Source organism: Prodigiosinella confusarubida (genome assembly GCF_002847015.1).
GTDB classification, from domain to species: Bacteria; Pseudomonadota; Gammaproteobacteria; order Enterobacterales; family Enterobacteriaceae; genus Prodigiosinella; species Prodigiosinella aquatilis.
Genome location: NZ_CP025085.1, coordinates 519,043 through 576,713 on the forward strand (window position 1 = coordinate 519,043; position 57,671 = coordinate 576,713).

Sequence of the window (57,671 nt, forward strand, 5' to 3'; positions counted from 1 at the left end):
AGAAAAACAAAAGCTATCAGCCTGCAACAGCGTTCAGGCCACTCTGATCGATGGCAACACCAGCACCCATCGTGGTCGACAGACTGACTTTCTTGATGTACACGCCTTTCGCCTGAGCTGGCTTCGCTTTTTTCAGCGCAATCAACAGAGACTCCAGGTTTTCTTTCAGTTTGTCAGAATCGAAATCAACCTTACCTATCGTGGTATGGATGATACCGTTCTTGTCGTTACGGTAACGAACCTGACCGGCTTTAGCATTTTTAACTGCTTCAGCAACGTTAGGCGTCACAGTACCCACTTTCGGGTTTGGCATCAGACCACGTGGTCCCAGAATCTGGCCTAATTGGCCGACAACGCGCATTGCATCCGGAGAAGCGATAACTACGTCGAAATTCATTTCGCCTTTTTTGATCTGATCAGCCAGATCGTCCATACCTATCAGGTCAGCACCAGCAGCTTTAGCCGCTTCAGCGTTTGCACCTTGAGCAAACACAGCGACACGTACAGTACGTCCAGTGCCATGCGGCAGAACAGTTGCACCACGTACGTTCTGATCAGATTTACGTGCATCGATGCCGAGGTTAACAGCAACATCCACACTTTCGACAAATTTAGCGGTGGCCAGCTCTTTGAGCAGAGCAACAGCTTCGTTGATGTCATATTGTTTGGTCACATCAACTTTTTCACGGATCACGCGCATGCGCTTGGTCAGCTTAGCCATTTATTAATCCTCCACTACCAGGCCCATGGAACGAGCAGTACCTTCAATGGAGCGCGACATGGCCTCCACGTCAGCACCAGTCATGTCCGCAGCTTTGGTTTCTGCGATTTCACGTACCTGAGCACGGGTTACTTTACCGACTTTGTCTTTGTTCGGTTTACCGGAACCAGACTTGATACCAGCCGCTTTTTTCAACAGCACTGCGGCTGGCGGCGTTTTGGTAACGAAGGTGAAGGAACGGTCAGAATAAACAGTGATAACAACCGGAATCGGCAGGCCTTTTTCAACGCTGTCAGTCTTAGCGTTGAATGCCTTACAGAATTCCATGATATTAACACCCTGCTGACCCAAAGCCGGACCGACTGGCGGGCTCGGGTTAGCCATACCAGCTGCAACCTGCAGCTTAACGTAGGCTTGAACTTTCTTGGCCATTTAACTTTCCTCGAATGGGTAATAGCGCTTTAAAAATAAAGCTCCCCGCAGTTATAAACAGTTTATATTATGTGCCTGCTGGCACATAAAACAAAGGCGCGAAATTGTAGGTCAATTTCGCGCCAGATACAAGCAGCAATTTTTATTCGACGAAGGCGCTACTAGCCTTTCTCAACCTGACCAAAGTCCAATTCTACCGGCGTTGCACGACCAAAGATAGAAACAGATACTTTCAGGCGACTTTTCTCGTAATCAACTTCTTCGACCACACCGTTAAAATCGGCAAATGGACCATCATTAACACGAACCATTTCACCCGGCTCAAATAGCGTTTTCGGACGCGGTTTATCACCAACCTGTTGCAGGCGATTCATAATGGCATCGACTTCTTTGTCGCTAATAGGTGCCGGGCGATCAGACGTTCCGCCAATGAATCCCATGACACGCGGCACGCTACGTACCAAATGCCAGCTAGCGTCATCCATTGTCATCTGCACCAGCACATAACCGGGGAAAAATTTACGCTCACTTTTACGGCGCTGTCCACCACGGATTTCCACCACTTCTTCTGTTGGGACCATCACTTCACCAAAGTGATCTTCCATGTTCTGAAGTTTAATGTGTTCACGCAATGATTGGGCAACACGACTTTCAAAACCAGAAAACGCCTGAACGACGTACCAACGTTTCTTTGGAGCTTCAGACATTTTAGAACCTCAGGCCAGTAATCAACGACACCAGACGGACTAAGATACCGTCCAATCCCCACAGAATCAGTGACATAACGGCAGTAACTGCAGCAACAATCAGCGTAGTGTGTAGCGTTTCCTGGCGTGTTGGCCATATGACCTTACGTACTTCGGTACGAGCTTCACGAGCAAACAGGACTGTTGCCTTGCCTTTGGTAGTAAGCAACGCTATACCACCAGCAATAGCAATTAGGATGACAACAACCAATGCACGTAGCGGTAAACTGAACTCGCGGTAGTAATAGTTACCTACAATAGCAGCGACCAGCAAAACAGCTACTACCAGCCATTTAAACATCTCCAGGCCACGCCCGCTGCCCTGAGCTTCGGTATTCGCACTCATAAACCAACCTGTCACAATAATTCAGACAAATAATCTTTGCCCTGCAATCTAGGGCAAACCAGACCGAAAACTGTTCTTGAATAAAACAATTCGGGATTTACGCCGTTTCTACAGAGCCTATCTCACCAATGATTATACTTCACAATCGCTGATGAGATAGGTTCTACCATGACAGCGTAGAAAAAGGGCATCAAATGATGCCCTTTTACCGCATGTCGCGTCAAATTTTATCAGCAATTAAGCGATAACTTTAGCAACAACGCCAGCACCTACTGTACGGCCGCCTTCACGGATAGCAAAACGCAAACCGTCGTCCATTGCGATTGGCGCAATCAGGTTTACTACCATCTTGATGTTGTCGCCCGGCATTACCATCTCTACGCCTTCCGGCAGTTCGATCGTCCCCGTGACATCAGTCGTACGGAAATAGAACTGTGGACGATAGCCTTTGAAGAACGGCGTATGACGGCCTCCTTCATCCTTGCTCAGAATATAAACTTCTGATTCAAACTGCGTATGCGGCTTGATTGAACCCGGTTTAGCCAGTACCTGACCACGTTCCACTTCATCACGCTTGGTACCACGCAGCAGAACACCAACGTTCTCACCCGCACGGCCTTCGTCCAGCAATTTACGGAACATTTCAACACCGGTACACGTGGTTTTCGTGGTGTCTTTGATACCCACGATTTCAACTTCTTCACCCACTTTGATGACGCCGCGTTCTACACGACCCGTCACTACCGTACCGCGACCAGAGATGGAGAATACATCTTCAATCGGCAGCAGGAACGGTCTGTCAATCGCACGTTCAGGTTCTGGAATATAGGTATCCAGGGCTTCCGCCAGCTCAATGATTTTGGCTTCCCACTCAGCGTCGCCTTCCAACGCTTTCAGCGCAGAACCGCGAATTACCGGAGTGTCATCACCCGGGAAATCGTACTGAGACAGCAGCTCACGCACTTCCATCTCTACCAGTTCCAGCAGTTCTTCGTCATCAACCATGTCACATTTGTTCAGGAACACGATGATGTACGGAACACCAACCTGACGAGCCAGCAGGATGTGCTCACGGGTCTGAGGCATCGGGCCGTCAGTCGCGGCAACCACCAGGATCGCGCCATCCATCTGGGCAGCACCGGTGATCATGTTTTTCACATAGTCAGCATGCCCTGGGCAGTCAACGTGTGCGTAGTGACGAGTCGGGGTATCATATTCAACATGAGAAGTGTTGATGGTGATACCACGTGCTTTTTCTTCCGGCGCGTTATCGATTTGGTCGAATGCACGAGCCTGGCCACCGTAGGTTTTAGCCAGAACACTTGTGATAGCAGCAGTCAGCGTTGTTTTACCATGGTCAACGTGGCCGATAGTACCGACGTTAAGGTGCGGTTTTGTACGTTCAAATTTTTCTTTAGACATCGATTGTCCCTCTAAGACACGGATAAATCGGTGGTATCACCACATTAACCAAGTAATCACTTGTTAAGTTTTTAACAGAAAAAATCAGGAGGAAAATAAAGGAGTGGTGCTGATAGGCAGATTCGAACTGCCGACCTCACCCTTACCAAGGGTGCGCTCTACCAACTGAGCTATATCAGCACATTATGGAGCGGGCAGTGGGAATCGAACCCACATCATCAGCTTGGAAGGCTGAGGTAATAGCCATTATACGATGCCCGCATCCTAGAACTCGGCTACCTGACTTCTCCGTAAACTCTACAAAAGCAAAGTACGACTTATACTCTACTTTTTCGATTCGGCTTTTGAATATATACCGTATCGATTTTATCCTATTACCGGATTGGATTTGGTGGTGGGGGAAGGATTCGAACCTTCGAAGTCTGTGACGGCAGATTTACAGTCTGCTCCCTTTGGCCGCTCGGGAACCCCACCTGATTACTATACTTGATGGTGCCGGCTGCCGGAATCGAACTGGCGACCTACTGATTACAAGTCAGTTGCTCTACCTACTGAGCTAAGCCGGCATCAAGTGCTGCGCATTCTAGGTAGACAGAACCGCCTATGCAACAAAAAAATTGCGGAAAATGCACTATCGCTTAGATTTTGCACAAAAATGAACGTTGTTTCACATTGCCGTCAATGATTTGTGCAAATAAGCGGCAAGAGAGAATTCGATACAGAAAAATACCGTATTCATGCCAAAACCGAAAGCCGGTCATGCCCCCATTGCATATATCTTCCCCGCACCAAAAGAGGGCAACTGCACACCCAGATACAATGCTCTCTGGCATAGTGTAGGGAATTTCCCTGTCATTTACCTAACTACATACTGGAACGATTATTGCTTATTATTAGAAGTAACTCAGTAACTCAGTAACTCATTAACCCTTAATCCAGGAGAGACTCCATGAAGATAGTATTACTTAATGTCGCGACTCTCCCGGTTTATCGTTATGAGTTAGCCAACTTATTGGTGGATGCTGTCACAGAAGGAGCTTCGGTAGGATACGAAACCCCATTTTCTCATGAAGAGGCGGAAAGATATGTACATGGTTTAAGGCCTTCAGTTGCAGAGGGAGAACGCCTTCTATGGATAGCGCGTAACGCTGATGGTGTAGTGGGTAGTATACAGCTTGAACTGTGTCAGAAATCAAATGGGCAAAACCGCGCTGAAATTCAAAAGTTACTTGTGCATAGCCATGCTCGCAGGCAAGGAATAGGTAAGCAATTACTCTCCACTCTTGAAAAGGCCGCACTACAATACCGGCGTGGATTACTTTATCTGGACACTCAGGCAGGCTCCCCAGCCGAGTCTTTTTACCGTTCACAAAGGTATCGCTATCTAGGAGAACTTCCTGACTATGCCAGCTCGCCAAATGGCTATTACCATCCGACAGCCATTTATTATAAGCGTCTGTTTGCCGTTAATCGTATGGAACGATCGCTAGCGAGCTAGCATTAACCGGTACCTTAAGGAAATAAGGTGCCGATCTTCCCACTGATTTCTGCTTCTTTTTTTTACCCTCCTGATGGTAACCTGCCTGTCATGCACTTAATTACTTAAAGAAAGGTTACAATGGTATCCATTTAGCCAGCGAAACAGAGAGTCTTATCTCAACGTACTGGCTGATAGATCCCCTTTCTTAATCTGTACTGGTAGGCAGAAGCACATTTATGAGAAATAGAAAGCAATCTTTGGCAACGCCTTATCTGCAATTTGATCGTCAGCAATGGGCTACCTTACGTGATTCCGTGCCATTGACACTGACGGAAGAGGATATAGTTAAACTTAAAGGTATTAATGAAGATCTATCCTTGGATGAAGTTGCTGAGATTTACCTGCCATTATCTCGTTTACTGAATTTCTATATCAGTTCTAACCTGCGCCGTCAGGCGGTTCTGGAACAATTTCTGGGTACTGATGGACAGAAAATCCCCTATATCATTGGTATTGCCGGGAGTGTGGCGGTTGGTAAAAGTACGACTGCCCGTGTATTACAAGCATTATTGAGCCGTTGGCCAGAACATCGCAGTGTCGAATTAATTACTACTGATGGTTTTCTACATCCTAACAAAGTGCTCAAAGAAAGAGATCTAATGAAAAAGAAAGGATTTCCCCAATCCTATGATATACATAGTTTGGTGAGATTCGTTTCAGATATTAAATCCGGGTATTCCCGTGTCACCGCACCTGCTTATTCCCATCTGACTTATGATATTGTACCTGGATGTTATAAAATCATAGAACAACCTGACATTCTCATTCTTGAAGGGCTGAATGTTCTACAAAGTGGGATGAACTATCCTCATGATCCACATCGCGTTTTTGTATCTGATTTTGTTGATTTTTCTATTTACGTCGATGCACCAGAAATATTGTTAAAAAGTTGGTATATCAATCGCTTTCTGAAATTCAGACAAGGCGCTTTTACTAACCCTGATTCCTATTTCCATAATTATGCAAAATTAACAGAAAAAGAAGCGGTAGAAATTGCTTCACAACTTTGGCAAGAGATTAATGGCCTTAATCTTAAACAGAATATTCTTCCCACACGAGAAAGAGCCAGTTTAATAATGACGAAAAGCGAAAATCATGCCGTCAAATATGTTAGTCTGCGTAAATAATATAAGAGGGGCTATCAATCCCCTTTATATAATTACATTCCTCTCAGAGAAATCTCACCGCCTATATAAGGCGTTATTACTCCATCCTGCTCCAGGAGTAAGGCTCCCTGACTATTAATCCCTCTATCAATGCCCTTTATTTCACGATTACCGACAATCAACTTAACGGGACGATTATAGAAATTATCTAGAAATTTCCAACGATGAATAAAAGGGTCAAGCCCTTTTTGTTCAAATAATATTAATGCCGCACGTAATTCCGTTATAAGCCTAGCGGAAAGAATGTTCCTGTCGATATTAACGCCAACCTCCTGCAAATTAATCCATCCTTGATTGATCACATCTAAATCTGGCTCACGCATGCATAGATTAATCCCTGCGCCAATGACCAAATGGGCCACATCACCCGTACGACCATTGAGTTCGACTAAAATGCCGGCTAATTTGCGATCCTTTAAATAAAGATCATTAGGCCATTTTACACGAACACCGTCAGCTCCCAAACTGTGTAACACTTCCGCCATAATAATGCCGATAACCAAACTCACTCCTATTGCCGCAGCGGGTCCTTGCTCCAGACGCCAATACATAGACAAATAAAGATTGGCACCAAACGGTGAAAACCATCTTCTGCCACGACGCCCACGCCCCGCCTGTTGATATTCGGCAACACACGCATCACCTGATGAGAGTGAGTCAAAGCGATCCAGCAGATACTGATTCGTAGAGTCGATCACAGGCAAGACGGTTACCCGGCCTTCATTTAGTGAATTCAGGATTTTCTCTTCACTAAGTAGTTGCATCTTCGTAGGGAAACAATAACCTTTACCTGTAACAGTAAATACGTCGATACCCCATTCACGGATAGTTTGAATATGTTTGTTAATTGCAGCTCGACTCATCCCCAGCAATTCACCCAAATATTCTCCTGAGTAAAACTCTCCATCAGATAAAATGGAAATAATCTTAAGCGGAACAGTATTATCTTTCATGATAGAACCTCCATGGCATTAACTTCACCATCATGGGCAATAAACCTCACCTCTGGTTCCAACCATATATCAAATTTCTCAGCGACCTGAAGTAAAACATAATGCGCCAGGTTGACAATATCCTGGCTTGTTGCTTCATTTCGATTAATCAATACCAGAGCCTGCTGATTATGTACAGCAGCGCCACCAATCTGAAATCCTTTCAGATTACATTGATCTATAAGCCATCCGGCTGCAATTTTAACATCACCACCAGGTTGAGGATAATGGGGAGCCCGAGGATATCTCTTTAATAACTCGACTGCTTGCTGCTCACTAATTACTGGATTTTTAAAAAAACTTCCCGCATTTCCAATAATATCAGGATCAGGTAATTTACTACGCCGCATGTCGCACACAGCGTCAAAAATTTGCTTTGGTGTTATAGTTTGAGTATCAAGGCAGGTCAAAGTGCCATATTCCAATACAGGTTCCCATGCTTTTTTCAAACTTAATCCTACAGCAGTAATTGCAAACCCATTACGATACTGATGCTTAAAAATACTTTCACGGTAACCAAACTGACACTCGTTTGCAGTCAGCCGATTTGTTATACCAGAATTAAGATCTAACAGATCCACATATGAACAAAATTTTTTTAATTCAACGCCATAGGCCCCAATATTCTGAATAGGTGCTGAACCTACACAACCAGGAATTAATGCAAGATTCTCTAGACCGGCGATATTGCAGTTCAGAGTATATTCAACCAAATGATGCCAGTTTTCCCCAGCCCCTACATGTAGATCCCAGGCTATATCCTTTTCTTCTATTTCAATATGTTTAATTCTATTCAGGATCACGCTACCTGAAAAATCTTCCAGAAAAAGGACATTACTTCCCTCCCCTAAGATTAGGGCTGGTTGTTGAAGTGTCTTTGCTCGATTCCAGGCAAAAATCAACTGTTCCCGAGTTTTAGCAACGACTACATCTGCAGCACAGACAGGTAGAGAGAAAGAATTGAGTTGTTTTAAAGATGTGGCAGAGTTCATGATAATATTCAACACTCAGCAATTCAGATATCCATAGTCTACCTGATTCAGATAAATTATTTTGAGGAAGAATAATAACTCTACGAAAAAGCCAAAACCCACAATATCCACTGAAGGTTTGCCGTTATTTGATACTGACCCGGCGACAGCATGCTGGGCAGATATCCCATCGCGCATGCCGGCTGCATCAACATTACCGACGTGAAAAAGCCCTCTGCTTTCACAGAGGGCTTCGTCTTGTTGAATGCCTGGCAGTTCCCTACTCTCACATGGGGAGACCCCACACTACCATCGGCGCTACGGCGTTTCACTGCTGAGTTCGGCATGGGGTCAGGTGGGACCACCGCGCTATCGCCGCCAGGCAAATTCTGTTTCATTCCAACCGTCACACTCCCGCGCAACCATCAGAACCAATCTCGGAACATCGCTGAAAATATCTTTGCGTCTCTCTTCCAAAACACCTTCGGTGTTGTAAGGTTAAGCCTCTCGGGTCATTAGTACTGGTCAGCTCAACGCATCGCTGCGCTTACACACCCAGCCTATCAACGTCTTCGTCTTAAACGTCCCTTCAGGGGCCTTTAAGGCCCAGGGAAGACTCATCTCGGGGCAAGTTTCCCGCTTAGATGCTTTCAGCGGTTATCTCTTCCGCACGTAGCTACCGGGCAATGCAATTGGCATCACAACCCGTACACCAGTGGTGCGTTCACTCCGGTCCTCTCGTACTAGGAGCAACCCCCCTCAATCTTCCAACGCCCACGGCAGATAGGGACCGAACTGTCTCACGACGTTCTAAACCCAGCTCGCGTACCACTTTAAATGGCGAACAGCCATACCCTTGGGACCTACTTCAGCCCCAGGATGTGATGAGCCGACATCGAGGTGCCAAACACCGCCGTCGATATGAACTCTTGGGCGGTATCAGCCTGTTATCCCCGGAGTACCTTTTATCCGTTGAGCGATGGCCCTTCCATTCAGAACCACCGGATCACTAAGACCTGCTTTCGCACCTGCTCGAGCCGTCACTCTCGCAGTCAAGCTAGCTTATGCCTTTGCACTAACCTCCTGATGTCCGACCAGGATTAGCTAACCTTCGTACTCCTCCGTTACTCTTTGGGAGGAGACCGCCCCAGTCAAACTACCCACCAGACACTGTCCGCAACCCGGTTTACGGGCCCACGTTAGAACATCAAACATCAAAGGGTGGTATTTCAAGGTTGGCTCCACGCAGACTGGCGTCCACGCTTCAAAGCCTCCCACCTATCCTACACATCAAGGCTCAAGGTTCAGTGTCAAGCTATAGTAAAGGTTCACGGGGTCTTTCCGTCTTGCCGCGGGTACACTGCATCTTCACAGCGAGTTCAATTTCACTGAGTCTCGGGTGGAGACAGCCTGGCCATCATTACGCCATTCGTGCAGGTCGGAACTTACCCGACAAGGAATTTCGCTACCTTAGGACCGTTATAGTTACGGCCGCCGTTTACCGGGGCTTCGATCAAGAGCTTCGCCTTGCGGCTTACCCCATCAATTAACCTTCCGGCACCGGGCAGGCGTCACACCGTATACGTCCACTTTCGTGTTTGCACAGTGCTGTGTTTTTAGTAAACAGTTGCAGCCAGCTGGTATCTGCGACTGCGCAACGCTCCATCCGCCAGGGACTTCACCTCGCACAGCGTGCCTTCTCCCGAAGTTACGGCACCATTTTGCCTAGTTCCTTCACCCGAGTTCTCTCAAGCGCCTGAGTATTCTCTACCTGACCACCTGTGTCGGTTTGGGGTACGATTCGATGTTACCTGATGCTTAGGGGCTTTTCCTGGAAGCGTGGCATTTGTCACTTCGACACCGTAGTGCCTCGTCATCACGCCTCGGCGTTAATAGCGCTCCGGATTTGCCTGGAGCACCCACCTACACGCTTAAACCGGGACAACCGTCGCCCGGCCAACATAGCCTTCTCCGTCCCCCCTTCGCAGTAACACCCAGTACAGGAATATTAACCTGTTTCCCATCGACTACGCCTTTCGGCCTCGCCTTAGGGGTCGACTCACCCTGCCCCGATTAACGTTGGACAGGAACCCTTGGTCTTCCGGCGTGCGGGTTTTTCACCCGCATTATCGTTACTTATGTCAGCATTCGCACTTCTGATACCTCCAGCAATCCTCACAGACCACCTTCAACGGCTTACAGAACGCTCCCCTACCCAACGGACATATCCTTAAGTCAACTCGACGTAATCAACACATTGACGTCGCGGCGCTCCGTCAATCGGTTTTCGCATAATTGTCTTAAGTGATATGTCCGCTGCCGCAGCTTCGGTGCATGGTTTAGCCCCGTTACATCTTCCGCGCAGGCCGACTCGACCAGTGAGCTATTACGCTTTCTTTAAATGATGGCTGCTTCTAAGCCAACATCCTGGCTGTCTGGGCCTTCCCACATCGTTTCCCACTTAACCATGACTTTGGGACCTTAGCTGGCGGTCTGGGTTGTTTCCCTCTTCACGACGGACGTTAGCACCCGCCGTGTGTCTCCCGTGATAACATTCTTCGGTATTCGCAGTTTGCATCGAGTTGGTAAGCCGGGATGGCCCCCTAGTCGAAACAGTGCTCTACCCCCGAAGATGACTTCACGAGGCGCTACCTAAATAGCTTTCGGGGAGAACCAGCTATCTCCCGGTTTGATTGGCCTTTCACCCCCAGCCACAAGTCATCCGCTAATTTTTCAACATTAGTCGGTTCGGTCCTCCAGTTAGTGTTACCCAACCTTCAACCTGCCCATGGCTAGATCACCGGGTTTCGGGTCTATACCTTGCAACTTGACGCCCAGTTAAGACTCGGTTTCCCTGCGGCTCCCCTATTCGGTTAACCTTGCTACAAAATATAAGTCGCTGACCCATTATACAAAAGGTACGCAGTCACCCCACCCCAAAGCACTCACCGCTTGTCTTGTGTGTTGGGCGTCGCAAAAGACGCGCCGCCACCGCGATGCTGCTGTTGCACTGCCTTCATCACCAGAGAATGCTTTGGTGGTGGGGCTCCCACTGCTTGTACGTACACGGTTTCAGGTTCTGTTTCACTCCCCTCGCCGGGGTTCTTTTCGCCTTTCCCTCACGGTACTGGTTCACTATCGGTCAGTCAGGAGTATTTAGCCTTGGAGGATGGTCCCCCCATCTTCAGACAGGATATCTCGTGTCCCGCCCTACTCGTCGAACTCACAGCAAGTGCATCTTTGTGTACGGGACTATCACCCTGTACCGTGCGACTTTCCAGACGCTTCCACTGATGCACAAACTGATTCTGGTTCTGGGCTCTTCCCCGTTCGCTCGCCGCTACTGGGGGAATCTCGGTTGATTTCTTTTCCTCGGGGTACTGAGATGTTTCAGTTCCCCCGGTTCGCCTCATGTCACTATGGATTCATGACATGATAGTGTGTCGAAACACACTGGGTTTCCCCATTCGGGTATCGTCGGGTATAACGGTTCATATCACCTTGCCGACGCTTTTCGCAGATTAGCACGCCCTTCATCGCCTCTGACTGCCTAGGCATCCACCGTGTACGCTTAGTCGCTTAACCTCACAACCCGAAGGTGTTTCTTCTTTTCTGAATGGCTGCGCCTCATGAATACTGCGTTGTGCCGTACTCGGTATGCTCATGGACATCACGTCCACTGCGCTTCCTCCGTGCGGTACGCCTTGTCTTCATCGGGCTCGCTCATTCATCGATTCGGAATATCCGGGATGCGATTATTTGAGAGACTCTGATACAGCCAACTCCCGCCATCAAGGCAGGTTTCGCTGTATCGTTTCAATTTTCAGCTTGTTCCAGATTGTTAAAGAGCAAATAACATAAACCTGACTATCGCTAATCAGCTTTAGGTTATCGTCGACCGTGCCTTTCACCCACTGTCATTTTTGGCGTCCCCTAGGGGATTCGAACCCCTGTTACCGCCGTGAAAGGGCGGTGTCCTAGGCCTCTAGACGAAGGGGACACATCATGTCGGCTTCGCTGACGCGCGCTCTGTTTTCATCAGACAATCTGTGTGAGCACTTCACACAACGGCTATCTTTGGTAAGGAGGTGATCCAACCGCAGGTTCCCCTACGGTTACCTTGTTACGACTTCACCCCAGTCATGAATCACAAAGTGGTAAGCGCCCTCCCGAAGGTTAAGCTACCTACTTCTTTTGCAACCCACTCCCATGGTGTGACGGGCGGTGTGTACAAGGCCCGGGAACGTATTCACCGTAGCATTCTGATCTACGATTACTAGCGATTCCGACTTCATGGAGTCGAGTTGCAGACTCCAATCCGGACTACGACGCACTTTATGAGGTCCGCTTGCCCTCGCGAGTTCGCTTCTCTTTGTATGCGCCATTGTAGCACGTGTGTAGCCCTACTCGTAAGGGCCATGATGACTTGACGTCATCCCCACCTTCCTCCGGTTTATCACCGGCAGTCTCCCTTGAGTTCCCGCCATTACGCGCTGGCAACAAAGGATAAGGGTTGCGCTCGTTGCGGGACTTAACCCAACATTTCACAACACGAGCTGACGACAGCCATGCAGCACCTGTCTCTCAGTTCCCGAAGGCACGAGTCTGTCTCCAGTCTCTTCTGAGGATGTCAAGAGTAGGTAAGGTTCTTCGCGTTGCATCGAATTAAACCACATGCTCCACCGCTTGTGCGGGCCCCCGTCAATTCATTTGAGTTTTAACCTTGCGGCCGTACTCCCCAGGCGGTCGACTTAACGCGTTAGCTCCGAAAGCCACGGCTCAAGGCCACAACCTTCAAGTCGACATCGTTTACAGCGTGGACTACCAGGGTATCTAATCCTGTTTGCTCCCCACGCTTTCGCACCTGAGCGTCAGTCTTCGTCCAGGGGGCCGCCTTCGCCACCGGTATTCCTCCAGATCTCTACGCATTTCACCGCTACACCTGGAATTCTACCCCCCTCTACGAGACTCTAGTCTGTCAGTTTTGAATGCAGTTCCCAGGTTAAGCCCGGGGATTTCACATCCAACTTAACAGACCGCCTGCGTGCGCTTTACGCCCAGTCATTCCGATTAACGCTTGCACCCTCCGTATTACCGCGGCTGCTGGCACGGAGTTAGCCGGTGCTTCTTCTGCGGGTAACGTCAATGAAACACTCTATTAAAGTGCTCCCCTTCCTCCCCGCTGAAAGTACTTTACAACCCGAAGGCCTTCTTCATACACGCGGCATGGCTGCATCAGGGTTTCCCCCATTGTGCAATATTCCCCACTGCTGCCTCCCGTAGGAGTCTGGACCGTGTCTCAGTTCCAGTGTGGCTGGTCATCCTCTCAGACCAGCTAGAGATCGTCGCCTAGGTGAGCCATTACCTCACCTACCAGCTAATCCCATCTGGGTTCATCCAATGGCGTGAGGCCCTAAGGTCCCCCACTTTGGTCTTGCGACGTCATGCGGTATTAGCTACCGTTTCCAGTAGTTATCCCCCTCCATCAGGCAGATCCCCAGACATTACTCACCCGTCCGCCGCTCGCCGGCGGGGAAGCAAGCTTCCCCCCGCTGCCGCTCGACTTGCATGTGTTAGGCCTGCCGCCAGCGTTCAATCTGAGCCATGATCAAACTCTTCAATTTAAGATTTGTTTGATGTGCTTCCGAAGAAGCGATGCTCAAAGAATTTATAACTGTCTATTCGTAATGAATTTACTGTCAGTCACTCTTCAAGTCTTTTCGTATTGATTACGATAGGGTCCTGTGAGTGCCCACACAGATTGTCTGATTATATTGTTAAAGAGCGTTCGTCGCGGCGCTGCCGCCGACGTGAGGTCGCGTATACTACGCCATCCTCTTGCAGAGTCAACGAATAATTCGTTTTTCCCGGCCTGACTCTGTGTTGTGTTGTTCACCAGCACCGGGTCAGTGGAGGCGCATTATAGGCACTTCTCCTGGCCTGACAAGGGGTAATTGCAAAAAAAATCACAAGTGCGTTTTTTTTCACCGATACGCGGGAATAAACCACGTTATGCTGATCTTTTCAGTGCTTATAGCGGAGTATATGAGGAGAATGACTTACCGTTTACCAACGGATTCTCGAACTATCAATTCTGGTGTAAGAACCAGGACATTCGGCTCAGTATCAGGATGTTCCAACCGATGTAGTAGCGTATCTATCGCCAGTTCACCCAGCTCATCCTTTGGCTGATGAATCGTCGTCAAAGGCGGTGACATATAACGGGCCAGTTCAATATCATCATATCCTACGACAGACATATCATCAGGAACAGAGAGCCCCGCCTGATACAAAGCATGGTAAACACCAACAGCCATTGCATCATTACTGGTAAATACGGCATCAGGTCGATCTTTTAACAACAGCAGTTGCTGCATAGCGCGAAAACCAGTTTCGAACTCAAAATCACCAACCACCACATAATCATCAAAAACGGATAATCCTGCCTGATTCATCGCATTGCGATACCCCACAAGTCGGTTATAGGCGGTTGTCTTATCTTGCGGCCCGGCAATGCAGGCTATTTTCTGGTAGCCTTGCGAAATAAGATAGTTTGTTGCCATCTCTCCACCCTGTAGAGAGTTGTCCTTAATGACGTCACTGCTCCCTTCAAAAGGTGCCCAGTCCATCATCACTGTAGGTATTGACGGGTAGCGGCGAAGAATATCCGGTGACGGCATATGACTTTCAGTGCACATAAGCAGTAATCCATCGACCCGCTTTTGTAGCAATGTTTCCAAACTGCGGCTCATGCGGTCATGATCACCTTCGGTATTACATAGAATCAGACTATATCCGCGTTCATAACAACAACGCTCTACGCCACGCACTACTTCAGCATAAAACGGGTTGCTACTGGCGGTGAGTAACATTCCGATAGTTCTGGTCTGATTGATCTTAAGGCTGCGAGCCACCGCCGACGGCGCATAATTCAACTGATCGACCACATTCATCACTTTGTTACGAATTGCATCGCTGACAAAGCGATTGTTATTGATAACGTGGGAAACTGTTGAAGTCGAGACCCCGGCAAGACGGGCAACATCTTTCATTGTGGTCAAAGATCACCCCTGTGCTTGCAAGAAAGCATCGATCTCTTCACGCCATGGTACTGAAGGTTGTGCGCCATAACGCGTCACGGCAATAGCGGCGGCAGCATGAGCAAACCTCACCGCAGTCACCATCGGCTGTTTTTCCAGTAACGCAGTCACCAACGCACCGTTGAACGTATCACCAGCGGCGATAGTATCAACCGCTTTCACGCGAAAACCAGGAATACGTTGTCCCAGCCCCTGTTCGCTCAACCAGACGCCACGACTTCCTAATGTGATTAGTACCGTTTTAATACCTTTATCGTGCAATACCCGGGCAGCTCGCTGAGCGTCTTCTTCCGTTTCAACAGCAACACCAGTCAGGATCTGCGCTTCAGTTTCATTAGGCGTAATAATATCCACCAGCGATAACAACTCGTCTGGAAGATGACAGGCAGGCGCGGGGTTAAGAATAACCTGCGTTCCCTGTTCATGTGCCAGCCTGGCAGCGGCAGTAACGGTTTCCAACGGAGATTCCAACTGCATTAACAACGCCGATGCATCAATGATTTTTTGCTGATACAACTTGAGGTACGCTGGTGTGACGGCAGCGTTGGCTCCGGCATGAATACCGATCATATTCTCAGCTTCGCCATTAACGAAAATCAGCGCGACACCTGTCGTCTCTCCAGATATCTTTTCTACGGCAGAAACATCAATATTGTCGCTGGCAAGCTGCTGACGAATGCGAGTACCCATATCATCATCACCCACGCAGGCGATAAAAGAGATAACTGCTCCACTGCGTCCGGCAGCTACAGCCTGATTGGCGCCTTTACCACCAAATGCCACACCATATTGCTTACCGATCACCGTTTCACCCGGCCGGGGAAACTGCTCGAGATTCAGAATATGGTCCGCATTGATACTGCCCAATACTACCAGCTTGCCTGATTTCATTACGTAAAACCCCAAAGTTAATCGTGTGCCACTCAATCAGAGTGGCACACAGCACCGCTTTTTATTATTTGGTAACCAGTTTCAGATCAACAGGAATGATGGCCTGTACTTTTTCGCCTTTCAGCACTCTATCCGCAGTTTCAACACCGATCACGCCGATCTGATCCGGACGTTGAGCTACAGTCGCTGCCATTTTGCCACTTTCAACCGCTTTAATGCCGTCTGCCGTACCGTCAAAGCCAACAACCATGACGCCATTTTTACCCGCAATCTGCAACGCACGAATTGCACCCAATGCCATTTCGTCATTCTGAGCGAATACAGCTTGTACATCAGGATGCGCCGTCAGCAAGTTCTGCATTACATTCAGACCTTTGGTACGATCGAAGTCAGCTGGCTGGCTGGCCAGAATGACAAACTTGTTCTTCTCGGCTGATTTCATAAAGCCAGCACCACGTTCACGTGCGGCAGAAGTCCCGGCAAGACCTTCCAATTGAATAACTTTGGCACCTTTGCCCAGTTTTCTAGCGATAAAATCGCCAGCAATTTTACCGCCGAATGTGTTATCAGAAGCAACATGACTTACGACTTCACCACTGGCAGCAACACGGTCTAGTGTTATCACTGGAATCTTGGCCTTATTAGCCATTTTAACGGCGTTACCCACGGCGTCAGAATCAGTCGGGTTGATCAGTAACACTTTGGTACCACGCACGGTTAAATCCTGCACGTTGGCCAGTTCTTTAGCTGGATTGTTTTGAGAGTCCAGTACAACCAGGTTATAACCCAGTTTATCCGCTTCTTTTTGCGCTCCGTCTTTCAATGAAACAAAGAAAGGGTTATTTAACGTAGAAATCACCAGGGCAATAGTATCCTTTGCCATAGCGTTGGTACTGACCGTAGCACTCAGAGCAATAGCGGAAACTAGAGTAGCAAGCTTCTTTAAATTCATATCTCAATTCCTGTGTGAATGAAGGTTATTTACTGCTTTTGTTATCTACCAAAACCGCCAGCAAAATAACGACTGCCTTGACGATCATCTGATAGTAAGAAGAAACACCTAATAGATTTAGTCCGTTATTCAAAAACCCTAAAATCAGGGCACCAATTAAGGTTCCAAATACACGCCCTTTACCACCAGACAAACTGGTACCACCCAGCACAACCGCCGCAATGGCGTCCAGCTCATAACCCGTCCCTGCCGTTGGCTGAGCCGAAGACAAACGGGCAACTTCGATAATACCCGCCAGCGCCGATAACAGACCGCACAATGAATAGACGACAATTTTAACCTTGTCGACACTAATCCCTGAAAGACGGGTCGCCGCTTCATTACCACCCAACGCATAGATATAACGCCCAATGCGGGTATGGTGCAGCATGTACCAGGCAGCAAGGAATACCACCGCCATAATCCAGATTGGCGTAGGTACACCTAAAGGACGCCCGATGCCAAACCAGCCTAACGCATCTGCTTGTGCAGAAAAACCGGTATTAATAGGACTTCCGCTGGTATACACCATGGTGACACCACGCAGCAGCATCATCATCACCAGCGTAGCGATAAACGCCTGAACCCGACCTTTGGCGACAATAACTCCGGTACCGGCGCCAATCACTGCCCCGAGTGCCAGCGCACTGAATATAGCAACCAGCGCATTGATTTCCATCCCGACAATTGAAGCGGCAACAGCGCCAGTCAGCGCCAATAGCGAACCGACTGAAAGATCAATACCCGATGTCAGGATAACCAGCGTCATTCCCACAGCCATGATGGCGTTAACAGAAGTTTGCTGCAGAATATTGAACAGATTATTCAGCGTAAAAAAATTGGGACTCATCGAGGAAACCACAGCGATAAGAATCAACAGGGCAATCAACGATTTTTGTTCCAGCAGCCACTCTTTGCTGAACCAGCTTTTTGCTGTAACAGATTGGGAATTCATATGTGATTTACTCCTGCTTTGCGCCGTATTGCTTACCAACGGCCGCAGCCATCAGCGTTTCCTGGGTAGCTTGCTCAATCGGGAATTCACCGCTCAGGCAGCCTTCATGCATAACAATAATGCGATCGCTAATACCTAAAATTTCAGGCATTTCCGATGACACCAGAATGATACTCAGCCCTTCTTGTTTGAATTGATTGATTAGCTGATAGATTTCCTTCTTTGCCCCAACATCCACACCGCGGGTAGGTTCATCAAGGATCAATACTTTCGGTCGCGTCATCAAACCACGGGCAATGGCGACCTTCTGCTGGTTACCACCGGACAACAGACCGATAGTCTGCTCCATTGTCGGCGTACGAATATTGAACATCCGGATAAAATCACTGACTGCCTGTTGTTCCTTGGCATGCTTGAGTGAACCACCTTTTCGGCTGAAGTAACGTAATGCCGTCAACGACATATTCTCTTTCACCGACATGCCTAACACCAAACCATCACGTTTGCGGTCTTCAGAAATGTAGACGATCCCATTTACCAACCCATCTTGTGGCGAATGGGTAATAATTTCACGCCCATCAAGGAACACAGAACCGTGGGTACGGGGTAATGCGCCATAAAGAATTTTCATCAACTCGGTACGGCCGGCACCCATCAATCCCGCTACACCAAGAATTTCACCTTTACGCAGCGAAAAGCTTACATTTTTTGCGCCGGGACCAGAAAGCTCAGTCACCTGCAAGCGCACGTCACCGGGTGCCTGATCAAGCCGCGGATATTGATCTTCCAACTTGCGGCCCACCATCATTTCGATAAGAGCGTCTTCCTGTAAATCATTGACCGGGCTCTCACCGATAAACTGACCGTCACGGAATACCGTGACGTCGTCGCAGATTTCAAAGATTTCTTTCAGGCGATGAGAGATGTAAACAATGCCGCAACCATGGGACTGAAGCTCTTTAATCACTTTGAACAAGGAGGCCGTTTCAGTATCCGTCAACGCATCGGTCGGTTCATCCATAATGATGACTTTGGATTCGAAGCTTAATACCTTGGCAATCTCCACCATTTGTTGCTCACCAATGGAGAGATCTCCCACCAGACGACGGCTGTCATAACGCAGATTAAGACGCTGAAGCAGTTTATTTGCCTCAGCATACATCTGCGGCCAGTCGATACGACCAAAACGATTAGTAAATTCACGACCCAAAAAAATATTTTCTGCAATCGTCAGTTGGGGAATCAGGTTTAACTCCTGATGGATAATCCCTATACCCGCTTCCTGAGATGCTTTAGGGCCGCTGAAATCCACTTCCTTGCCCAAGAAATGAATACTACCCGCATCTTTACGATAGATACCGGTTAGTACTTTCATCATGGTGGACTTACCGGCGCCATTTTCTCCCACCAACGCCATTACTTTACCGGGATAGACATTCAGGGCTGCGCCTGAAAGTGCCTTCACACCGGGGAAGGTTTTGGTGATGCCTTGCAATTGCAGTAAAGGTTGCATCTATGCCTCAGAACGTTACGCCAGCACAAAGGATCACATTCGCATAGGGAGAGCACTCTCCGCTGCGAATAATAGCCCGGCTTTTCCCACTTTGTTTTTTAAAATCTTCATGACTTATGTAATGCAATGAAATTAAGTTTCCCTGGTGTAGCTCAAGTTGTTTCAAATGATTAAGCAGTGCGTCATGGAGTTGTGGATTTTTCTCGATAATTTCTTCGGCCAGAATGGCCGCCTCAACCTGCATCTCTGTTGTTACCACTTCAAGTATCTGCAAAAAAGTAGGTACATTGTGGGTTAATGCCAGATCGATACGGGTCGTCATTTCCGGAATGGGTAACCCCGCATCCCCAATCACAATTTGATCGGTATGCCCAAGCCGGGAAATAACAGAAGAAACTTCGGAATTTAGCAACGCACCTTTTTTCATATTCTATATCCTAACAGCGAAACGTTTCGCTTCCAGGATAGTGTAAAAAAACATCGCCAGAAGGCAACGATAATATTATCAAAATGTGATCATCATCGAAACGTTTCGCTTGTTCAACAAAAGTAAGAACCGGAGTGTCTGAATATGAAAAGTAATGCGTTAATCGTCTGGTAAGCAGTAAGACTGGTAATTATGGATTAATAAAATAACCGTGCCGGGGGATGGCACGGTTCACGCAAATAGGGGGCATTCACATCATTTTTACGTTCGACTCACTTGTCATATTTCCACCTGAATACCCAATTCAATCAATCGGTTAGGTGGTATTTCAAACTGATCAGCAGCGCGTAGCGCATTACGGCTCAGCATCATGAACAATTTACCACGCAAGCGCAGATACCATGGACGTTTCCCCATACTCAACGATTCATTAGACAGGAAAAAAGTGGTTTCCATCATTTGACAGGTTAAGCCATCTTGCCAGCAACGGTGGAAGACCTCTTCCACATTAGGTGTTTCACGCCAACCGTAACTGGCAATCACACGCCAGAATGAGGCGGATAGCTGTTCCACTGATACCCGTTTGGCATTATGTACATAAGGTGCATCTTCCGTCCTGATGGTCATCAATACTACGCGTTCATGTAATATCTTGTTATGTTTCAGGTTATGCAACAGTGCAAAAGGAATCACATGAGTAGCGCGGGAAAGATAGACAGCGGTTCCTGGCACGCGCACTGGCGGATTCTTCTCCAGTGAAACAATCATCGCATCCAGTGAGTTTCCATGCTCATGAATACGACGCAACAAGCCAAAGCGTTCGCTTTTCCAGGTCGTCATGATGATAAACATCACCAATCCCAACGTCAGAGGTAGCCAGCCACCGGAAACAATCTTGCTCATATTAGCCAGGAACATGGGCAAATCGATCATCAATAATACGACTAGCAACAACCACACAAGATAGCGATACCAGTGCCAGTTTTTGATTGCCACGGTACAGGAAAGAATACTGGTCAACACCATCGTACCCGTCACCGCGATACCATATGCGGCCGCCAGATTACTGGAGTGTTCAAAGCTGACAATCACAATGACCACAGCGATATATAACAACCAGTTAACTGCCGGAATATAAATCTGCCCGGATTCCATGTCAGAGGTATGAACAATACGCATTGGCGGTAAATAGCCAAGTCGAACCGCCTGACGAGTTAAGGAAAACACGCCGGAAATCACTGCCTGAGATGCAATGATGGTTGCCAAGGTTGCCAGAATCAATAACGGTATCAATGCCCAGTCAGGTGCCAGAAGGAAAAATGGGTTTTTGATGGCATCAGGGTCTTTCAGCAGTAACGCTCCTTGCCCGAAATAATTCAACACTAGTGAAGGCAGTACTGCCGAAAACCAGGCAATACGAATGGGTAATTTACCAAAGTGTCCCATATCGGCATAAAGGGCTTCCACCCCGGTAATAGCAAGTACCACGGCACCAAGCGCGAAAAAAGCCACCAACTTATATTCAATAAAAAAGTTAATCGCCCATTTAGGATTCAGCGCCCGTAACACTTCTGGATTGGCGATAACACCGCGGGCACCAAGAATTCCCAGAGACAAAAACCACAGTAGCATCACCGGGGCAAACAATTTTCCCACGCTTCCAGTCCCATGTTTCTGAATCATAAACAACAATGTCAGTACAACAACGGAAATGGGGATAATGTAAGAATCCAGAGAAGGGGCAGCAATATCCAGACCTTCAATCGCTGACAGCACTGAAATAGCCGGTGTAATAACAACCTCTCCATAAAAAAAACTGCCACCGATCAAGCCCATGATCACTAGCACAGAGGTCATTCGATCTGATGTGTTTCGCCCGGCGAGAGACATTAACGTCAGTATGCCACCTTCACCCGCATTATCCGCACGCATCACATAGGTGAGATATTTCAGGGACACGACCAGAATCAAAAGCCAAAAAATCAGAGAGAGAAAACCGAATACGGAATCAGGTTCAACCCCAAAACCAAACTGTCCGGACAGACACTCTCGAAGCGTATACAGAGGGCTGGTACCAATATCACCATAGACCACCCCAATCGCAGCCAGCGTTATTGCCGGAAGTGAACGTTTATGTTCAGAACTCATAAACCTTGTCTTCTGTTATTAATTTATTAACGAATCGGACCATTCCTGGTTGCACTAGCCCGAAAACGCACAGTATGCACAAATCGCCGCAAAAACCTATTTTTTAAATTACCGTTTGCCTATTTGGTAAGGAACCTTTATTGATTAACGTCACTAACAGTGCCAATAATCAACAAACAGAGTATGAGTAAAAAGTAGTCTTTTGACGTTTATTTTTGCACTTCCTGGCTGCAACACACGGGAACGATGGATTAATTATGATACAGCCCACAGCACTGGCTGACAGAATTGCTCGACTCAGCCACGCCCTTGAACACGGTCTTTATGAACGGCAGCACGCCATTCGTCTATGCCTTCTGGCTGCGCTAAGCGGCGAGAGCGTCTTTTTATTAGGCCCTCCCGGGATAGCAAAGAGTCTGATAGCCAGGCGTCTTAAATATGCCTTTAAACACGCTATTGCCTTTGAATATCTGATGACTCGCTTCTCTACACCAGAAGAAGTATTCGGTCCGCTATCTATTCAGGCATTGAAAGATGAAGGACGCTATCAGCGTTTGACGACCGGTTATCTGCCGGAAGCTGAAATCGTCTTTCTGGATGAAATATGGAAAGCGGGCCCCGCCATTCTGAACACCTTGCTAACAGCAATAAATGAACGCCGTTTTCGCAATGGTAATAGTGAAGATCCCATTCCTATGCGCTTATTGGTTACCGCATCCAATGAATTACCTGAAGCCGACAACAGCCTGGAAGCATTGTATGACCGCATGCTTATCCGCCTGTGGCTTGATCGGGTGCAGGACAAACATAATTTCCTCGCATTACTCACCAGCAACAGTAATGACAACGAAAATCCGGTCAGCGCTGGGCTTAGCGTCAGCGATGAAGAATACCACCAATGGCAGTCCGATATCGATAACATCCCTTTACCGGGGATTTGTTTTGAGCTGATTTACCAGTTGCGCCAACAACTGGAAACGCAGGAAAACGCCCCTTATATCTCTGATCGGCGATGGAAAAAAGCAATTCGCCTGTTGAAGGCCTGTGCCTTTTTCAGTGGTCGTGAATCAATTACATCTGTGGATATCATCCTGCTGAAAGACTGTTTATGGCACGATCTTGACTCACTCCATCTGGTGGAGCAACAGTTAGAGTTGTTGATGACTGAACAATCCTATCAACAACGGACATTGCTGTTCCGGTTGCAGCAATTAAATGCAAAGCGTCAGCAATATCAACAACAACAGAGTGAGTTGCAGGCATTCAGAGTTGAAAAACAAGGTTCTTTCTTTGGCAGAACACCACATTACACGCTACCGGATACCATAACAACGCCGACACTCACGTTGGTACTGCAAAAACCGTTGATTATCAAGGATCACACTGTAACCCATGTGATTATAGACAGAGAAAAACTAACCAGTTGGTTGCAAAAAGGTGGTGAAATCCGCGGTAAACTGAATAACGTAGGGTTTAGTCAGCAGTTGGATATGCTGGTGGACGAACATCAGTATCTGATCATCAGGGATATCAGCTTGCAAAGTTCAATTTTATCGCTACCAGATAAAATAAATTGTACTCTGCCGGAAGATATCGCTCAGGAATACGAAACGCTGAAAATTCAATTACAGGAACAACGGCGACTATTTGAACGACATCAACCTTGTTTGTTTGTCCCTCAAGAGTGGTTGGCAAAGATTGAAGAAAGTCTGCAACAGGTCAATGAACAGATAGAACAGTCACAACGGGAGTAAAAACAATGCTGACGCTGGAATCTTTAGAGATGCTATTGTCCATTGATGAAAACGATCTGTTGGATGATCTCATTGCCACACTGCTGGCTACGCCTCAGTTTGTGATGTATTTCGAAAAGTATCCTCGTCTGAAAAAAGCACTATTGAACGATCTTCCAATGTGGAAGGATAACCTCAAACAGCGGTTGCGCAGCACTCAGACGCCTCCAGATCTGGAAAAAGAGTTCAATTGTTATCAAAACACCCGGTTAGCCAGCAGCCAGACATTTCAAGCCAGTCTACCGAAAATAATGTCCATGCTGAACACGGTAGATTCACCGTTTTTCTCTCCGGCAGATAAACTGATTAACACACCCGAACGCCAGATTGAACAAAAAATAACCAGCGGTTTGCACTCTTTATTTATGCAGCGATGGCATGTCAGCCTGACATTGCAAACACTGACTCTGCACCAGCAGATAATGGAACAGGAACGGGATAATCTGCTGGATGAACTACAGCGGCGTTTAACTCTGAGCGGAGCGCTAGAACCCATTCTGGCTGAAAATGAAACCGCCGCGGGTCGATTGTGGGATCTCAGTGCCAGTAAGCTGATAAAAACCGATCTCAAAGCGCTGCTGGATATTGGCAACTTCCTGAAACAACAGCCAGAACTACAACGTTTGGCGGAAAGACTGGGTCGCAGCCAGGAAACAAAATCCATCCTGAGTCACGATGCGCAAAAAGAGGAATTCCGAGTGATGGTTCGGGAACTCGCCACCCTACCCGAACAGGTGAACGGCATTCATCAGAGCGACGATATTCTGCGGCTATTACCCACCGAACTCTCCACCGTGGGTATCGACGAACTGGAATACGAATTTTACCGGCGACTTCTGGAACACCAACTGTTGACCTATCGCCTGCAGGGTGAAAACTGGCGTGAAAAAATAGTAGAACGACCCGTAATCCATCAACAGAATGAACAACAACCTCGAGGGCCATTTATCGTCTGTGTCGATACCTCTGGTTCTATGGGGGGATTTAACGAACGCTGCGCAAAAGCATTTTGTCTGGCTTTGATGAGAGTGGCTCTGGCGGATAATCGCCGTTGTTATATTATGTTGTTCTCTAACGAGATAATAAGTTACGAATTGACTTCAGCAGACGGAATTGAACAGGTAATTCGTTTTCTTAATCAAACATTTCGCGGCGGTACCGATCTGACGAACTGTATAACAACACTAATGGATAAAATGAACGATTCATCATGGCGGGATGCCGATGCCGTCATTATTTCTGATTTTATTGCTCAGAGATTGCCTGACGATGTCATCAATAAAGTCAGACGCCGCCAGCAACAACTTCATCACCGTTTCCACGCTGTCGCTATGTCCGATCACGGTAAGCCTGGAATATTACGGATATTCGATCATATCTGGCGCTTCGATACCGGCTTGAAAAGCCGTCTTTTGCGTCGTTTCCATCATGAAAAAAAATAATTCGTTGCTTATTACTTATAAACAAGTTTCAGCATTTATTGTGCTTATTGTTTAATGGACTCACTCTTTCTTTAACGAAAAAAAAATTATTCGCTATAAACATTGATCAATCATACTGTAAGCAGTAAATGCACCCAAACAGTAAGCAAAGAGTCTATTTCATGGCCGACACTTATTCCCTTGATGACCTTGATCGCGGCATTCTTAGTGTATTAATGGATAATGCCCGAACACCTTATGCCGAACTGGCAAAGCAGTTTGCCGTCAGCCCGGGAACCATTCACGTACGAGTAGAAAAGATGAAACAGGCCGGTATCATTATAGGTACCCGACTTGATGTGAACCCTAAACAGCTGGGGTACGACGTGTGCTGTTTCATCGGCATTATCCTGAAAAGTGCCAAGGACTATCCTTCAGCGCTGGAAAAACTGAACAATCTGGAAGAAGTGGTAGAGGCTTATTACACCACGGGTCATTACAGCATCTTTATTAAGGTCATGTGCCGTTCCATCGACGCCTTACAACATGTACTTATCAACAAGATCCAAACAATTGATGAAATTCAGTCCACGGAAACACTGATCTCACTACAGAACCCGATCATGCGCACCATTGCTCCTTGATACTTTATTCTTATCCCCCGATTGTCCACAGGTAGATCCCACAAAAATCACAGCGTACAATGTCCCGTCTTTAATCAGGTGAGATCATGTATGACTGACATAACCCTTATCAGCGGCAGTACACTCGGTAGTGCGGAGTATGTAGCCGAACATTTGGAAGAGTTATTGAAAAAAAAGGGGTTTTCCACCGTTATGCTACATGGGCCTGATCTGAATGAAATTCCGGACAACGGTTTGTGGTTGGTTGTCACATCGACTCATGGTGCAGGTGATATCCCTGATAACTTACAGCCGCTGTTTGAAGCACTGGAAGAACAAAAACCCGATCTGTCCCAAGTTCGTTTTGGTGCCATTGGTATAGGCAGTAAAGAATATGACACATTCTGCGGTGCGATAATCACCGTTGATCATCTATTACAGGATCGAGGCGCAAAAAGGATCGGTGATCTCCTGATGATCGACATAACCCAACATGAAATTCCGGAAGATCCCGCAGAAGAATGGTTGGGATCATGGGTTAATTTACTCAGATAGCTTATTTATACAGCAGTTAACTGTGGATAAAACACTTAAGAAGCGGGGTAAAACCCGTAGTTATCCCAATAACAACGTTAGATTGTTTTTTAATCTGTGTATAACTATAGGTTTAGATCCCAGCTTATACTGTCTGGGATCACCGATCATTCACAACTAGTGATCAACAGTAATCGATTGATCTCATTAAAGGATCATGCCTTATCCACAGAACATGTCGATCCTAATAAGAGATCTAATAAGAAGATCTTTAAATAAAAAGATCTTTCTTTAATTACACGACGATCCAACACATTTGGTCATTGGCATAAACTTGAGTAGAATCCTTCACCCAAGGTTAGTAACGATCATTCGCAACCACTCGAGGTGTAGTACCATGTTTTATCCAGATCCTTTTGACGTCATCGTGATCGGTGGTGGTCATGCAGGCACTGAAGCCGCCATGGCCTCGGCCCGTATGGGACGTCAAACCCTCTTACTGACACACAATATTGATACGCTGGGACAGATGTCCTGTAACCCGGCTATCGGCGGTATAGGGAAAGGTCATCTGGTAAAAGAACTTGATGCCATGGGTGGACTGATGGCTAAGGCCATCGATCAAGCGGGTATTCAGTTTAGGATACTAAACATCAGTAAAGGTCCTGCAGTACGAGCGACTCGTGCACAAGCCGATCGGGTTCTTTATCGCCAAGCAGTACGTGCTGCACTGGAAAACCAGCCAAATCTGATGATCTTCCAGCAGGCAGTTGACGATCTGATTGTGGAAAATGATCAGGTTGTAGGAGCCATTACCCAGATGGGATTGAAGTTCCGTGCCAAAGCCGTAGTGCTGACGGTAGGAACATTTCTGGACGGTAAAATACATATTGGTCTGGATAACTACAGCGGTGGTAGAGCTGGCGATCCACCATCCATTCCATTAGCCCACCGTTTACGTGAATTACCGTTGCGAGTCGGACGTTTAAAAACCGGTACTCCACCACGCATAGATGCCCGGACTATTGATTTCAGTGTATTGACGCAACAGCACGGTGATAACCCGATGCCTGTTTTTTCCTTTCTGGGAGATCCTGGCCAGCATCCGGCACAGATGCCTTGTTATATCACCCACACCAATGAGCGCACTCATGAGGTGATCCGCAATAATTTGGATCGTAGTCCAATGTACACTGGCGTCATCGCGGGGATCGGGCCACGCTATTGCCCATCCATTGAAGACAAGGTGATGCGTTTTGCCGATCGTAATACCCACCAGATATTTCTTGAACCAGAAGGGTTGAGCAGCAATGAAATCTACCCTAACGGCATTTCTACCAGCCTACCATTTGACATACAGTGGCAGATTGTCCGTTCCATGCAAGGGATGGAGAATGCCCGTATTGTTCGTCCTGGTTATGCTATTGAGTATGATTTTTTTGATCCTCGAGATTTAAAACCGACACTGGAAAATAAATTTATTCACGGTCTTTTCTTTGCCGGTCAGATCAACGGGACAACCGGTTACGAAGAAGCTGCTGCGCAGGGAATGCTGGCTGGATTGAATGCTGCTCGTCTGGCATTTGATCAGGAAGGGTGGACACCTCGACGCGATCAAGCTTACATCGGTGTTTTAGTTGATGATCTCTGCACATTGGGAACCAAAGAACCTTACCGCATGTTTACTTCGCGGGCTGAATATCGTTTGATGCTGCGCGAAGACAATGCTGACCTACGGTTGACGGAAATTGGTCGTCAATTGGGTATGGTGGATAATGTTCGTTGGGCCGCATTCAACGAGAAGTTGGAAAATATTGAGAAGGAACGGCAGCGCCTGCGTGATATTCATGTTCATCCGTTGTCAGAGAATCGTGATCAGATTAATTCCTTACTGAAAACACCACTTTCTCGAGAAGCCAGCGGTGAAGAGCTACTGCGCCGTCCGGAAATTAACTATGTTATGTTGACCGGGTTACCGATGTTCGCCCCTGCACTAACCGATGATAAAGCGGCAGAGCAGGTAGAAATTCAGGTGAAATATGAAGGGTATATTGCCCGTCAACAGGATGAAGTTGAAAAACAACTCCGCAATGAAAATGCGCTATTGCCCGCAGGACTGGATTATCAGCAGGTAACCGGATTATCAAATGAGGTTATTATAAAGTTGAATGATCATAAACCGGGTTCCATTGGCCAGGCATCGCGTATTTCTGGTATTACACCAGCTGCAATCTCAATTTTACTGGTTTGGCTGAAAAAACAGGGGATGCTGCGCCGCAGTGCCTGATAGTCGTTTTTAGCAAAATAGCCCGTAAATCTAGCTGTGGAGATACAGCTAGATTGTATTAATAACGTGATATTCAGGATTATCTTGTGCTTAACAAACTCAATAGCCTGTTAGATACCGCTGGTATTTCCCTGACCGATCAACAAAAAAATCAGCTTATTCAGTATGTTGAGCTCCTACATAAATGGAATAAGGCTTATAATCTGACTTCAGTCCGTGATCCTGAGCAAATGTTGATTCGTCATATCATGGATAGTCTGGTGATAGAAAAACATCTCCAGGGACAGAATTTTATTGATGTGGGAACAGGACCGGGTTTACCGGGCATACCGTTAGCCATTATTCGTCCATATTCACATTTCACCTTACTTGATAGTCTGGGAAAACGGGTGCGTTTTCTGCGTCAGGCTCAGCATGAGTTACATCTCGATAATATTGAGCCGGTACAGAGCCGTGTGGAAGACTTTTCGGCAGCTCCTCCTTTTGATGGAGTGATAAGCCGTGCATTTGCTTCTCTGAAGGATATGGTTAACTGGTGTGATCATTTACCTTCCCGTCCTGAAGGTCGTTTTTATGCACTGAAGGGAACGGTTCCTCAAGATGAGCTGGATGCCTTACCTGAAGGCATTATCCCGGAAATCATTATTCCACTTTTTGTGCCTGAGTTGGTTGGAGAACGTCACTTGGTGATTCTTAAACGGAACTAATTTTGTTTTTCATCAGAAAATTATAACTATTTGTAACGTTCTCAAGCTGATAAATCTGAATGAAATAATCATTAAACTAATGAAATATATTCACCAAATTTTTACAAACGTGATGTATGCCTGGTGATTAACGTATTCGGCAGTGGTGTTTTTTTTACCGTATTTCGATTTTAACCACCGTGCAATTCATTGAGAGGTGTTAAAAACATGATAAAAAAATATCCACAATGTCAATAGATGGTTTGAGTGCTGTATTGTAAGTGTTTTGTTGGTGTTTTATTTTATCTTATTGAAATTAAAAAAGATAAATAGCTATTTTTGCTAAAGACAAGAAAAAGTCTGATCGGATATAAAAAGACCTGTTTTGTTTTATGTGAGTGATATCACATATTGGCAGCATGTTAACATTCATTTCACTATTGATGTGTTAACCGGATAGTTCGCGGAAATAAGGCTTAGGAAATAAATTTAAATAATTGTTCACCTTTTCGCTACTTATTGATTGAATTCGATGGGCTGACCCGTATAATTTGCACGTTTTTTGCTGCTTGACTCGGTGCATTAAAGGCAGTGTTATACGTCATTCAGTAAACTCTGAGAAAGGTACGGAGAGGGCACGCGTCATGTCTGTATCCCTTTACAGTGGAAAGTTAGCGCTGTGGTCACTTTTAATACAATTGGTGACTTTTTTAGTGTTAAGCGCGATTTTCAGTGTGGTTAGCCTGGAAGCCGCAGCTTCTGCGCTCGGTGGGGGATTGGCAGCCTGGTTACCGAATATGTTGTTTATGCTGTTTGCCTTGCGTCATCAGACACATAAACCATCGGAAGGACGCGTTGCCTGGTCATTTGCTTTGGGTGAAGCGCTGAAAGTGCTATTCACCATTGCATTGTTGGTGGTGGCGTTAGGCGGGTTCCATGCGGCATTTTTCCCGCTTGGCCTGACGTATTTATCAATGCTGGTCATGCAGATTGTGGCACCAGCCGTCATTAACCGTTACCGTAGTTAACAACAAAAGGGTAAGGGACATCATGTCTGCATCAGGAGAAATCTCTACTCCGCAAGAGTATATCAGTCACCATCTTGTACATTTACAGGTGGGGACGGGGTTCTGGTCGATTAACATCGATTCGATGTTTTTCTCTGTGCTTCTTGGAATACTCTTTCTGGTTATCTTTCGTAAAGTTGCTAAAAACCCCACCAGTGGTGTGCCGGGTAAACTGCAGGCTGCAGTGGAACTGATCGTTGGTTTTGTAGATAGCAATGTACGCGATATGTTCCATGGCAAAAGTAAGCTTATTGCTCCGTTGGCGCTCACCGTCTTCGTCTGGGTTTTCCTGATGAATCTGATGGATCTGTTGCCTATCGATCTGCTGCCGTATATTGGTGAGCATGTTTTGGGACTGCCTGCATTACGTGTGGTACCTTCCGCGGACGTGAACATTACACTTTCCATGGCGTTAGGGGTTTTCATCCTGATTCTGTTCTACAGCATCAAGATGAAAGGCATTGGTGGATTTGTTAAAGAATTGACCATGCAGCCGTTCAATCACCCTGTGTTTATTCCTATCAACCTGATTCTTGAAGGTGTTAGCCTGCTGTCAAAACCGATTTCTTTAGGTTTGCGACTGTTTGGCAACATGTATGCGGGTGAGTTGATCTTCATCCTGATTGCCGGCCTGCTGCCGTGGTGGTCTCAGTGGATATTAAATGTGCCTTGGGCCATTTTCCACATTCTGATCATTTCGCTTCAGGCTTTTATTTTCATGGTTCTGACGGTTGTTTATCTTTCGATGGCATCTGAAGAGCATTAATTTTCTTTCAACACTACAAACGTTTTAATTGAAAAAAACTGGAGACTGTCATGGAAAACCTGAGTGTGGATCTGCTGTACATGGCTGCCGCTTTAATGATGGGTTTGGCGGCTATCGGTGCTGCGATCGGTATCGGCATTCTGGGTGGTAAATTTTTGGAAGGTGCTGCTCGTCAGCCTGATCTGATTCCTCTGCTGCGGACACAGTTCTTTATCGTTATGGGTCTGGTGGATGCTATCCCGATGATTGCTGTTGGTCTGGGTCTGTATGTGATGTTTGCCGTAGCTTAAGCAAGATTTATTGCCATGGTGAAAAACATCAAGTTATTTAACTAAGAAGAGGCATTGTGCTGTGAATCTTAACGCTACAATCCTCGGCCAGGCCATTGCATTTGTTCTGTTTGTCTGGTTCTGCATGAAGTATATATGGCCGCCGATTATGGATGCCATTGAGAAACGTCAGAAAGAAATTGCTGACGGTCTGGCTTCTGCTGAACGAGCCAAAAAAGATCTGAACTTAGCGCAGGCCAATGCGACCGATCAATTAAAGAAAGCCAAAGCGGAAGCGCTAGTCATTGTTGAGCAGGCTAATAAGCAGCGTGCTCAGATTATGGACAATGCTAAAGTTGAAGCGGAAGCGGAGCGTAACAAAATTGTGGCACAAGCGCAGGCTGAAATTGACGCCGAGCGCAAACGTGCCTACGAAGAGTTACGTAAGCACGTTGCTATGTTGGCTATTGCCGGTGCCGAGAAAATTATTGAACGTTCCGTGGATGAAGCTGCTAACAGCGACATCGTTGATAAACTTGTCGCCGAACTGTAAGGAGGGAGGGGCTGATGTCTGAATTTGTCACAGTAGCTCGCCCCTACGCCAAAGCAGCTTTTGACTTTGCCGTTGAAAGCCAGTCAGTTGACCACTGGCAACAAATGCTGACATTTGTTGCTGAAGTCGCGCGTAATGAACACATTGCTGAGTTACTTTCTGGAGCCGTTGCGCCCCAGACGATGGCGAAGACATTCATTGCCGTATGTGGTGACGAGCTGGATGATGCGTGCCAGAACCTGATTAGGGTGATGGCTGAAAACGGGCGTTTGTCAGTGCTTTCCGAAGTGCTGGCTCAATTTGTTCAACATCGGGCTGAACTGGAATCGACGGTAGATGTCGATGTCATTTCTGCTGCAGCGTTAAATGAACAGCAGTTATCCAAGATAGCTGCAGCGATGGAACAACGTCTGTCACGTAAAGTTAAGCTGAATTGCAAAATTGATAAGTCTGTTATAGCTGGCGTAATTATTCGCGCTGGCGATATGGTGATAGATGGCAGTATTCGTGGCCGTCTTGAACGTTTGACAGACGTCTTGCAGTCTTAAGGGGACTGGAGCATGCAACTGAATTCCACCGAAATCAGTGAACTGATCAAGCAGCGAATTGCTCAGTTCAATGTAGTGAGCGAAGCTCACAATGAAGGTACCATTGTTTCCGTCAGTGATGGGATCATTCATGTAAACGGTCTTGCTGATGTGATGCAGGGGGAGATGATTTCCCTGCCTGGCAACCGTTATGCGATTGCACTTAACCTGGAGCGAGACTCTGTTGGTGCGGTCGTTATGGGTCCGTATGAGGATCTGGCCGAAGGTAATAAAGTAAAATGTACCGGTCGTATTCTGGAAGTACCGGTTGGCCGTGGCCTGCTGGGTCGTGTTGTCAATACGCTGGGCGCACCGATTGATGGTAAAGGCCCGGTTGAACACGATGGTTTTTCTGCGGTTGAAGCGATTGCGCCTGGCGTTATCGATCGTCAATCCGTTGATCAGCCCGTCCAGACCGGTTACAAGTCCGTTGATGCCATGATTCCAATCGGTCGTGGTCAGCGTGAGTTGGTTATCGGTGACCGTCAGACTGGTAAAACCGCACTGGCGATTGATACGATTATCAACCAGCGTGATTCGGGTATTAAGTGTATTTATGTCGCTATCGGACAGAAAGCGTCTACCATCTCCAACGTGGTACGCAAGCTGGAAGAGCATGATGCACTGTCAAATACCATTGTTGTCGTGGCCACGGCGTCCGAGTCTGCTGCACTACAATATCTGGCGCCATACGCCGGTTGCGCAATGGGTGAATATTTCCGTGACCGCGGTGAAGATGCACTGATTATTTATGATGACCTGTCCAAGCAGGCCGTTGCTTATCGTCAAATATCCCTGTTGCTTCGTCGTCCGCCTGGTCGTGAAGCGTACCCTGGGGATGTTTTCTACCTTCACTCCCGTCTGCTGGAACGAGCTGCGCGCGTGAATGTTGATTACGTCGAGGCCTTTACCAAAGGTGAGGTGAAGGGGAAAACGGGGTCTTTGACCGCTCTGCCGATCATCGAAACTCAGGCGGGTGACGTTTCGGCGTTTGTTCCGACCAACGTAATTTCTATTACTGATGGCCAGATCTTCCTGGAATCCAACCTGTTTAACGCTGGTATCCGTCCGGCAGTTAACCCAGGCATCTCCGTGTCCCGTGTGGGTGGTGCAGCTCAGACCAAGATCATGAAGAAACTGTCTGGTGGTATCCGTACCGCACTGGCTCAGTATCGTGAATTGGCGGCATTCTCCCAGTTTGCTTCTGACCTGGATGATGCTACGCGTAAGCAGTTGAATCATGGTCAGAAAGTGACTGAACTTTTGAAGCAGAAACAGTATGCACCGATGTCTGTTGCAATGCAGTCGCTGGTACTGTTTTCCGCCGAACGTGGTTATCTGGAAGACGTTGAACTGGCGAAAGTTGGCGGTTTTGAAGCGTCGCTGTTGGCCTATGCCAATCGTGAGCATGGCGATCTTCTGCAACAACTCAGCCAGACTGGCGCTTATAACGATGAGATCGAGGATAAATTCAAGACTATCCTTGATACCTTTAAGGCAACCCAGTCCTGGTAACGCCCCGTGGCCTGCCTTATGGCAGGTCGCTAGGCATTGAGGAGAAGCTAAAATGGCCGGCGCAAAAGAGATACGTAGTAAGATCGGAAGCGTCCAAAATACGCAGAAGATCACTAAAGCGATGGAAATGGTTGCTGCTTCCAAAATGCGTAAATCGCAGGATCGTATGGCGGCCAGCCGTCCTTATGCAGAAACTATACGCAAAGTGATCGGTCACCTTGCGTTGGGAAATTTGGAATACAAGCACCCGTACCTGGAAGAACGTGAAGTAAAGCATGTTGGGTATCTGGTGGTGTCTACTGACCGTGGCTTGTGTGGTGGTTTGAATATTAATTTGTTCAAAAAACTGCTGGCTGAAATGAAAGCATGGAGTGATAAAGGCGTTGAGAGTGATTTGGCGCTGATTGGCTCTAAAGGTATGTCTTTCTTTGGTTCAGTAGGTGGAAACATTGTTGCTCAGGTTACCGGTATGGGAGATAACCCTACCCTGTCTGAATTGATCGGTCCGGTAAAAGTTATGCTGCAAGCCTACGACGAAGGTCGTCTGGACAAACTGTATATCGTGGGTAACAAATTCATCAATACCATGTCTCAGGTTCCACAAGTTGTTCAGTTGCTGCCGCTGCCACCTGCAGAGGATGGCGAACTGAAAAAGAAATCCTGGGATTATTTGTATGAACCCGATCCTAAGTCGCTGCTGGATACCCTGTTGCGTCGTTATGTGGAATCTCAGGTTTATCAGGGTGTCGTAGAAAATCTGGCCAGTGAGCAGGCCGCGCGAATGGTAGCGATGAAGGCCGCAACCGATAATGGCGGCAGCCTGATCAAAGAGCTGCAGTTGGTGTACAACAAGGCTCGTCAGGCCAGCATCACTCAGGAACTCACCGAGATCGTCGGGGGAGCCTCCGCGGTTTAAGCTAGGTTTACGAATTACGTAGAGGATTCAAGATGGCTACTGGAAAGATTATCCAGGTAATCGGCGCCGTGGTGGACGTCGAGTTCCCCCAAGACGCGGTACCAAAAGTGTACAATGCGCTTGAGGTAGAAAACGGTTCCTCCAAGCTGGTGCTGGAAGTACAGCAACAGTTAGGCGGCGGCGTTATTCGTTGTATTGCAATGGGTTCTTCCGACGGTCTACGCCGTGGTTTGGTTGTGACCGACCTGGAGCACCCGATCGAAGTACCGGTAGGTAAATCGACTCTTGGCCGTATCATGAACGTACTGGGCGAGCCCGTCGACATGAAAGGCGATATCGGTGAAGAAGAGCGTTGGGCTATTCACCGTCCTGCACCAAGTTATGAAGAATTAGCTAACTCACAAGATCTGCTGGAAACCGGTATCAAGGTTATGGATCTGATCTGTCCGTTCGCCAAGGGCGGTAAAGTGGGTCTGTTCGGTGGTGCGGGTGTTGGTAAAACTGTAAACATGATGGAGTTGATCCGTAACATCGCGATCGAGCACTCCGGTTATTCTGTGTTTGCAGGTGTGGGCGAACGTACCCGTGAAGGTAACGATTTCTACCACGAAATGACCGAGTCCAATGTTATCGACAAAGTTTCACTTGTGTATGGCCAGATGAATGAGCCGCCGGGTAACCGCCTGCGTGTAGCATTGACCGGTCTGACCATGGCTGAAAAGTTCCGTGAAGAAGGTCGTGACGTACTGCTGTTCATTGATAACATCTATCGTTACACCTTGGCCGGTACAGAAGTTTCTGCACTGTTGGGTCGTATGCCTTCAGCGGTAGGCTATCAGCCGACTCTGGCGGAAGAAATGGGCGTTCTGCAAGAACGTATCACGTCTACCAGAACGGGTTCTATTACCTCCGTACAGGCCGTTTACGTCCCTGCGGATGACTTGACTGACCCATCGCCAGCAACCACCTTTGCTCACTTGGATGCAACGGTGGTACTGAGCCGTAATATTGCCTCTCTGGGGATTTACCCGGCCGTTGATCCGTTGGATTCAACCAGTCGTCAGTTGGATCCGCTGGTTGTTGGGCAGGAACACTATGATGTAGCGCGTGGCGTGCAGTCTATTCTGCAACGTTATCAGGAACTGAAGGATATCATTGCGATTCTGGGTATGGATGAGCTGTCAGAAGATGACAAGCTGGTGGTATCCCGCGCACGTAAAATCCAGCGCTTCCTGTCTCAACCGTTCTTTGTGGCTGAAGTCTTCACTGGTTCTCCGGGTAAGTTCGTATCGCTGAAAGACACCATTCGTGGTTTCAAAGGCATTATGGCTGGCGACTACGACCACCTGCCAGAGCAGGCGTTCTACATGGTTGGCACCATTGAAGAAGCAGTGGAAAAAGCCAAGAAACTGTAACGTTCTGAGAGGAGGGTGATATGGCTGCTATGACTTACCATCTGGATGTCGTTAGTGCAGAACAGGCAATGTTCTCCGGTCTGGTAGAAAAAATCCAGGTGACCGGTAGCGAAGGTGAACTGGGGATTTATCCTGGTCACGCTCCCCTGCTTACGGCTATTAATCCCGGTATGGTGCGTATTGTTAAACAGCACGGCAGTGAAGAGTATATCTACTTGTCCGGAGGTATCCTTGAGGTGCAACCGAATATGGTCACTGTTTTGTCTGATACGGCCATTCGTGGGAAGGATCTTGATGAAGCGCGGGCATTGGAAGCGAAACGTAAAGCGGAAGAACATATCCGTGATTCACATGGTGATGTGGATTATGCTCAAGCCTCTGCCGAGCTGACAAAAGCTATTGCCAAACTGCGCGTTATTGAGCTGACCAGAAAAGCGATGTAACAGCTTCAGTTGTTAAAAAGGCCAGTTGGTTTTTACCGACTGGCCTTTTTTATGTTCACCATTATTGCTTGATTATTCCCGCAGGATGCCCAATGTCGGGCATCCTTTGAGAGTGTGTTATTTTTTCTTCAGAAAATCACCCAGCTGTAAATTGCCTTTTGCATCACACGTGAATGTTTGTGGTACGACAATGGATTTATAGGCGGCAGTAGTGATTTCTTTCCCTTTATTGTTGACCGAGTGGTTGTCTTTGATGAAGTAGTTACTGGCATCTACACGACCAACGACGGCGTCGTCGTATTTACCCGCTGACGTGCGCAGGGATACATTATTTTTAAATATTCCCTGTTTTTCCGGACCATAGTACGGGCTTGGGCGGAAGATAAAGTTAAAGCGTTGATTATCAAGTGCAATGTTATTCTCAACAACTAGCGCACCTGGGTTAAAGTTGTCGGTAAAACCATCCAGATGATTGCCAATGGCAATGCTGTTTTTAATCTGATGTGCAACCGGCTGACCTTCCCCTCCCAGTTTGAAACCGTTGCTGGTGTTGTTGAGTGCAATAGAATTCTCGATCACCACAACCCCGTTCGGACCATCCTCAATTTTGTTGAACAGGTCAAACCCATCATCAATATTGTCATGAGAGAAGGCACCACGGATCACATTACCTTCACCAACGCGCATTTTTACTGCAAAGCCATCCGCGTTGATTTTACCTGGATCCTGATTGCTGTAGGATTCTGAATTCAAAATCAGGTTATGGCTGGCCCACAAAGGTTTTCCCACCTTTCCTGTTGATGAAACCTGAATTCCGGTGTCGTCGCAATTGTGTGCCACCACGCGATCTATGCGGTTGTAACTGCCTTCGATACGGAAGCTTTTCTCAGTAATTTCAACACCTTTTACAATCCAGTAGCTAGCGTTGAGATTGAGTCCATGGATAACGCTCTTACCTTCAACTGCAATCAGATGTTTTGGCGCTTTGGCGGTACCGCTGGCGGTTACCGGAATTTCGGTCGCAGCGTAATCCCCAGGCATTAACCACAACGTACCGCCCGCAGGTAATGCACTGATGGCTGTCGTGATATCCAGTGGTGCTTTTTTGCTACCATTGTTGGTTGATTTCCCCTCAGGAGAAACATACAAATTTTTGGCATCTGCAAAGGTCACTTTTTCTACACTGAAACTCGCTTCCTGTGATGATTTATCTTTACCTTCACCTGGTGTGTAGACCAGTTTGAACTCTGTTTTCGGCGCTGTCAGCTTCGCTGGCAGGCTGAACATTTCACCGGCTTTGATAGCGTGTGCTTTGCCAAGCTCCTTGCCATTCTGATACACGGCCAGTGTACCGTTGTAGTTCACTCTGGCCTGGACCAGATAGTTGTCGTGAACGGAAAGGGTTGAAGAAGCCACTTGCAACAATGGTGCGAAACTTTCTGCTTTAAAGGCGGGTGATAATTTTGTATGCGCTGGACTGGTGGTCAGGCTGGCATTATTAATGGTGACTTTTGCATTACGTGAGGCGAAGAAACCGACATAGTAATGCTTTTTATCCTGTTGGGTGACCAGATCAGCACCTTTGACGGTTTTTGTTACCCATTGATCACTGTCTTTAGGTGCATAAGAAGTGATAAAGCCATCGTCAGTCCGTTCCAGTTTCAGGCGGAATGTTGGGGTTTGTTCCAGATTAATTTTTTCCTGATAGCTACTTTTGCTAATTTTAGCGCCAATATTACCCCACGGCTGTATCACGCCATTACGTGAAATAGCCTGTATTTTTACTTCAGTTTTGGCATTTTTGGCCTTTTTATCCTGGGTCATGATGGCATTCATCACCATGTTTGAGGCTGCCGGAAACTCCTCATATCCCACTTTCAGTGGATTCTGCCGAGGCACACCTAAAATATCCCGTACTAGTATCCCTGCACCTTCCTGTGCAGCTGGTCTGGCCTTTGTCTCAGGACCAAACTGATCAACCGTAACGTCAGATTGCAGCGTGAAATTTACATTGGCTGGTAGTTCAGTATAGAAAAACGTTAATCCATCATGGGTGTTGGCTATTTTTCCACCCCGACTTTCAATGGTAATTGGCGCGGATAAATCGGCTTTATCTGTTGAAGTAAGTTTTTTGCCGTTGATGGTAACGTCATTAACCCCGATTTTTTCAGGTAAAACGTTGGAGGAGAAATTCACATCAGTGGACTGCCCGAATGCGATGCTGTGCCAGACCAGTGGTGCTGTCTGAGGAGCAGCAAAAGAAGGCGTACTCCCCATCAATAAAAATGAATTAAGGGCTACAGTAATGAGCCCGGAAACAGCGTATTTCATATTTTCCCCATCATTATTTGTTATTGGTCGGCGCATTATTACAAAAAATGAAACACTGTTTCTTTTGTGTGGCTCACAAAGTGGATGCGGTTTTTTACCAAAAGTTTCCGTTTCGTGACTTAATCCGTAAATGAAACAGGCAGTTTGGCGGGGAGCATAAAAATTAACGCGGGAGTATCATCATACTTACCCAAACAGCCCCAGTTTGAGTACACTTCCATTCATCTGAATTTAGCGCCTGGAATCCCGTTGGACAGGTATTTTTCGCTGAAAAATATGTAGTATTCCAGCGTGATAACGGGTTTACTTTTGTCTGTCGCCATAATGGCGACATCTCTTGGTTTTTAGTCAGGATGCCTATGTCAAACAGTGCTATGAGTGTGGTTATCCTTGCCGCTGGCAAGGGAACCCGCATGTATTCCGATCTTCCTAAAGTACTTCACCCGCTGGCGGGTAAACCCATGGTTCAGCATATTATTGATGCAGCAATGAAAATTGGTGCCAGAAATATGCATCTGGTTTATGGACACTGTGGCGATCTACTGAAGGAAGCGCTGTCTGATTTATCGTTGAACTGGGTATTACAGGCTGAACAGCTGGGCACCGGTCATGCTATGCAACAGGCCGCACCCTGGTTTGCCGACGATGAAGATATCCTGATGCTGTATGGTGATGTGCCGCTGATTTCTCCGGCTACATTACAGCGGCTGTTACAGGCAAAACCGTTGGGTGGGATTGGTTTATTGACGGTGAAGGTTAATGATCCTACCGGTTATGGTCGCATCGTGCGTAAAAATGGCGAAGTCGTCGGTATTATTGAACACAAAGATGCCAGTGAGGAACAGCGGCAAATATCCGAGATCAATACCGGCATCCTGGTAGCAAATGGTCAGGATCTGAAACGCTGGTTGAGCCAACTTACCAACGATAACGTGCAGGGCGAGTATTACCTCACGGATATTATCGCCATGGCAGTACAGGAAGGCCATCGTGTTATGGCTGTTCATCCCGATAGCCAGAGTGAAGTAGAAGGGGTGAATAACCGCTTGCAACTCGCCACGCTGGAGCGTGTCTATCAGCAGGAACAGGCGAAAAAACTGTTGCTGGCCGGGGTGACGCTACGTGATCCTGCTCGTTTTGATCTGCGAGGGGAGTTGAAACACGGTCGTGATGTCACTATTGATACCAATGTCATTTTTGAAGGTGAGGTGACGTTGGGCAGTCGAGTCAAAATTGGCGCGGGTTGTGTAATAAAAAACAGTGTGATTGGTGACGATTGTGAGATCAGTCCATACTCGGTAGTAGAAGATGCTGTACTTGAAGCGAAGTGCACTATTGGGCCTTTTGCCCGTTTACGTCCAGGGGCCGAGCTGGCGGAAGGTGCTCATGTAGGTAACTTTGTCGAGCTGAAGAAAGCCCGTTTGGGGAAAGGCTCCAAAGCGGGTCACTTAAGCTATCTGGGTGATGCTGACATTGGTGCTGGCGTAAATATTGGTGCCGGAACCATTACCTGCAATTACGATGGTGCAAATAAGCATAAAACCATTATCGGTGATGATGTGTTTGTTGGTTCTGATACTCAACTGGTGGCGCCGGTTAGCGTAGCCAAAGGTGCCACGATAGGTGCCGGTACCACCATTACCCGGAATGTTGGTGAGAATGAGCTGGTTATCAGTCGGGTGAAGCAACAACATATTGCTGGTTGGGTGCGTCCGGTAAAGAGAAAATAACCGAGTCGATGGCTGTGAATACCTCATCGGTTTTGTTATCGGTTTGCTCTTTTGTCATCTCCGCGATGTCGGGGATCCATTCTGGCAGCGCTGACAATCTTTGATGTATTCCCATACTTGCTGAGGACAGGCGTTAAAACGGCAGCAATAACCAACTAAACAACGTTTTGATATAAAGACGGTTTTGTTCTGTGTTTTATCGATAGAACACAGGACAAAACATAATAATCCCCCAACTCTACAAGGCTCGGGGAACCCGGAAAAAACCGGAATAATCAGGTCAGAGACATCTCTGGTGACACAATATGTCACTTCTATAGGAATACAACAGATGTGTGGAATAGTAGGCGCTGTTGCGCAGCGTGATATTGCAGAAATACTGCTGGAAGGGCTACGTCGTCTGGAATACCGCGGTTATGATTCGGCTGGTCTGGCAGTCGTGGACAATGATGGTCATATGACCCGTTTACGCCGTTTGGGCAAGGTACAGATTCTGGCTCAAGCAGCCGATGAACATCCGTTGCACGGTGGTACCGGAATTGCTCATACGCGTTGGGCTACACATGGTGAGCCTTCTGAAGATAACGCCCATCCTCATGTTTCTGGATACATTACCGTAGTGCATAACGGTATTATCGAAAATCACGAACCGTTACGTGAACTGCTGGTTAAACGTGGTTATCGGTTTGCTTCAGAAACCGACACTGAGGTCGTGGCGCATCTGGTTCACTGGGAACAGCAGCAAAGTGGGGGTTCACTGGTAGACGTGGTGAAGCGTGTTATTCCTCAGTTGCGTGGTGCGTACGGAATGGTGTTGTTGGATAGCCGTGATCCCAGCGTGATGGTGGCCGCCCGTTCAGGCAGTCCGTTAGTGGTTGGTCTTGGTGTCGGGGAAAACTTTATCGCCTCCGACCAACTGGCATTATTGCCGGTGACTCGTCGTTTTATCTTCCTGGAAGAGGGGGACGTGGCTGAAATTACTCGTCGCACCGTGCATATTTTCGATAAGCAAGGTCAGGATGTTAAACGCGAAGAGATTGAATCCAGCGTGCAATACGATGCCGGTGACAAGGGAACTTACCGTCACTACATGCAAAAAGAGATCTACGAACAACCGATGGCTATTAAAAATACCCTGGAAGGGCGTTTCAGCCACGGCGAGATCAATCTGTCCGAATTAGGGCCAAAAGCGGATGAACTGCTGGCGAAAGTTCAGCATATTCAAATTATTGCCTGCGGTACGTCTTACAATTCCGGTATGGTTTCCCGTTACTGGTTTGAAGCGTTGGCGGGAGTGCCTTGTGATGTGGAAATCGCTTCTGAATTCCGTTACCGCAAACCGGCAGTACGCGCTAATAGCCTGATGATTACACTGTCTCAGTCTGGTGAAACAGCCGATACCCTCGCGGCATTACGTATGTCCAAAGAGTTGGGTTATCTCGGTTCATTGGCGATTTGTAATGTTGCGGGTTCTTCACTGGTGCGTGAATCCGATCTGGCGTTAATGACCAAAGCCGGTGTGGAAATCGGTGTGGCATCAACCAAAGCTTTCACCACGCAACTGACGGTACTGCTGATGCTGGTGGCGCGTATTGGCCATTTGCGCGGTATGGATGCGAAAATCGAGCACGATATTGTTCATGCTTTGCAGGCATTGCCAGCACGTATAGAGCAGATGTTGTCGCAGGACAAACTGATCGAATCGCTGGCGGAGGGTTTTTCTGACAAGCATCATGCCTTGTTCCTGGGGCGTGGCGATCAGTATCCGATTGCAATGGAAGGCGCGCTGAAGCTTAAAGAGATCTCTTATATCCATGCAGAAGCCTATGCAGCGGGCGAGTTGAAACATGGCCCGCTGGCGCTGATTGATGCTGATATGCCGGTGGTAGTGGTGGCTCCCAATAACGAGCTGTTGGAAAAGTTGAAGTCCAATATTGAAGAAGTGCGGGCGCGTGGCGGTGAATTATATGTATTTGCCGATGAAGCCGCTGGTTTCACTTCTGATAGCGAGATGATGAAGCTTATCAAACTGCCTCATGTTGAAGATGTTATTGCGCCGATCTTCTATACCGTTCCACTACAACTGCTGGCTTATCATGTAGCATTGATTAAAGGCACTGATGTGGATCAGCCACGTAATTTGGCAAAATCTGTCACTGTAGAGTAAGTGTAGTAATAAGCTAGTCAGGTTTGTGGAATGACAACATAGTTGTTAACTGAAAAATCCGGTTATGCTGTTCAAAAAGCATACCGGGTTTTTTTTATGCCTAAATCGAAATAGTCACTGTCAGAGACGGTGATTGCTTCCCTGATTAGACAAGGGAGAGATCTTGGAGACGGAACGTATTATCAACTGTGGATAATACGCCACGAAATACCCTTTTCTGAGAGATCTCATCACGTCTAGCTACATAAACGGGACGAGTACAGTATTACGATGAAGTAAGATGTGAGCCATGCCAGGGGTCATCGCGACGCTCATCCGGCATTTCGGCGGTGTCGGCAATGTTAAAATGCGATTTAAACCCATTATGATTTCTTGATTCCCCTACCATTGCATGAGAAGTGGGTACGGCAGCCATAGCGCCGATGGAAATAAAAAGGAAAAAAACGGCGGTGATGGTCTCTGAGATTTTCATCCTGTCTCGGGCTCCCCACTGTTGCGTTGTATCGGATGACAGGAGCATTTTGCCTGTACTAGCGTCATGTTCTGTCAGTGGGTTTTAAAGCTGAGGGGCTCTGTATGTCCGTTTACGTCTAATGTGACAATGTGCTGCCTATTTGTATGATGGGCCATCATGACGATGCTAATAAATTTCGATCTCTCCGCTAATGAGAAGAGACAAATTCTGACGCAAAATGCGCAGGTGGTACCGCAAAGTTCTCCCGCATACGTTTTGTCTCTTCGGCTGGGGGCAACCCGAATAAGCGTTTGAATTCGCGATTAAACTGTGAAGGACTTTCATAACCCACAGATCGGCTTGCTACTGCCGCTGTGACGCCTTGTCGCACCATCATCAGTCGGGCCTGATGCAGACGTGTCGATTTCACGTACTGCATGGGTGATGTGCGAGTTATAGCCTTAAAGTGGCTATGAAAGGTCGGCACACTCATTCCTGCTTCGTCAGCCAGTTGGCTCAGACTAAGGGGAGTTGAGTAGGTGGCATGAATACGGCGTAACGCTTTGCCTATTTTGCCGAATTGCCCGTGCCATGCTGGCAATAATTAATAGTGATGCGCCACCGACACATTTACTATTGGGAAGTGATGCTCTCGGCCTGGTGCGAGATAAACTGAAAGATTATGCAGCCGAAATCGAGGCTTGGGAAGAGTTAACGCGTTCAACTGACGGTAAGTAAATTTTTCCTATAGTTGTTTTGAGTGGTTATCCTATTGATATATAAAAACATATTTATTAATCATTATGATGCATGAAGGCGGAAAAGCACCTGCAATTTGAAAGATGCTGGGTATATAACATCCGTCCGATAGTTCCCAGAAAATAGGGTAACTACCGGACGGTTTTTTTATGGTGTGAACTTATATGGGGTAAGACGTCTGGTGTATAACGGATTTTGGTTCGGTGAGTTTGAGTTTGTCTTTTGGGTTTTAATTGTTTTTGTCAACTTATCGATAATTTATGTAAAATAGATTAAATGATGCGTCAATTCATCTGTTTTTGCATCAGAGGCGCTGTTCCCTATTATGGAACAGTTCAAGGGTTAGTTTATTGATAGGGATTTTATGAAAAAACAGCATTTTTTAGCTGGTTTGGTCTGTGTGTTTGTGTTGGCTGGCTGTGCGCGTACTGCGCCTGTGGTCAATGTAAACAAACCAGTTGCCGGCAGTTACACCAATGATCAAGTCAGAGTTGCCATTCTTCAGGCTGGTCTGCAACGTAAGTGGGTGATGACGCCAGTTTCTCCTGGTGTCATTAATGGTCATATTGACGACCGGGGTCATGTTGCTGATATCCGCATTACCTATACACCAACTCAGTATTCTATCAACTATGTTGGTAGTCAGAATTTGAAAGCCCAGCATGGCATGATCCACAAAACATATAACCGCTGGATAAACAATCTGGATCGTGACATCCAATTAAAACTGGCTTCACAGCAAATTAAATAATTATTCTGGCCGGATAACTATTATTCGGCATTTTTTATTATTAATTAATTGTTTTACAGGGAAAATTTGTGTCTTACGGATATGACAAAGATGATACCCGTGCTCTGGATGCTATTACTGAAGCCCAGCGTATTGCTTTTGCCCCAATGCTATTTCAGGCGGCGATTAATCTGCGTAATTATGGAATTCTGTCTTTCCTGGATGATGCAGGTACTGACGGCGTATTGCTTGATGATATCGTCGCGGCCACCTCTTTAAATCGTTATGCGGTGGAGCTTTTACTGGATGTAGGGCTTAGCGGGCGTATGGTTATTCTGCGGGATGAGCGTTATTACCTTGCAAAAGTTGGACATTACCTTATTCATGATCGTATGACTCGGGTGAATATGGATTTTACCCAGGACGTTTGTTATCAAGGAATGTTTCATCTTGATGAAGCGTTGTCACAAAATAAGCCAGTTGGATTAAATATTTTTGGTGATTGGCCGACAATTTATCCGGCATTAAGCCAACTGCCTCAGAAAGTAAAAGAAAGCTGGTTTGCCTTTGATCATTTCTATTCTGATGCGGCTTTTAAAGCGGCCTTGCTTCACATTTTTATGTACAAGCCGAAACAATTATATGATGTGGGCGGGAACACAGGTAAATGGGCAATGTGCTGCTATGACCATGATCAGGATGTGCATATCAGTATTCTCGATTTACCAGAACAAATAGCCCTTTCTGTAGCAAATATTGCAGATGCAGGTAAATCCGATCGTATTAACGGTATTGCAGTCGATATGCTTTCTGATTGCAAACTGCCGGGCGAAGCTGATATTTGGTGGATGAGCCAGTTTCTCGACTGTTTCAGCGAGGAACAGATCGTGGCAATTTTGCGCAAAATAGCTCTGGCGATGAAAGCGGATGCACGGGTCTGTATTCTGGAAATTTTTTGGGATTGTCAACCGTGGGAAGCGGGTGCGTTCAGCCTTAACGCCTCGTCTCTTTATTTCACGTGTATTGCTAACGGTAATAGTCGTTTCTACGCGGCCAGACGTTTTCTGCCTTTGTTGACCGAAGCAGGATTTGTCGTAGAAAAACAGGTTGATGGTCTTGGCATTGGCCACTCACTGCTTATTTGTAAAAAGCAATGAGTAAAGTCGATAAACATCAGCAGTGTCCATAGGTATTTTTGACGCAATGAATACCGAAAGAAGAACAATAGTATGAGACTCGCTTTTACACTCCTTGATTGGCAGGCTGGTGCTCCGGGGCTTGATGACATTGCTGACTGGCAATACTGGTCTAAACAACCAGGCGCAGTAATAAATGTCGACCAGCCGCTGGCCAAATGCCGCCAACTGCCGATGATGATGGCACGTCGCCTGAGCAGTGGCAGTCGGCTAGCTGTGGATTGTGGATTGGCACTGTTGCGTCGTCAGGTTGTTGATGCCATTGTTTTTACCAGTCGTCATGGTGAACTGGAACGTAACCTGCGAATTTTGCTGGCATTATCACGAAATGAAAACCTGTCACCCACCGATTTTGCCATGTCGGTTCACAATGCGGCGGTGGGAAGCCTGACGATTGCTGCCGCGGCAGCTTTAGTATCTACGTCTCTTGCCGCTGGTATGGATTCTTTCCAACAAGGGATGGTTGAAGTGGCCGCACTCCATTCCGCAGGCTACAACAATATTCTTTTGGTGGATTTCGATGGAGTGATTCCCGAGTTTTACCATCAACACATTCCTGTTCAGATGCCTCGTTATCCTTATGCGGTTGCTTTACTGTTGGGTCCTGGTGAGGAAATACGTTGCAAATCGATGCCAGCGGTAGGGCATGACGAACCAAACTTACCGCAAAGTCTACAGTTTCTGCATGCCGTTCTGGCCCAAAAACCAGGTTTTCTTATTCGTGGCGAACGGCTTAACTGGCTGTGGGAGGGACGTTATGTATGAGTCTTCGTTAATATTACGTCCATCATCGCGCCTGAATCGTTTATGGCGGCTGGCGATGACAGGGTGCTGCTTTGCCATGTTTGGCCTCGGTGGTTTAGTGCTTTCGCTATTTTGGTTCAACCTGTTGCTGTTGGTTCAGCGCGATGCTACTCATCGCCGCCAACTGGCTCGCCGCAGCATATCAGCCAGTTTCCGTCTCTTTTTACGTATTTCGCGTGTACTCGGTGTGCTGGATTATCGCATTGATGGTGTTGAGCACTTACAACGTGACCGCAGGTGCCTGATTGTTGCCAATCATCCGACGTTAATCGACTATGTTCTTCTGGCTTCTGTCATGCCTGATGTGGATTGTCTGGTTAAAGCCGATCTGCAAAAAAACTTTTTTTTCCGTGGCGTAATTCGTGCGGCAGATTATCTGGTCAATAGTCGGTCAGAAACGCTTCTTCCTGATTGCCAGCAAAGACTGGATAGTGGAGATGCCATTATGATTTTCCCCGAAGGTACACGTACACGTTATGGTAAACCTCTTGTGTTGCAACGTGGTGCTGCAAATATTGCAGTACGTTGCGGCTGTGATTTGCGGATTGTTCATATTTGCTGCAGTCAGCAGACATTGGGTAAGCAAAACCGTTGGTACCACATTCCTCCTGATAAACCGTACTTTACGGTCAGTGTTCAGGATCGTATCAGTAGTAAAACCTTTATCGCTCCGGACGACGCGTTGCCGCTTGCGGCACGCCGTCTGAATCGTTTTTTATATCAATCGTTAACACCAGAACATTCATGATTATTCGGAAAACAGGCATGCAGGTATGGAAAATCTAGTTCTTGAAATCAAACAGATGATTATTGAGGCGTTGAATCTTGAAGATGTCAGCGTCAATGAAATTGAAACCGATGTACCGTTGTTTGGCGATGGCCTTGGCCTGGATTCCATTGACGCTCTTGAGCTTGGACTGGCGGTAAAAAATCGCTACGGTGTGGTGCTCTCTGCTGAGAGCGAAGAGATGCGTCAGCATTTTTTCTCTGTAGCGACCTTGGCTGCTTTCATCAACACTCAGCGCGCAGTGAGTGCCTGATAATAAAATAATGAGCTAATGATGGATAAAAACGAAATTTATCAGGAAATTACTGGTCTTTTAATCAAGTTGTTCGATCTGAAAGTTGATGATATTAAGCCAGAATCCCGTCTTTATGAAGACCTCGAACTGGACAGCATCGATGCTGTTGACATGGTGGTTCACCTGCAAAAGCGTATCGGACGGAAAATCTCGGCGGAAACCTTTAAATCGGTACGTACTGTGCAGGATGTCGTCGATGCGGTCGAAAGTTTGATTAATGAAGGTTAATGGCCTGAGCAAATAATGCGAATGCTAGTGAACGGTCTGAGTTGGTTAATGACACTGCTGTGGCCCTTTCTGGTCTGGTTTAGTGTAACGCACCCCAGCCATCGTTGGTTATTGGTGTTACTGGCATTAATGTTTCTTTTGCGTTTTGCCACGTTACGTGGTGATAAGCGTGTTTTTAAGGGAACGGGATTGCTGTTGGCTGTCGCCGGTGCAGCACTTTGCCTCGCCAGTTTGCTGTTACGCGATGGTCAGTGGCTGTTTTGGTATCCGGTGGCGGTGAATGCAGTAATGTTGCTGTTGTTTGGGAGTTCTCTTTATAGTGGAATGCCGCTGGTTGAGCGTTTGGCGCGGCTAAGGGAATCAGAGCTTCCACCGCAGGCAGTAGCCTACACATATCGCGTGACGCAAATTTGGTGCCTGTTTTTTATTTTTAATGGCAGCGTTGCTGTGCTGACTTGTCTTGTTGGCAATGTACATTGGTGGACGTTATGGAATGGCATGGTCAGCTATTTACTGATGGGACTGTTGATGGGAGGCGAATGGCTGATACGCCAGCGCCTGAGAAGACGATAATGAATAGTGTGACGGTTCGGGCGCTTTGTAACTGGCTGGATGATGAAGATAACACGTTGCGAGTAATTGCTTGTAATGGCGCTCGGGAAATTAGGTTGGGTACGTTACGGCGGCAGGTTGCCGCACTTTGTCAGCAGTTGCTTGGCCGTGATGAGTTGCGCTGGGCTCTCTGTTTTGAAGACAGTTATCTGTTTGTCGTTGGGCTATTAGCGGTGTTGCATGCCGGGAAGGTTCCTGTAGTTCCCGGGCATTGTCGTCAATCCGTGTTACAAGAACAGACGGATGAATTCGAGGGAATATTGACGGATTTATCATTAAACCTGGATTGTCCCTTATTCGAAGTGTCTGAGAGTGACGAAGGTATTGATGGTGAGTTACCGACTATTGCTGACGATGCTTATGTCATCCTTTTTACCTCGGGATCTACCGGCAAGCCGCGTCAGATTATTAAACCCGTGCATTGTCTGGATGAGGAATCTCGCTGGTTGGCGACGCTCTGGGGTTCTCGTTTACAGGGGTGCCATATCATTGCTTCTGTTACTCATCAGCACCTGTATGGTTTGACGTTTCGTATCTGGTTACCGATGGCGCTTGGCTTGAGTTTTGACAGCCGACAAACCCTTTATACCGAACAATTGGCGTCCCATTCCCGACAACGTCGTTATGCTTTTATCAGTAGCCCGGCTTTTTTACGTCGTATCGACCGCACACTGCATGTCTCGCGCTGTCAACTTACAGTTTCTGCTGGTGGTGCTTTGCCGTGGTCTTCAGCACAGGCTGTGCTGACGTGGTTAGGTAACCCGGTGGATGAAATCTATGGTAGTACCGAAACCGGCGTAATTGCCAGTCGTTCGCGTTATGACGAACACATTACCTGGCAACCTTTTGCGGGGATTTCGTTTTGTTGCGATGATCAACATAACTGGTGGGCGCGTTCGGCTTTAATTCCTCAGGCTAAAGGTGTGAAACTGGATGATAAGCTGGTTTTTGATGAACAAGGTTGTTTCCAGATTTGCGGGCGGCATGATCGTATCGTCAAAATAGAAGACAAACGTATTTCCCTGAGTGAAATCGAGCGGCGCTTGTTGGCGTTGCCGGAAATTGATGATGCTGTTGCCTTGCAGGTTACCCGTACCGAACGCAGTGCTATCGGTGTGGTATTGGTCTTGAAGTCTCCACTGATGGCGTCTGATTTGCCGCAGTTAAAGCGGAAATGGCGTCATGAATTGCACAAATGGCTGGAACCGGTAGCGATGCCCCGTTTTTGGCGTATTGTCGAAGTGATTCCCCATAACACGCAGAGTAAACGTGCCTGGCCGCAGATACAGGAGTTGTTCCATGCTGCCTGTTGAGCTTTCACGACATTATGATGAACAGTATGCCGAGCTTGTTCTGCTGGTTTCTTCCGATTTGCTCTGGTTTAGCGGCCATTTTCCCACACAGCCACTGTTGCCAGGTGTGGCTCAATTGGACTGGGTATTGCATTACGGTTGTGAACTGCTGGCACCTGGCTGGCAGTTTTCGTCTGTCGAAAATATCAAGTTTCAGCAGCCAATTCTGCCGGGTAAAAGATTGCGTCTGAATCTGACCTGGAGTGCAGACAAGCGATTACTTACCTTTGGTTTCCATATTCTGGATGGTGAAGCAGAACCGGTTGCCAGTAGCGGAAAAATTAAATTATGTCGGTAAACGACGTGTTTTCCCCTTGTGTGGTGATCCCCTGCTACAACCATGGTGCCACAATGCACTGTGTACTAGCCCGTTTAGCACCTTTTGATGTGCCTGTTTTTATTGTTGATGATGGCAGTGATACCTCCACGCAGCAGGAATTGACGCAACTGGCCAGTGAGAACACGCACGTGGTGTTGGTCCGCTTGAAACAAAATAGCGGTAAAGGCGCGGCGGTAATCTATGGTCTTGAGGTGGCAGCCAAATCCGGTTACAGCCATGCCTTACAGGTGGATGCCGATGGGCAGCATCGGATTGAGGATACGCCGCATATGCTGGCGCAAGCACAACGTTATCCAGACTGTCTGATTTCTGGTCGTCCGGTTTATGACGAATCTGTGCCTAAATCACGCCTTTATGGACGTTATATCACCCATGTATGGGTATGGGTTGAAACACTCTCGCTTTCCCTGAAAGACAGTATGTGTGGTTTTCGGGTTTATCCGATCAATGCCACGTTGTCATTGGCTGCTCAGCACACTATTGGGCAACGCATGGATTTCGATACTGAAATCATGGTGCGTCTTTACTGGCAGGGTACGCCAAGTCGTTTTGTCGATACCTGTGTGACCTATCCAGAAAATGGCCTGTCTCATTTTGATGCTTTGTACGATAACCTCCGCATCTCCTGGATGCATACCCGGCTGTTTTTCGGCATGCTGCCGCGAATACCCTCTTTACTGAAGCGGCGCCATCGGCGGCATTGGGCCGGAGTGAGTGAACGTAAAGGGTTGCTCGGTATGCGTTTTATGCTGGCGGTCTATCAATGGTTGGGACGCGGTGTATTTACGCTGTTTCTGTGGCCGGTCATTGCATTTTACTGGCTTACTGGTAGAGAGCAGCGCAGAGCATCTCGGGCGTGGCTCAGACAGATTGCTCAGTACGCGCAGCAACATAAGATCATATTGCCGCGCCCGTTGAACAGCTACCATCATTTTCTGCGTTTTGGCAATGCCATGCTGGATAAAATTGCCAGTTGGCGTGGAGACTTGCATTGGGGAAAGGATATTGATTTTGCGCCCGGTGCTTTTGATGTGATTAATGAGGGACGAGCTCGGGGACAACTGATTCTCGCTTCTCATCTCGGTGATATTGAAGTGTGTCGTGCACTGGCTCAGCAAGTCAGTGGTCTGGTGATTAACGCGCTGGTGTTTACCGACAATGCCCAGCGTTTTAAACAGGTGCTGGAAAGCATCACACCCCAGGCCGGTGTGAATTTGATTCCTGTCGGCGATATCGGCCCGGACACCGCCATAATGCTGCAACAAAAGCTAGAAGCCGGTGAGTGGGTAGCGATTGTGGGTGACCGAACAGCGGTCAATCGCCAGAGAGGCGGTGTTCGTCGTGTTGTTTGGAGTTCATTTCTGGGACGCGATGCCCCTTTTCCGCAAGGGCCGTTCATCCTGGCGGCAGCGTTGCGCTGCCCGGTATTGCTGATGTTTGTCATCCGTGAGCAGCAGAAACTACGTGTTTACTGTGAGCCGTTTGCCAATCCGATCGTTTTACCACGGGCCAGTCGACAGGAGGCATTGCAACAGGTGGTTGATCGCTATGCCGAACGACTGGCACACCACGCCCTGAAGTCGCCCCTGGACTGGTTTAATTTTTTTGATTTCTGGAGCTTGTCGGATGAAAAACAGGCTACCGGGAAAAAGGAGTAGGAGTCACTGTGTTAAATGACCCTCGTTTAAGCCATGACATTGAGCTGACGGTCTCTTTCCATGATTGCGACCCGATGGGTGTAGTCTGGCACGGTAATTATTTCCGTTTTTTTGAAGTGGCCCGTGAAGCATTGCTCAGCAAATTTAATTACGGTTACCGCGAAATGAAAGCATCGGGTTACGTCTGGCCGGTGGTGGATACGCGTGTCAAATATCGTGCCCCGATCACCTATGAGCAACGTATCCGGGTAAGTGCCACTATTGAAGAAGTTGAAAACCGTTTACGTATTAGTTATCAGGTTTTTGATGCGGAGAGCGGAGAGCGGACGACTACCGGTTACACCATCCAGGTGGCGGTAGAGGAGGGAAGCAAAGTGCTGAGTTTTGTTTCCCCTCAGATATTGTTTGAACGCCTGGGAGTGGTGACGCCATGATGAAAATAGTGTTTGCGATGCTGGCATTCTTCTGTTGTACCGCATCGGCGGTAACACTGGATGATTTACAGCAGCGTTTCAGCAGCGAGCCAGTGGTACGAGCTGATTTTACCCAATTACGCGAAATCAAAGGGATAGCAAAACCGCTTAAATCCAGCGGCCAATTATTGATCGCTCAGGCTAAAGGGCTGTGGTGGCATCAGACAATGCCTTTTCCATTGACGATGGTGCTGGATGATAAACGCATGGTACAGGTGATGAATGGACAGTCACCGCAGATTGTGACGGCTGAAAGCAATCCGCAAATGTTTCAGTTCAATCATCTGTTGCGCGCGCTGTTTCAGGCTGATCGCCGTGTGTTAGAGCAAAACTTTGCCATCAATTTTAAAGATCTGGGGAACCAGCAATGGCGGTTGGTGCTGACGCCGGAAACCTCACCGTTAGATAAGCTATTCAACACCATCACGTTGAATGGGCGTGATTATCTTGATGGTATCGAATTGAGTGATCGTCAGGGTGATCTGACCAAAATCACTTTGAGCAATCAGCGACTTACCCCACGGACATTAAGTGATGGCGAGCAACAACGCTTCGTTTTCTAAATGGCATCGTCGAGCGGCATATGTCTGGGGTATTTGCAGTATTGCGCTGATTATTGCCCTGGTGCTGGTGCTGCCGCGGGCACAGATCAATAGCAGCGTGCTGGCGTTGCTGCCAAAGCAATCGATGGGCGCGATTCCGCCAGCGTTACAACAAGGTTTTATGCAACGCCTTGACCGGCAGATGGTCTGGTTGGTGACCGCAGGTGAGCAAGCGGATCCTGCCGTAGCCAACTGGTGGTTTAGGCAGTTGCAAACACTCCCTGATTTGCAAAATGTGAAAGGTCCAGTTGACGCAGCATATCAGCGGCAATGGGGGAAATTTGTTTTTGAACACCGTAATGGCCTGGTGGATAGCGTTACACGTGCGCGTCTTGAGAAAGGTGGATCCGCTCAGGCGGACTGGGTTCTGGCGCAACTTTACTCTGCCTTTTCAGGCGTTAGTGGCCAGGAATTGCGTCATGATCCGCTGATGCTGGTACGTGGTTCTCAACTGGCGCTGCAACAAAACGCCAGTCGGTTGGGTTTAGCGCAAGGGTGGCTTACCGTCAAAGATTCTCAGGGCCGAAGTTGGTATTTCCTGCACGGTGAATTGAGCGGTAATTCCTTTGATATGGTGCACAATCAGCAATTGGTTGAGAAACTGGATGCACTGCAACATGCCCTGAAAAAACAATATCCCCATGCACAGGTACTGACACGAGGTACGGTGTTGTTCAGTAATTATGCCAGTCAGCAGGCAAAACACGATGTGTCTACCTTGGGCGTGGCCACCGTGGTCGGGGTGTTGTTACTGATATTTTCCGTATTTCGCTCGCCCAGACCTTTACTGCTGTGTGCCCTTTCCATTGGTATGGGGGCGTTGGCGGGGACGGTATTTACACTGTTGCTGTTTGGTGAGCTGCACCTGATGACGCTGGTCATGAGCATCAGTATTGTCGGAATTTCAGCGGATTATACGCTTTACTACCTGACAGAGCGTTTGGTTCATGGCGGCACGGTTTCTGCCCTTGATAGCCTGAAGAAAGTGCTCCCGGCCTTGCTGCTTGCTCTTGGAACATCAGTTATGGCTTACCTGATTATGGTACTGGCGCCCTTTCCTGGTTTGCAACAGTTGGCGGTATTTGCTGCCGCGGGGTTGACGTCATCCTGCATGACGGTGGTTTGCTGGTACCCTTTTCTGGTTCGGGGATTGCCGGTACGTCATGTCCCTGCCATGGTGCTGATGGGGCGCTGGTTGGTCGCCTGGCGGCGCAACCAATGGGTGCGCTGGGGTCTGCCATTGGCATTACTGATCATCTCGGTGGCTGGTCTGCTGCGCCTGAACGTTAATGACGATATTTCACAACTTCAGGCATTGCCAGGGACATTAATACAACAAGAACGCCAGTTAACCGCATTAACCGGGCAGAGTGCCGATCAAACCTGGTTTGTCGTCTATGGCAATAGCGCGGAGCAGACGTTGCAACGACTGGAGCAGCTCGCCCCCAAATTGCATGAAGCACAGCAGAAACAATGGCTAACAACCTATCGTTTGTTACCCCTCTCTTCTCTGAAGCAACAGCAGCATGACCTACAACTCATCACCTCTGCTTTCCCTGCGGTAATGGCGCGTCTTAGAGACGTGGGCGTTGCAGCAGAAAATCCCAATGTGCAGCCGATGCCGGTTACGCCAGCCGTTTGGCTTAACAGCCCGATCAGTGAGGGATGGCGGTTGTTGTGGCTCACGTTGCCTGGAGGGGAAAGTGGTGTGCTGGTGCCAGTAAGCGGTGTCAGTCAGAGCGTGAAATTAGCGCAATTGGCAAAAACCGTGTCTGGCGTGGCGTGGATTGATCGTAAAAGTACGTTCGATAACCTGTTTGGTTTTTACCGCGTAATACTCGGCTGGCTATTGGGTGCTGCCTTGACGGCGATTGCTCTGAGTTACGTGGCGCGTCTGGGGTTCCGTCGAGGGCTGATCAGTGTGGTGCCTTCGGTGTTGTCGCTGGGCTGTGGGTTAGCGGTGCTCTCCTTAAGTGGGCACGCACTGAACCTGTTTTCTTTGCTGGCATTGGTGCTGGTGTTGGGGATCGGTATCAACTACACGCTGTTTTTCAGTAACCCACGCGGTACGCCAATGACTTCCCTGCTGGCGGTAACGTTGGCGATGTGTACCACTTTATTAACATTGGGGATGCTGATTTTTAGCAGCACACCGGCTATCAGCAGTTTTGGCATTGTGCTTTGCAGTGGTATTTTTACGGCTTTTTTACTGGCGCCTCTGGCTTTGCCTGACCCAAAAGGGAAACGAAAATGAAATTATTACTATGGCGCTGGACGTTAATACCCTGTGCGCTGTTATTGAGCGCCTGCGCGAGTATGCCTGACAATAATCGCCCTCAGGCATGGCTTAAGCCTGGCGTGAGAGTCACGCTTCCTGCCCCGGGTATTTCCCCGGCAGTCAACGAGCAGCAGCTTTTGACAGGAACATTTAAGGGGAAACAGCAGTCGCTGTTGGTGTTGCTGAGCGCGAATGATAAGCGGCTTTCTTTGGCTGGGCTCTCTTCGCTGGGTATTCGTTTGTTTCTGGTTACCTATGATGCGAAGGGCATTCATACGGAACAATCCATCATGTTGCCGGATATGCCACCGGCTAGTCAGGTACTGGCAGATATCATGCTGAGTCACTGGCCGATTGTGGTTTGGCAAAAACAGCTTCCTGTGGGATGGACATTGCAGGATAACGGCGACAAACGGCAGTTGCGTGATAATCATGGTAGTCTGATTACGGAAATTCGTTATATGACACGTAACCATCAGCGTGAACCGATCAGCGTGCAGCAGTTTGCGTTTGGTTATCATATCGTTATTCAATATCTGGACGGCTAACATGATTTATATTAATGCCGTTGGTGCGATCAATGCTTTAGGCAATGATATTGACGAGATAGCTAGGAACCTCGAGCGTGGTACGGCACCGGGTATGCGTTCTGATAGTCGGTGGCTGTTGCAGGATAAAATATGCTGGACGGGAAACGTTGACGCTCTATTGCCCGAGATACCCACCAGTCTGGCGGTGCATAATAGCCGCAATAACCAACTCTTGCTGGCGGCGCTGGCACAAATCCGGTCCCGGGTGGATGAGGCGATAACCCGATTTGGCACTGATCGTGTTGCGGTGATACAGGGCACCAGTACTTCAGGACTGGACGAAGCCGACCGCTATGTCAGCAGCCATCTGCCAACTTATCATTATGCGCAGCAGGAACTTGGCGATCCTTCGCGATTTCTGGCTGATTATCTGTGTTTAAATGGGCCTGCTTACACCATTTCGACCGCTTGCTCTTCAAGTGTACGCGCATTGATCAGTGGACAGCGATTGATTGAAGCCGGATTGGTGGATGTTGCAATTGTTGGTGGCGCGGATACGTTGAGTCGTATGCCGTTGAATGGTTTCGACAGTCTGGAGTCGTTGTCTGCCAACCGTTGCGAGCCGTTCAGCCAGCAGCGTGATGGTATCTCTATTGGGGAAGGTGCCGCGCTGATGCTGATTAGCCGTGAGCCTGATGACGTATCGTTGTTGGGTGTCGGTGAGTCTTCAGATGCGCACCATATGTCGGCACCACACCCCGAAGGTGCTGGCGCTATTCGTGCCATCACGATGGCTTTACAGAGCGCCAATCTCCAGCCAACCGATATTGGCTACATTAACCTGCATGGTACGGCAACCCGACTGAATGATAGGATTGAAGCTAATGTTATCCATGCCATCTTTGGCGACGCCATTCCTTGCAGTTCGACCAAACATCTTACCGGGCATACGCTGGGTGCGGCCGGTATCTGTGAAGCGGTCATTTGCTGGTTGTTATTGACGCGGAATATCCCATTACCGCCTCAGGATTTTTCGCATAGTAAACAAGATGATACTCTTCCTCTGTTCGGTTTGCTTACTACCCCCGCCCGGCTTGGTCGACAGGTAA

The 57,671-nt window shown here is 47.6% G+C and carries 50 protein-coding genes, 5 tRNA genes, 3 rRNA genes and 2 pseudogenes (1 of these 60 running past the window's edge); 35 read left to right on the forward strand and 25 right to left on the reverse strand.

Annotation, left to right across the window (positions count from 1 at the left end; genetic code table 11):
• Positions 1-16: 16 nt before the first annotated feature.
• From rplA to CWC46_RS02405, 9 genes are all read right to left on the reverse strand, one after another.
• A complete protein-coding gene (gene rplA / locus CWC46_RS02365; RefSeq protein WP_021014049.1) occupies positions 17-721 on the reverse strand; it encodes a 50S ribosomal protein L1 in 705 nt (234 codons plus the stop codon).
• A 3-nt stretch (positions 722-724) separates the two neighbouring features.
• Positions 725-1,153, reverse strand: a complete 429-nt coding sequence (gene rplK, locus CWC46_RS02370) for a 50S ribosomal protein L11 (protein ID WP_021014048.1) — start codon at positions 1,151-1,153, stop codon at positions 725-727.
• A gap of 161 nt (positions 1,154-1,314) precedes the next feature.
• Positions 1,315-1,860 carry a transcription termination/antitermination protein NusG gene (gene nusG / locus CWC46_RS02375; protein ID WP_021014047.1) on the reverse strand — a complete coding sequence of 182 codons (546 nt, stop codon included), beginning with the start codon at positions 1,858-1,860 and terminating at the stop codon, positions 1,315-1,317.
• A gap of 1 nt (position 1,861) precedes the next feature.
• The gene (gene secE, locus CWC46_RS02380) at positions 1,862-2,245 is read right to left on the reverse strand and encodes a preprotein translocase subunit SecE (RefSeq protein WP_021014046.1); all 384 of its coding nucleotides are present in this window, start codon (positions 2,243-2,245) and stop codon (positions 1,862-1,864) included.
• Between the two features lie 237 nt (positions 2,246-2,482).
• Positions 2,483-3,667 (reverse strand): elongation factor Tu, encoded by a 1,185-nt coding sequence (gene tuf / locus CWC46_RS02385; protein WP_021013352.1) that lies wholly within the window; start codon positions 3,665-3,667, stop codon positions 2,483-2,485.
• 104 nt (positions 3,668-3,771) lie between these two features.
• A tRNA-Thr gene (locus tag CWC46_RS02390) sits at positions 3,772-3,847 on the reverse strand.
• Positions 3,848-3,853: 6 nt separating this feature from the next.
• Positions 3,854-3,928: transfer RNA gene (locus CWC46_RS02395), tRNA-Gly, on the reverse strand.
• Between the two features lie 128 nt (positions 3,929-4,056).
• Positions 4,057-4,141: transfer RNA gene (locus tag CWC46_RS02400), tRNA-Tyr, on the reverse strand.
• A gap of 16 nt (positions 4,142-4,157) precedes the next feature.
• Positions 4,158-4,233: transfer RNA gene (locus tag CWC46_RS02405), tRNA-Thr, on the reverse strand.
• A gap of 383 nt (positions 4,234-4,616) precedes the next feature.
• Here CWC46_RS02405 and CWC46_RS02410 point away from each other — a divergent pair.
• A complete protein-coding gene (locus tag CWC46_RS02410; RefSeq protein WP_021014045.1) occupies positions 4,617-5,165 on the forward strand; it encodes a GNAT family N-acetyltransferase in 549 nt (182 codons plus the stop codon).
• 218 nt (positions 5,166-5,383) lie between these two features.
• Positions 5,384-6,334, forward strand: coding sequence for a type I pantothenate kinase (gene coaA / locus CWC46_RS02415; protein WP_021014044.1), 951 nt, complete (start codon positions 5,384-5,386; stop codon positions 6,332-6,334).
• Between the two features lie 32 nt (positions 6,335-6,366).
• On the opposite strand, the gene birA is transcribed toward coaA, so the two are convergent.
• The 13 genes from birA to kup form a co-directional block, all read right to left on the reverse strand.
• A complete protein-coding gene (gene birA / locus CWC46_RS02420) occupies positions 6,367-7,326 on the reverse strand; it encodes a bifunctional biotin--[acetyl-CoA-carboxylase] ligase/biotin operon repressor BirA (RefSeq protein ID WP_021014043.1) in 960 nt (319 codons plus the stop codon).
• Complete coding sequence (murB, locus tag CWC46_RS02425; RefSeq protein ID WP_037381075.1) at positions 7,323-8,360, reverse strand: UDP-N-acetylmuramate dehydrogenase; 1,038 nt, start codon at positions 8,358-8,360, stop codon at positions 7,323-7,325. The genes birA and murB overlap by 4 nt, the downstream gene beginning before the upstream one ends.
• 243 nt (positions 8,361-8,603) lie before the next feature.
• A 5S ribosomal RNA gene (rrf, locus tag CWC46_RS02430) occupies positions 8,604-8,719 on the reverse strand.
• Between the two features lie 111 nt (positions 8,720-8,830).
• Positions 8,831-11,921, reverse strand: a 23S ribosomal RNA gene (locus CWC46_RS02435).
• A 339-nt stretch (positions 11,922-12,260) separates the two neighbouring features.
• A tRNA-Glu gene (locus CWC46_RS02440) sits at positions 12,261-12,336 on the reverse strand.
• Positions 12,337-12,417: 81 nt separating this feature from the next.
• Positions 12,418-13,960, reverse strand: a 16S ribosomal RNA gene (locus CWC46_RS02445).
• Together the 16S, 23S and 5S rRNA genes with 1 tRNA gene alongside form the textbook arrangement of a ribosomal RNA operon.
• Positions 13,961-14,395: 435 nt before the next feature.
• Positions 14,396-15,397, reverse strand: coding sequence for a ribose operon transcriptional repressor RbsR (gene rbsR / locus CWC46_RS02450; protein ID WP_168187283.1), 1,002 nt, complete (start codon positions 15,395-15,397; stop codon positions 14,396-14,398).
• A 3-nt stretch (positions 15,398-15,400) separates the two neighbouring features.
• A complete protein-coding gene (gene rbsK, locus CWC46_RS02455) occupies positions 15,401-16,327 on the reverse strand; it encodes a ribokinase (RefSeq protein ID WP_021013782.1) in 927 nt (308 codons plus the stop codon).
• A 64-nt stretch (positions 16,328-16,391) separates the two neighbouring features.
• Positions 16,392-17,279, reverse strand: a complete 888-nt coding sequence (rbsB, locus tag CWC46_RS02460; protein ID WP_021013781.1) for a ribose ABC transporter substrate-binding protein RbsB — start codon at positions 17,277-17,279, stop codon at positions 16,392-16,394.
• A 25-nt stretch (positions 17,280-17,304) separates the two neighbouring features.
• Positions 17,305-18,273, reverse strand: coding sequence for a ribose ABC transporter permease (rbsC, locus tag CWC46_RS02465; RefSeq protein ID WP_021013780.1), 969 nt, complete (start codon positions 18,271-18,273; stop codon positions 17,305-17,307).
• 7 nt (positions 18,274-18,280) lie between these two features.
• Complete coding sequence (gene rbsA / locus CWC46_RS02470; RefSeq protein ID WP_021013779.1) at positions 18,281-19,786, reverse strand: ribose ABC transporter ATP-binding protein RbsA; 1,506 nt, start codon at positions 19,784-19,786, stop codon at positions 18,281-18,283.
• 7 nt (positions 19,787-19,793) lie between these two features.
• Positions 19,794-20,213, reverse strand: coding sequence for a D-ribose pyranase (rbsD, locus tag CWC46_RS02475; RefSeq protein WP_021013778.1), 420 nt, complete (start codon positions 20,211-20,213; stop codon positions 19,794-19,796).
• A gap of 279 nt (positions 20,214-20,492) precedes the next feature.
• Entirely contained in the window at positions 20,493-22,361 is a 1,869-nt protein-coding gene (kup, locus tag CWC46_RS02480; RefSeq protein ID WP_021013777.1) for a low affinity potassium transporter Kup, read from the reverse strand.
• Positions 22,362-22,618: 257 nt separating this feature from the next.
• On the opposite strand from kup, the gene ravA reads away from it, so the two are divergent.
• The 15 genes from ravA to CWC46_RS02555 all read left to right on the forward strand — a co-directional run bounded on the left by ravA (position 22,619) and on the right by CWC46_RS02555 (position 37,236).
• Entirely contained in the window at positions 22,619-24,115 is a 1,497-nt protein-coding gene (ravA, locus tag CWC46_RS02485; protein WP_021013776.1) for an ATPase RavA, read from the forward strand.
• 5 nt (positions 24,116-24,120) lie between these two features.
• Positions 24,121-25,596 carry an ATPase RavA stimulator ViaA gene (gene viaA, locus CWC46_RS02490; protein WP_021013775.1) on the forward strand — a complete coding sequence of 492 codons (1,476 nt, stop codon included), beginning with the start codon at positions 24,121-24,123 and terminating at the stop codon, positions 25,594-25,596.
• Between the two features lie 161 nt (positions 25,597-25,757).
• The gene (gene asnC, locus CWC46_RS02495) at positions 25,758-26,219 is read left to right on the forward strand and encodes a transcriptional regulator AsnC (protein ID WP_021013774.1); all 462 of its coding nucleotides are present in this window, start codon (positions 25,758-25,760) and stop codon (positions 26,217-26,219) included.
• Between the two features lie 90 nt (positions 26,220-26,309).
• The gene (mioC, locus tag CWC46_RS02500) at positions 26,310-26,753 is read left to right on the forward strand and encodes an FMN-binding protein MioC (protein WP_021013773.1); all 444 of its coding nucleotides are present in this window, start codon (positions 26,310-26,312) and stop codon (positions 26,751-26,753) included.
• Positions 26,754-27,129: 376 nt separating this feature from the next.
• Positions 27,130-29,019: a tRNA uridine-5-carboxymethylaminomethyl(34) synthesis enzyme MnmG gene (gene mnmG / locus CWC46_RS02505; protein WP_021013772.1), complete on the forward strand. Its 1,890-nt coding sequence runs from the start codon at positions 27,130-27,132 to the stop codon at positions 29,017-29,019.
• 86 nt (positions 29,020-29,105) lie between these two features.
• Positions 29,106-29,726 carry a 16S rRNA (guanine(527)-N(7))-methyltransferase RsmG gene (rsmG, locus tag CWC46_RS02510; RefSeq protein WP_021013771.1) on the forward strand — a complete coding sequence of 207 codons (621 nt, stop codon included), beginning with the start codon at positions 29,106-29,108 and terminating at the stop codon, positions 29,724-29,726.
• A 623-nt stretch (positions 29,727-30,349) separates the two neighbouring features.
• A complete protein-coding gene (gene atpI, locus CWC46_RS02515) occupies positions 30,350-30,733 on the forward strand; it encodes a F0F1 ATP synthase subunit I (RefSeq protein ID WP_021013770.1) in 384 nt (127 codons plus the stop codon).
• 22 nt (positions 30,734-30,755) lie between these two features.
• Complete coding sequence (atpB, locus tag CWC46_RS02520; RefSeq protein WP_021013769.1) at positions 30,756-31,538, forward strand: F0F1 ATP synthase subunit A; 783 nt, start codon at positions 30,756-30,758, stop codon at positions 31,536-31,538.
• 50 nt (positions 31,539-31,588) lie between these two features.
• Entirely contained in the window at positions 31,589-31,828 is a 240-nt protein-coding gene (gene atpE / locus CWC46_RS02525; protein WP_005976545.1) for a F0F1 ATP synthase subunit C, read from the forward strand.
• A 61-nt stretch (positions 31,829-31,889) separates the two neighbouring features.
• Positions 31,890-32,360, forward strand: a complete 471-nt coding sequence (atpF, locus tag CWC46_RS02530; RefSeq protein ID WP_021013768.1) for a F0F1 ATP synthase subunit B — start codon at positions 31,890-31,892, stop codon at positions 32,358-32,360.
• Between the two features lie 14 nt (positions 32,361-32,374).
• The gene (gene atpH / locus CWC46_RS02535) at positions 32,375-32,908 is read left to right on the forward strand and encodes a F0F1 ATP synthase subunit delta (RefSeq protein WP_021013767.1); all 534 of its coding nucleotides are present in this window, start codon (positions 32,375-32,377) and stop codon (positions 32,906-32,908) included.
• Positions 32,909-32,920: 12 nt separating this feature from the next.
• Positions 32,921-34,462: a F0F1 ATP synthase subunit alpha gene (atpA, locus tag CWC46_RS02540; protein ID WP_021013766.1), complete on the forward strand. Its 1,542-nt coding sequence runs from the start codon at positions 32,921-32,923 to the stop codon at positions 34,460-34,462.
• A gap of 52 nt (positions 34,463-34,514) precedes the next feature.
• Positions 34,515-35,378, forward strand: coding sequence for a F0F1 ATP synthase subunit gamma (gene atpG, locus CWC46_RS02545; RefSeq protein WP_021013765.1), 864 nt, complete (start codon positions 34,515-34,517; stop codon positions 35,376-35,378).
• 32 nt (positions 35,379-35,410) lie between these two features.
• Positions 35,411-36,793 carry a F0F1 ATP synthase subunit beta gene (gene atpD / locus CWC46_RS02550; protein ID WP_021013764.1) on the forward strand — a complete coding sequence of 461 codons (1,383 nt, stop codon included), beginning with the start codon at positions 35,411-35,413 and terminating at the stop codon, positions 36,791-36,793.
• Between the two features lie 29 nt (positions 36,794-36,822).
• A complete protein-coding gene (locus CWC46_RS02555) occupies positions 36,823-37,236 on the forward strand; it encodes a F0F1 ATP synthase subunit epsilon (protein WP_162300159.1) in 414 nt (137 codons plus the stop codon).
• 117 nt (positions 37,237-37,353) lie between these two features.
• Here the strand turns inward: CWC46_RS02555 and CWC46_RS02560 are convergent, their stop codons facing one another.
• On the reverse strand, positions 37,354-39,567 hold the full coding sequence (locus tag CWC46_RS02560; protein ID WP_021013762.1) for a right-handed parallel beta-helix repeat-containing protein: 2,214 nt from the start codon (positions 39,565-39,567) through the stop codon (positions 37,354-37,356).
• A gap of 359 nt (positions 39,568-39,926) precedes the next feature.
• Between CWC46_RS02560 and glmU the strand changes: the two genes are divergently transcribed.
• Entirely contained in the window at positions 39,927-41,297 is a 1,371-nt protein-coding gene (gene glmU, locus CWC46_RS02565) for a bifunctional UDP-N-acetylglucosamine diphosphorylase/glucosamine-1-phosphate N-acetyltransferase GlmU (protein WP_021013761.1), read from the forward strand.
• Between the two features lie 331 nt (positions 41,298-41,628).
• Positions 41,629-43,464 carry a glutamine--fructose-6-phosphate transaminase (isomerizing) gene (glmS, locus tag CWC46_RS02570; protein ID WP_021013760.1) on the forward strand — a complete coding sequence of 612 codons (1,836 nt, stop codon included), beginning with the start codon at positions 41,629-41,631 and terminating at the stop codon, positions 43,462-43,464.
• Between the two features lie 265 nt (positions 43,465-43,729).
• Here the strand turns inward: glmS and CWC46_RS02575 are convergent, their stop codons facing one another.
• Complete coding sequence (locus CWC46_RS02575) at positions 43,730-43,936, reverse strand: hypothetical protein (protein WP_021013759.1); 207 nt, start codon at positions 43,934-43,936, stop codon at positions 43,730-43,732.
• A 190-nt stretch (positions 43,937-44,126) separates the two neighbouring features.
• A pseudogene (locus tag CWC46_RS02580) lies at positions 44,127-44,513 on the reverse strand (helix-turn-helix transcriptional regulator); the annotation flags it as partial.
• Here CWC46_RS02580 and CWC46_RS02585 point away from each other — a divergent pair.
• From CWC46_RS02585 to CWC46_RS02660, 16 genes and pseudogenes are all read left to right on the forward strand, one after another.
• Positions 44,495-44,656, forward strand: a pseudogene (locus tag CWC46_RS02585) (short-chain dehydrogenase/reductase); the annotation flags it as partial. The pseudogenes CWC46_RS02580 and CWC46_RS02585 overlap by 19 nt on opposite strands.
• Before the next feature lie 385 nt (positions 44,657-45,041).
• Positions 45,042-45,428 (forward strand): hypothetical protein, encoded by a 387-nt coding sequence (locus CWC46_RS02590; protein ID WP_021013758.1) that lies wholly within the window; start codon positions 45,042-45,044, stop codon positions 45,426-45,428.
• Positions 45,429-45,496: 68 nt separating this feature from the next.
• The gene (locus CWC46_RS02595) at positions 45,497-46,564 is read left to right on the forward strand and encodes a methyltransferase (protein ID WP_021013757.1); all 1,068 of its coding nucleotides are present in this window, start codon (positions 45,497-45,499) and stop codon (positions 46,562-46,564) included.
• Positions 46,565-46,636: 72 nt separating this feature from the next.
• Positions 46,637-47,368: a beta-ketoacyl synthase chain length factor gene (locus CWC46_RS02600; RefSeq protein WP_021013756.1), complete on the forward strand. Its 732-nt coding sequence runs from the start codon at positions 46,637-46,639 to the stop codon at positions 47,366-47,368.
• Positions 47,361-48,155, forward strand: a complete 795-nt coding sequence (locus CWC46_RS02605; protein WP_021013755.1) for a lysophospholipid acyltransferase family protein — start codon at positions 47,361-47,363, stop codon at positions 48,153-48,155. Before CWC46_RS02600 ends, CWC46_RS02605 begins: the two co-directional genes overlap by 8 nt.
• A gap of 25 nt (positions 48,156-48,180) precedes the next feature.
• On the forward strand, positions 48,181-48,447 hold the full coding sequence (locus CWC46_RS02610) for a phosphopantetheine-binding protein (RefSeq protein ID WP_021013754.1): 267 nt from the start codon (positions 48,181-48,183) through the stop codon (positions 48,445-48,447).
• 18 nt (positions 48,448-48,465) lie between these two features.
• Positions 48,466-48,717 carry an acyl carrier protein gene (locus tag CWC46_RS02615; RefSeq protein WP_071790838.1) on the forward strand — a complete coding sequence of 84 codons (252 nt, stop codon included), beginning with the start codon at positions 48,466-48,468 and terminating at the stop codon, positions 48,715-48,717.
• A 15-nt stretch (positions 48,718-48,732) separates the two neighbouring features.
• The gene (locus CWC46_RS02620) at positions 48,733-49,290 is read left to right on the forward strand and encodes a COG4648 family protein (protein WP_021013752.1); all 558 of its coding nucleotides are present in this window, start codon (positions 48,733-48,735) and stop codon (positions 49,288-49,290) included.
• Entirely contained in the window at positions 49,290-50,642 is a 1,353-nt protein-coding gene (locus tag CWC46_RS02625) for an AMP-binding protein (protein WP_021013751.1), read from the forward strand. Before CWC46_RS02620 ends, CWC46_RS02625 begins: the two co-directional genes overlap by 1 nt.
• Positions 50,629-50,979 (forward strand): 3-hydroxyacyl-ACP dehydratase FabZ family protein, encoded by a 351-nt coding sequence (locus tag CWC46_RS02630; RefSeq protein ID WP_021013750.1) that lies wholly within the window; start codon positions 50,629-50,631, stop codon positions 50,977-50,979. Before CWC46_RS02625 ends, CWC46_RS02630 begins: the two co-directional genes overlap by 14 nt.
• The gene (locus tag CWC46_RS02635; protein ID WP_021013749.1) at positions 50,970-52,679 is read left to right on the forward strand and encodes a glycosyltransferase family 2 protein; all 1,710 of its coding nucleotides are present in this window, start codon (positions 50,970-50,972) and stop codon (positions 52,677-52,679) included. Before CWC46_RS02630 ends, CWC46_RS02635 begins: the two co-directional genes overlap by 10 nt.
• An 8-nt stretch (positions 52,680-52,687) precedes the next feature.
• Positions 52,688-53,113 (forward strand): acyl-CoA thioesterase, encoded by a 426-nt coding sequence (locus CWC46_RS02640; protein WP_021013748.1) that lies wholly within the window; start codon positions 52,688-52,690, stop codon positions 53,111-53,113.
• Complete coding sequence (locus CWC46_RS02645) at positions 53,110-53,715, forward strand: LolA family protein (RefSeq protein ID WP_021013747.1); 606 nt, start codon at positions 53,110-53,112, stop codon at positions 53,713-53,715. The genes CWC46_RS02640 and CWC46_RS02645 overlap by 4 nt, the downstream gene beginning before the upstream one ends.
• Positions 53,687-56,008, forward strand: a complete 2,322-nt coding sequence (locus CWC46_RS02650) for an MMPL family transporter (protein ID WP_021013746.1) — start codon at positions 53,687-53,689, stop codon at positions 56,006-56,008. The genes CWC46_RS02645 and CWC46_RS02650 overlap by 29 nt, the downstream gene beginning before the upstream one ends.
• A complete protein-coding gene (locus CWC46_RS02655; protein ID WP_021013745.1) occupies positions 56,005-56,580 on the forward strand; it encodes a DUF3261 domain-containing protein in 576 nt (191 codons plus the stop codon). Before CWC46_RS02650 ends, CWC46_RS02655 begins: the two co-directional genes overlap by 4 nt.
• Position 56,581: 1 nt before the next feature.
• Positions 56,582-57,671, forward strand: partial view of a beta-ketoacyl-[acyl-carrier-protein] synthase family protein gene (locus CWC46_RS02660; RefSeq protein WP_021013744.1) — the 5' portion only. 68 nt of this gene lie beyond the right edge of the window; only the first 1,090 of its 1,158 coding nucleotides appear in the window; it begins with the start codon at positions 56,582-56,584; the stop codon falls past the right edge of the window.

What these genes read in the sequence shown, in the direction of transcription:
- rplA (WP_021014049.1), bottom strand. Translation starts at nt 721, where the DNA reads ATGGCTAAGCTGACCAAGCGCATGCGCGTGATCCGTGAAAAAGTTGAT.
- rplK (WP_021014048.1), bottom strand. Translation starts at nt 1,153, where the DNA reads ATGGCCAAGAAAGTTCAAGCCTACGTTAAGCTGCAGGTTGCAGCTGGT.
- nusG (WP_021014047.1), bottom strand. Translation starts at nt 1,860, where the DNA reads ATGTCTGAAGCTCCAAAGAAACGTTGGTACGTCGTTCAGGCGTTTTCT.
- secE (WP_021014046.1), bottom strand. Translation starts at nt 2,245, where the DNA reads ATGAGTGCGAATACCGAAGCTCAGGGCAGCGGGCGTGGCCTGGAGATG.
- tuf (WP_021013352.1), bottom strand. Translation starts at nt 3,667, where the DNA reads ATGTCTAAAGAAAAATTTGAACGTACAAAACCGCACCTTAACGTCGGT.
- CWC46_RS02410 (WP_021014045.1), top strand. Translation starts at nt 4,617, where the DNA reads ATGAAGATAGTATTACTTAATGTCGCGACTCTCCCGGTTTATCGTTAT.
- coaA (WP_021014044.1), top strand. Translation starts at nt 5,384, where the DNA reads ATGAGAAATAGAAAGCAATCTTTGGCAACGCCTTATCTGCAATTTGAT.
- birA (WP_021014043.1), bottom strand. Translation starts at nt 7,326, where the DNA reads ATGAAAGATAATACTGTTCCGCTTAAGATTATTTCCATTTTATCTGAT.
- rbsK (WP_021013782.1), bottom strand. Translation starts at nt 16,327, where the DNA reads ATGAAATCAGGCAAGCTGGTAGTATTGGGCAGTATCAATGCGGACCAT.
- rbsB (WP_021013781.1), bottom strand. Translation starts at nt 17,279, where the DNA reads ATGAATTTAAAGAAGCTTGCTACTCTAGTTTCCGCTATTGCTCTGAGT.
- rbsC (WP_021013780.1), bottom strand. Translation starts at nt 18,273, where the DNA reads ATGAATTCCCAATCTGTTACAGCAAAAAGCTGGTTCAGCAAAGAGTGG.
- rbsA (WP_021013779.1), bottom strand. Translation starts at nt 19,786, where the DNA reads ATGCAACCTTTACTGCAATTGCAAGGCATCACCAAAACCTTCCCCGGT.
- rbsD (WP_021013778.1), bottom strand. Translation starts at nt 20,213, where the DNA reads ATGAAAAAAGGTGCGTTGCTAAATTCCGAAGTTTCTTCTGTTATTTCC.
- kup (WP_021013777.1), bottom strand. Translation starts at nt 22,361, where the DNA reads ATGAGTTCTGAACATAAACGTTCACTTCCGGCAATAACGCTGGCTGCG.
- ravA (WP_021013776.1), top strand. Translation starts at nt 22,619, where the DNA reads ATGATACAGCCCACAGCACTGGCTGACAGAATTGCTCGACTCAGCCAC.
- viaA (WP_021013775.1), top strand. Translation starts at nt 24,121, where the DNA reads ATGCTGACGCTGGAATCTTTAGAGATGCTATTGTCCATTGATGAAAAC.
- asnC (WP_021013774.1), top strand. Translation starts at nt 25,758, where the DNA reads ATGGCCGACACTTATTCCCTTGATGACCTTGATCGCGGCATTCTTAGT.
- mioC (WP_021013773.1), top strand. Translation starts at nt 26,310, where the DNA reads ATGACTGACATAACCCTTATCAGCGGCAGTACACTCGGTAGTGCGGAG.
- mnmG (WP_021013772.1), top strand. Translation starts at nt 27,130, where the DNA reads ATGTTTTATCCAGATCCTTTTGACGTCATCGTGATCGGTGGTGGTCAT.
- atpI (WP_021013770.1), top strand. Translation starts at nt 30,350, where the DNA reads ATGTCTGTATCCCTTTACAGTGGAAAGTTAGCGCTGTGGTCACTTTTA.
- atpB (WP_021013769.1), top strand. Translation starts at nt 30,756, where the DNA reads ATGTCTGCATCAGGAGAAATCTCTACTCCGCAAGAGTATATCAGTCAC.
- atpE (WP_005976545.1), top strand. Translation starts at nt 31,589, where the DNA reads ATGGAAAACCTGAGTGTGGATCTGCTGTACATGGCTGCCGCTTTAATG.
- atpH (WP_021013767.1), top strand. Translation starts at nt 32,375, where the DNA reads ATGTCTGAATTTGTCACAGTAGCTCGCCCCTACGCCAAAGCAGCTTTT.
- atpA (WP_021013766.1), top strand. Translation starts at nt 32,921, where the DNA reads ATGCAACTGAATTCCACCGAAATCAGTGAACTGATCAAGCAGCGAATT.
- atpG (WP_021013765.1), top strand. Translation starts at nt 34,515, where the DNA reads ATGGCCGGCGCAAAAGAGATACGTAGTAAGATCGGAAGCGTCCAAAAT.
- atpD (WP_021013764.1), top strand. Translation starts at nt 35,411, where the DNA reads ATGGCTACTGGAAAGATTATCCAGGTAATCGGCGCCGTGGTGGACGTC.
- CWC46_RS02555 (WP_162300159.1), top strand. Translation starts at nt 36,823, where the DNA reads ATGACTTACCATCTGGATGTCGTTAGTGCAGAACAGGCAATGTTCTCC.
- CWC46_RS02560 (WP_021013762.1), bottom strand. Translation starts at nt 39,567, where the DNA reads ATGAAATACGCTGTTTCCGGGCTCATTACTGTAGCCCTTAATTCATTT.
- glmU (WP_021013761.1), top strand. Translation starts at nt 39,927, where the DNA reads ATGTCAAACAGTGCTATGAGTGTGGTTATCCTTGCCGCTGGCAAGGGA.
- glmS (WP_021013760.1), top strand. Translation starts at nt 41,629, where the DNA reads ATGTGTGGAATAGTAGGCGCTGTTGCGCAGCGTGATATTGCAGAAATA.
- CWC46_RS02575 (WP_021013759.1), bottom strand. Translation starts at nt 43,936, where the DNA reads ATGAAAATCTCAGAGACCATCACCGCCGTTTTTTTCCTTTTTATTTCC.
- CWC46_RS02590 (WP_021013758.1), top strand. Translation starts at nt 45,042, where the DNA reads ATGAAAAAACAGCATTTTTTAGCTGGTTTGGTCTGTGTGTTTGTGTTG.
- CWC46_RS02600 (WP_021013756.1), top strand. Translation starts at nt 46,637, where the DNA reads ATGAGACTCGCTTTTACACTCCTTGATTGGCAGGCTGGTGCTCCGGGG.
- CWC46_RS02605 (WP_021013755.1), top strand. Translation starts at nt 47,361, where the DNA reads ATGTATGAGTCTTCGTTAATATTACGTCCATCATCGCGCCTGAATCGT.
- CWC46_RS02610 (WP_021013754.1), top strand. Translation starts at nt 48,181, where the DNA reads ATGGAAAATCTAGTTCTTGAAATCAAACAGATGATTATTGAGGCGTTG.
- CWC46_RS02615 (WP_071790838.1), top strand. Translation starts at nt 48,466, where the DNA reads ATGATGGATAAAAACGAAATTTATCAGGAAATTACTGGTCTTTTAATC.
- CWC46_RS02620 (WP_021013752.1), top strand. Translation starts at nt 48,733, where the DNA reads ATGCGAATGCTAGTGAACGGTCTGAGTTGGTTAATGACACTGCTGTGG.
- CWC46_RS02625 (WP_021013751.1), top strand. Translation starts at nt 49,290, where the DNA reads ATGAATAGTGTGACGGTTCGGGCGCTTTGTAACTGGCTGGATGATGAA.
- CWC46_RS02630 (WP_021013750.1), top strand. Translation starts at nt 50,629, where the DNA reads ATGCTGCCTGTTGAGCTTTCACGACATTATGATGAACAGTATGCCGAG.
- CWC46_RS02635 (WP_021013749.1), top strand. Translation starts at nt 50,970, where the DNA reads ATGTCGGTAAACGACGTGTTTTCCCCTTGTGTGGTGATCCCCTGCTAC.
- CWC46_RS02645 (WP_021013747.1), top strand. Translation starts at nt 53,110, where the DNA reads ATGATGAAAATAGTGTTTGCGATGCTGGCATTCTTCTGTTGTACCGCA.
- CWC46_RS02650 (WP_021013746.1), top strand. Translation starts at nt 53,687, where the DNA reads ATGGCGAGCAACAACGCTTCGTTTTCTAAATGGCATCGTCGAGCGGCA.
- CWC46_RS02655 (WP_021013745.1), top strand. Translation starts at nt 56,005, where the DNA reads ATGAAATTATTACTATGGCGCTGGACGTTAATACCCTGTGCGCTGTTA.